The 57,671-nt window shown below is 44.6% G+C and carries 54 protein-coding genes and 7 pseudogenes (1 of these 61 running past the window's edge); 35 read left to right on the top strand and 26 right to left on the bottom strand.

Annotation, left to right across the window (positions count from 1 at the left end; genetic code table 11):
* The 3 genes in view from CS022_RS17750 to CS022_RS17740 are tightly spaced (at most 30 nt apart) and all read left to right on the top strand, a layout consistent with a single transcriptional unit that may run on beyond the window.
* Window positions 1-677 carry the 3' portion of a riboflavin synthase subunit alpha gene (locus tag CS022_RS17750; RefSeq protein WP_129123402.1) on the top strand. 58 nt of this gene lie to the left of the window's left edge, so 677 of the gene's 735 nt are visible here — the last part of the coding sequence; its start codon lies beyond the left edge, outside the window; its stop codon occupies window positions 675-677.
* Window positions 678-707: 30 nt separating this feature from the next.
* Window positions 708-1,289, top strand: a complete 582-nt coding sequence (locus CS022_RS17745) for an HD domain-containing protein (RefSeq protein WP_129123401.1) — start codon at window positions 708-710, stop codon at window positions 1,287-1,289.
* Between the two features lie 18 nt (window positions 1,290-1,307).
* On the top strand, window positions 1,308-1,574 hold the full coding sequence (locus tag CS022_RS17740; RefSeq protein WP_129123416.1) for a diacylglycerol kinase: 267 nt from the start codon (window positions 1,308-1,310) through the stop codon (window positions 1,572-1,574).
* On the opposite strand, the gene CS022_RS17735 is transcribed toward CS022_RS17740, so the two are convergent.
* Window positions 1,504-2,490 carry a CobW family GTP-binding protein gene (locus tag CS022_RS17735; protein WP_129123400.1) on the bottom strand — a complete coding sequence of 329 codons (987 nt, stop codon included), beginning with the start codon at window positions 2,488-2,490 and terminating at the stop codon, window positions 1,504-1,506. The genes CS022_RS17740 and CS022_RS17735 overlap by 71 nt on opposite strands.
* Window positions 2,491-3,802: 1,312 nt before the next feature.
* On the opposite strand from CS022_RS17735, the gene CS022_RS17730 reads away from it, so the two are divergent.
* A complete protein-coding gene (locus tag CS022_RS17730) occupies window positions 3,803-4,348 on the top strand; it encodes a 2'-5' RNA ligase family protein (protein WP_129123399.1) in 546 nt (181 codons plus the stop codon).
* Complete coding sequence (locus tag CS022_RS17725) at window positions 4,345-4,887, top strand: ClbS/DfsB family four-helix bundle protein (protein ID WP_129123398.1); 543 nt, start codon at window positions 4,345-4,347, stop codon at window positions 4,885-4,887. Before CS022_RS17730 ends, CS022_RS17725 begins: the two co-directional genes overlap by 4 nt.
* Before the next feature lie 15 nt (window positions 4,888-4,902).
* Here the strand turns inward: CS022_RS17725 and CS022_RS17720 are convergent, their stop codons facing one another.
* Entirely contained in the window at window positions 4,903-6,429 is a 1,527-nt protein-coding gene (locus tag CS022_RS17720) for an amidase (protein ID WP_129123397.1), read from the bottom strand.
* Window positions 6,430-6,771: 342 nt separating this feature from the next.
* Between CS022_RS17720 and CS022_RS17715 the strand changes: the two genes are divergently transcribed.
* The 3 genes and pseudogenes from CS022_RS17715 to CS022_RS17705 all read left to right on the top strand — a co-directional run bounded on the left by CS022_RS17715 (window position 6,772) and on the right by CS022_RS17705 (window position 10,057).
* The gene (locus tag CS022_RS17715) at window positions 6,772-8,157 is read left to right on the top strand and encodes a TldD/PmbA family protein (protein ID WP_129123396.1); all 1,386 of its coding nucleotides are present in this window, start codon (window positions 6,772-6,774) and stop codon (window positions 8,155-8,157) included.
* Window positions 8,157-9,499: pseudogene (locus CS022_RS17710) on the top strand (TldD/PmbA family protein). Before CS022_RS17715 ends, CS022_RS17710 begins: the two are co-directional and overlap by 1 nt.
* A 171-nt stretch (window positions 9,500-9,670) precedes the next feature.
* Window positions 9,671-10,057 (top strand): glycine zipper family protein, encoded by a 387-nt coding sequence (locus tag CS022_RS17705; RefSeq protein ID WP_129123395.1) that lies wholly within the window; start codon window positions 9,671-9,673, stop codon window positions 10,055-10,057.
* 46 nt (window positions 10,058-10,103) lie between these two features.
* Here CS022_RS17705 and CS022_RS17700 read toward each other — a convergent pair whose 3' ends face one another.
* Together CS022_RS17700 and CS022_RS17695 are read right to left on the bottom strand one after the other, a co-directional pair.
* Window positions 10,104-10,979: an alpha/beta fold hydrolase gene (locus CS022_RS17700; RefSeq protein ID WP_129123394.1), complete on the bottom strand. Its 876-nt coding sequence runs from the start codon at window positions 10,977-10,979 to the stop codon at window positions 10,104-10,106.
* 22 nt (window positions 10,980-11,001) lie between these two features.
* Window positions 11,002-11,613: a TetR/AcrR family transcriptional regulator gene (locus tag CS022_RS17695; protein ID WP_129123393.1), complete on the bottom strand. Its 612-nt coding sequence runs from the start codon at window positions 11,611-11,613 to the stop codon at window positions 11,002-11,004.
* A gap of 285 nt (window positions 11,614-11,898) precedes the next feature.
* Here CS022_RS17695 and CS022_RS17690 point away from each other — a divergent pair, with 285 nt between their 5' ends.
* Complete coding sequence (locus CS022_RS17690) at window positions 11,899-12,525, top strand: hypothetical protein (protein WP_129123392.1); 627 nt, start codon at window positions 11,899-11,901, stop codon at window positions 12,523-12,525.
* A 140-nt stretch (window positions 12,526-12,665) separates the two neighbouring features.
* Window positions 12,666-14,350 (top strand): annotated as a pseudogene (locus CS022_RS17680) (amidohydrolase).
* Window positions 14,351-14,400: 50 nt separating this feature from the next.
* On the opposite strand, the gene CS022_RS17675 reads toward CS022_RS17680, so the two are convergent.
* Window positions 14,401-14,970 (bottom strand): DNA-3-methyladenine glycosylase I, encoded by a 570-nt coding sequence (locus CS022_RS17675; protein WP_129123389.1) that lies wholly within the window; start codon window positions 14,968-14,970, stop codon window positions 14,401-14,403.
* Between the two features lie 488 nt (window positions 14,971-15,458).
* Here CS022_RS17675 and CS022_RS17670 point away from each other — a divergent pair, with 488 nt between their 5' ends.
* From CS022_RS17670 to CS022_RS17630, 11 genes and pseudogenes are all read left to right on the top strand, one after another.
* On the top strand, window positions 15,459-16,154 hold the full coding sequence (locus CS022_RS17670) for a bacteriorhodopsin-like (protein ID WP_235869580.1): 696 nt from the start codon (window positions 15,459-15,461) through the stop codon (window positions 16,152-16,154).
* Window positions 16,155-16,195: 41 nt separating this feature from the next.
* On the top strand, window positions 16,196-17,083 hold the full coding sequence (locus CS022_RS17665) for a polyprenyl synthetase family protein (protein ID WP_129123388.1): 888 nt from the start codon (window positions 16,196-16,198) through the stop codon (window positions 17,081-17,083).
* Window positions 17,080-17,496, top strand: a complete 417-nt coding sequence (locus CS022_RS26585) for an FAD-dependent oxidoreductase (RefSeq protein ID WP_235869579.1) — start codon at window positions 17,080-17,082, stop codon at window positions 17,494-17,496. The genes CS022_RS17665 and CS022_RS26585 overlap by 4 nt, the downstream gene beginning before the upstream one ends.
* Before the next feature lie 103 nt (window positions 17,497-17,599).
* Window positions 17,600-18,568, top strand: a pseudogene (gene crtI, locus CS022_RS17660) (phytoene desaturase family protein); the annotation flags it as partial.
* Window positions 18,565-19,185 (top strand): phytoene/squalene synthase family protein, encoded by a 621-nt coding sequence (locus tag CS022_RS27400; protein ID WP_129123387.1) that lies wholly within the window; start codon window positions 18,565-18,567, stop codon window positions 19,183-19,185. The pseudogene crtI and the gene CS022_RS27400, both read left to right, overlap by 4 nt.
* Complete coding sequence (locus tag CS022_RS27395) at window positions 19,182-19,529, top strand: squalene/phytoene synthase family protein (RefSeq protein WP_161569664.1); 348 nt, start codon at window positions 19,182-19,184, stop codon at window positions 19,527-19,529. Before CS022_RS27400 ends, CS022_RS27395 begins: the two co-directional genes overlap by 4 nt.
* Window positions 19,522-20,721, top strand: coding sequence for a lycopene cyclase family protein (locus tag CS022_RS17645; RefSeq protein ID WP_161569663.1), 1,200 nt, complete (start codon window positions 19,522-19,524; stop codon window positions 20,719-20,721). The genes CS022_RS27395 and CS022_RS17645 overlap by 8 nt, the downstream gene beginning before the upstream one ends.
* Window positions 20,696-20,965 carry a hypothetical protein gene (locus tag CS022_RS26575; protein WP_235869578.1) on the top strand — a complete coding sequence of 90 codons (270 nt, stop codon included), beginning with the start codon at window positions 20,696-20,698 and terminating at the stop codon, window positions 20,963-20,965. Before CS022_RS17645 ends, CS022_RS26575 begins: the two co-directional genes overlap by 26 nt.
* The gene (locus tag CS022_RS17640) at window positions 20,899-21,600 is read left to right on the top strand and encodes a Brp/Blh family beta-carotene 15,15'-dioxygenase (RefSeq protein WP_328590405.1); all 702 of its coding nucleotides are present in this window, start codon (window positions 20,899-20,901) and stop codon (window positions 21,598-21,600) included. The genes CS022_RS26575 and CS022_RS17640 overlap by 67 nt, the downstream gene beginning before the upstream one ends.
* 127 nt (window positions 21,601-21,727) lie before the next feature.
* On the top strand, window positions 21,728-22,648 hold the full coding sequence (locus CS022_RS17635) for an SPFH domain-containing protein (RefSeq protein WP_129123383.1): 921 nt from the start codon (window positions 21,728-21,730) through the stop codon (window positions 22,646-22,648).
* A 13-nt stretch (window positions 22,649-22,661) separates the two neighbouring features.
* Window positions 22,662-23,117 (top strand): NfeD family protein, encoded by a 456-nt coding sequence (locus CS022_RS17630; RefSeq protein WP_129123382.1) that lies wholly within the window; start codon window positions 22,662-22,664, stop codon window positions 23,115-23,117.
* 60 nt (window positions 23,118-23,177) lie between these two features.
* Here CS022_RS17630 and murQ read toward each other — a convergent pair.
* From murQ to CS022_RS17595, 7 genes and pseudogenes are all read right to left on the bottom strand, one after another.
* Window positions 23,178-24,105: pseudogene (gene murQ, locus CS022_RS17625) on the bottom strand (N-acetylmuramic acid 6-phosphate etherase).
* Between the two features lie 203 nt (window positions 24,106-24,308).
* Window positions 24,309-24,782: a DUF3299 domain-containing protein gene (locus CS022_RS17620; RefSeq protein ID WP_129123381.1), complete on the bottom strand. Its 474-nt coding sequence runs from the start codon at window positions 24,780-24,782 to the stop codon at window positions 24,309-24,311.
* 2 nt (window positions 24,783-24,784) lie between these two features.
* On the bottom strand, window positions 24,785-26,017 hold the full coding sequence (locus tag CS022_RS17615) for an ABC transporter permease (protein WP_129123380.1): 1,233 nt from the start codon (window positions 26,015-26,017) through the stop codon (window positions 24,785-24,787).
* On the bottom strand, window positions 26,014-26,739 hold the full coding sequence (locus tag CS022_RS17610; protein ID WP_129123379.1) for an ABC transporter ATP-binding protein: 726 nt from the start codon (window positions 26,737-26,739) through the stop codon (window positions 26,014-26,016). The genes CS022_RS17615 and CS022_RS17610 overlap by 4 nt, the downstream gene beginning before the upstream one ends.
* A gap of 43 nt (window positions 26,740-26,782) precedes the next feature.
* Window positions 26,783-27,532 (bottom strand): zinc uptake protein ZrgA, encoded by a 750-nt coding sequence (gene zrgA / locus CS022_RS17605; RefSeq protein WP_129123378.1) that lies wholly within the window; start codon window positions 27,530-27,532, stop codon window positions 26,783-26,785.
* A gap of 36 nt (window positions 27,533-27,568) precedes the next feature.
* On the bottom strand, window positions 27,569-27,832 hold the full coding sequence (locus tag CS022_RS17600; RefSeq protein ID WP_145964523.1) for a hypothetical protein: 264 nt from the start codon (window positions 27,830-27,832) through the stop codon (window positions 27,569-27,571).
* Between the two features lie 263 nt (window positions 27,833-28,095).
* Complete coding sequence (locus CS022_RS17595) at window positions 28,096-28,287, bottom strand: hypothetical protein (protein WP_129123376.1); 192 nt, start codon at window positions 28,285-28,287, stop codon at window positions 28,096-28,098.
* 338 nt (window positions 28,288-28,625) lie between these two features.
* Here CS022_RS17595 and CS022_RS17590 point away from each other — a divergent pair, with 338 nt between their 5' ends.
* Window positions 28,626-29,585, top strand: a complete 960-nt coding sequence (locus CS022_RS17590; RefSeq protein WP_129123375.1) for a methylenetetrahydrofolate reductase — start codon at window positions 28,626-28,628, stop codon at window positions 29,583-29,585.
* Window positions 29,586-29,682: 97 nt separating this feature from the next.
* On the opposite strand, the gene CS022_RS17585 is transcribed toward CS022_RS17590, so the two are convergent.
* On the bottom strand, window positions 29,683-30,456 hold the full coding sequence (locus CS022_RS17585; RefSeq protein WP_129123374.1) for an alpha/beta hydrolase: 774 nt from the start codon (window positions 30,454-30,456) through the stop codon (window positions 29,683-29,685).
* Window positions 30,457-30,791: 335 nt separating this feature from the next.
* Here CS022_RS17585 and CS022_RS17580 point away from each other — a divergent pair, with 335 nt between their 5' ends.
* The 10 genes and pseudogenes from CS022_RS17580 to CS022_RS17535 all read left to right on the top strand — a co-directional run bounded on the left by CS022_RS17580 (window position 30,792) and on the right by CS022_RS17535 (window position 41,096).
* Window positions 30,792-31,451, top strand: coding sequence for a tetratricopeptide repeat protein (locus tag CS022_RS17580; protein WP_129123373.1), 660 nt, complete (start codon window positions 30,792-30,794; stop codon window positions 31,449-31,451).
* A gap of 148 nt (window positions 31,452-31,599) precedes the next feature.
* Window positions 31,600-33,488, top strand: a pseudogene (locus CS022_RS17575) (alkaline phosphatase family protein).
* A 195-nt stretch (window positions 33,489-33,683) separates the two neighbouring features.
* Window positions 33,684-33,947, top strand: coding sequence for a DUF2960 family protein (locus CS022_RS17570; RefSeq protein WP_129123372.1), 264 nt, complete (start codon window positions 33,684-33,686; stop codon window positions 33,945-33,947).
* Window positions 33,948-34,248: 301 nt separating this feature from the next.
* Window positions 34,249-34,485 carry a YdcH family protein gene (locus CS022_RS17565; protein ID WP_129123371.1) on the top strand — a complete coding sequence of 79 codons (237 nt, stop codon included), beginning with the start codon at window positions 34,249-34,251 and terminating at the stop codon, window positions 34,483-34,485.
* Between the two features lie 465 nt (window positions 34,486-34,950).
* The gene (locus CS022_RS17560) at window positions 34,951-36,273 is read left to right on the top strand and encodes a 3-oxoacyl-ACP reductase (RefSeq protein WP_129123370.1); all 1,323 of its coding nucleotides are present in this window, start codon (window positions 34,951-34,953) and stop codon (window positions 36,271-36,273) included.
* Between the two features lie 3 nt (window positions 36,274-36,276).
* Window positions 36,277-37,155: a MaoC family dehydratase gene (locus tag CS022_RS17555; protein ID WP_129123369.1), complete on the top strand. Its 879-nt coding sequence runs from the start codon at window positions 36,277-36,279 to the stop codon at window positions 37,153-37,155.
* A 35-nt stretch (window positions 37,156-37,190) separates the two neighbouring features.
* On the top strand, window positions 37,191-37,862 hold the full coding sequence (locus tag CS022_RS17550; RefSeq protein WP_129123368.1) for an SRPBCC family protein: 672 nt from the start codon (window positions 37,191-37,193) through the stop codon (window positions 37,860-37,862).
* A gap of 169 nt (window positions 37,863-38,031) precedes the next feature.
* The gene (locus CS022_RS17545) at window positions 38,032-39,192 is read left to right on the top strand and encodes a PQQ-dependent sugar dehydrogenase (protein ID WP_129123367.1); all 1,161 of its coding nucleotides are present in this window, start codon (window positions 38,032-38,034) and stop codon (window positions 39,190-39,192) included.
* Between the two features lie 471 nt (window positions 39,193-39,663).
* A complete protein-coding gene (locus CS022_RS17540) occupies window positions 39,664-40,131 on the top strand; it encodes a hypothetical protein (RefSeq protein WP_235869577.1) in 468 nt (155 codons plus the stop codon).
* A gap of 110 nt (window positions 40,132-40,241) precedes the next feature.
* Window positions 40,242-41,096, top strand: coding sequence for a lipase family protein (locus tag CS022_RS17535; RefSeq protein ID WP_129123365.1), 855 nt, complete (start codon window positions 40,242-40,244; stop codon window positions 41,094-41,096).
* 7 nt (window positions 41,097-41,103) lie between these two features.
* Here the strand turns inward: CS022_RS17535 and CS022_RS17530 are convergent, their stop codons facing one another.
* The 7 genes and pseudogenes from CS022_RS17530 to CS022_RS17510 all read right to left on the bottom strand — a co-directional run bounded on the left by CS022_RS17530 (window position 41,104) and on the right by CS022_RS17510 (window position 46,972).
* The gene (locus CS022_RS17530) at window positions 41,104-41,577 is read right to left on the bottom strand and encodes a YaiI/YqxD family protein (RefSeq protein ID WP_129123364.1); all 474 of its coding nucleotides are present in this window, start codon (window positions 41,575-41,577) and stop codon (window positions 41,104-41,106) included.
* Window positions 41,578-41,734: 157 nt separating this feature from the next.
* Window positions 41,735-41,974 carry a formate dehydrogenase subunit delta gene (locus CS022_RS17525; protein WP_129123363.1) on the bottom strand — a complete coding sequence of 80 codons (240 nt, stop codon included), beginning with the start codon at window positions 41,972-41,974 and terminating at the stop codon, window positions 41,735-41,737.
* 2 nt (window positions 41,975-41,976) lie between these two features.
* A complete protein-coding gene (fdhF, locus tag CS022_RS17520; RefSeq protein WP_235869576.1) occupies window positions 41,977-44,514 on the bottom strand; it encodes a formate dehydrogenase subunit alpha in 2,538 nt (845 codons plus the stop codon).
* The gene (locus CS022_RS26570) at window positions 44,484-44,849 is read right to left on the bottom strand and encodes a 2Fe-2S iron-sulfur cluster-binding protein (RefSeq protein WP_235869575.1); all 366 of its coding nucleotides are present in this window, start codon (window positions 44,847-44,849) and stop codon (window positions 44,484-44,486) included. Before CS022_RS26570 ends, fdhF begins: the two co-directional genes overlap by 31 nt.
* A 40-nt stretch (window positions 44,850-44,889) precedes the next feature.
* Window positions 44,890-45,651, bottom strand: coding sequence for an NADH-ubiquinone oxidoreductase-F iron-sulfur binding region domain-containing protein (locus CS022_RS26565; protein WP_235869574.1), 762 nt, complete (start codon window positions 45,649-45,651; stop codon window positions 44,890-44,892).
* Window positions 45,652-45,690: 39 nt separating this feature from the next.
* Window positions 45,691-46,253, bottom strand: a pseudogene (locus tag CS022_RS26560) (hypothetical protein).
* A gap of 209 nt (window positions 46,254-46,462) precedes the next feature.
* On the bottom strand, window positions 46,463-46,972 hold the full coding sequence (locus CS022_RS17510) for a formate dehydrogenase subunit gamma (RefSeq protein WP_129123362.1): 510 nt from the start codon (window positions 46,970-46,972) through the stop codon (window positions 46,463-46,465).
* A 770-nt stretch (window positions 46,973-47,742) separates the two neighbouring features.
* Between CS022_RS17510 and CS022_RS17505 the strand changes: the two genes are divergently transcribed.
* Window positions 47,743-49,506, top strand: a complete 1,764-nt coding sequence (locus CS022_RS17505) for a diguanylate cyclase domain-containing protein (RefSeq protein ID WP_129123361.1) — start codon at window positions 47,743-47,745, stop codon at window positions 49,504-49,506.
* 372 nt (window positions 49,507-49,878) lie between these two features.
* Here CS022_RS17505 and CS022_RS17500 read toward each other — a convergent pair whose 3' ends face one another.
* The 6 genes and pseudogenes from CS022_RS17500 to CS022_RS17475 form a co-directional block, all read right to left on the bottom strand.
* Window positions 49,879-50,817 (bottom strand): 1-phosphofructokinase family hexose kinase, encoded by a 939-nt coding sequence (locus CS022_RS17500; RefSeq protein WP_129123360.1) that lies wholly within the window; start codon window positions 50,815-50,817, stop codon window positions 49,879-49,881.
* Between the two features lie 252 nt (window positions 50,818-51,069).
* On the bottom strand, window positions 51,070-51,843 hold the full coding sequence (locus tag CS022_RS17495; RefSeq protein ID WP_129123414.1) for a slipin family protein: 774 nt from the start codon (window positions 51,841-51,843) through the stop codon (window positions 51,070-51,072).
* A gap of 21 nt (window positions 51,844-51,864) precedes the next feature.
* A pseudogene (locus CS022_RS17490) lies at window positions 51,865-53,211 on the bottom strand (NfeD family protein); the annotation flags it as partial.
* A gap of 87 nt (window positions 53,212-53,298) precedes the next feature.
* The gene (locus CS022_RS17485; RefSeq protein WP_129123359.1) at window positions 53,299-53,529 is read right to left on the bottom strand and encodes a hypothetical protein; all 231 of its coding nucleotides are present in this window, start codon (window positions 53,527-53,529) and stop codon (window positions 53,299-53,301) included.
* 70 nt (window positions 53,530-53,599) lie between these two features.
* Window positions 53,600-54,439 carry an AraC family transcriptional regulator gene (locus CS022_RS17480; protein WP_129123358.1) on the bottom strand — a complete coding sequence of 280 codons (840 nt, stop codon included), beginning with the start codon at window positions 54,437-54,439 and terminating at the stop codon, window positions 53,600-53,602.
* A 162-nt stretch (window positions 54,440-54,601) separates the two neighbouring features.
* Complete coding sequence (locus CS022_RS17475) at window positions 54,602-55,576, bottom strand: integron integrase (RefSeq protein WP_129123357.1); 975 nt, start codon at window positions 55,574-55,576, stop codon at window positions 54,602-54,604.
* Window positions 55,577-56,129: 553 nt separating this feature from the next.
* Here CS022_RS17475 and CS022_RS17470 point away from each other — a divergent pair.
* Window positions 56,130-56,561: a hypothetical protein gene (locus CS022_RS17470; RefSeq protein WP_129123356.1), complete on the top strand. Its 432-nt coding sequence runs from the start codon at window positions 56,130-56,132 to the stop codon at window positions 56,559-56,561.
* A 416-nt stretch (window positions 56,562-56,977) separates the two neighbouring features.
* Window positions 56,978-57,307, top strand: a complete 330-nt coding sequence (locus tag CS022_RS17465) for a hypothetical protein (RefSeq protein ID WP_129123355.1) — start codon at window positions 56,978-56,980, stop codon at window positions 57,305-57,307.
* The last annotated feature ends 364 nt before the right edge of the window (window positions 57,308-57,671 follow it).

Raw genomic sequence — 57,671 nt, 5'->3', positions numbered from 1 at the left:
GAATACGCACTTTTGTTATTCATTTCCCAGAAGGGTTTTGTGACGGGCTGGAAATTGGTGCCAGTGTTGCCATTGATGGTGTTTGCCTGACAGTCACCAAACTGATTTCTTCGGAGCGGGTAAAGTTTGATGTGATGCTTCAAAGCCTCAACATTACCACACTCAGCGATTTTCCTGTTGGAGCAAAGGTCAATGCCGAGAGAGCGGCAAAAGATGGTGCAGAAATTGGCGGCCACCCCCTTTCGGGTCATGTGGATTTTACCGCAGAGATAAAATCAGTCCTTCAACTTGAAGACAACTATTGCGTCACGTTGTCTGTAGAAGAAAAATGGAAGAGGTATATTTTTCCCAAAGGGTATATTGCTCTAGATGGTGCCAGCTTGACTGTCGCTGATGTCAACAAGGATGAAGGCTGGTTCAATGTTTGGCTGATTCCCGAAACCCGACGCGCTACTGTATTCGGTCAAAAAACTGAGGGTAACAGAGTCAACGTTGAAATAGAACGCGGTACGCAAGTTGTTGTGGATACGGTTCGTGACACTCTTGAAGACCAACTCAAAGATCTATTACCCGCCTTTGAAAAAATGATGGCTATACAGGGTATAGATATTGACCAGCTTGGTGTTTCGCCGTCTCAAAACAATGCAGGAAGAAATAAGCAACTAGAAAAACTCTGAGAAACAAACTCACTCAAAACAGGAGAATTCATGCAAGCCATTGGCAACATTCTGACGTTCATTACCGAAATCGAAAAACTCAAAGATATACAGCGTAAATCACGCCCCATTGGCCTCAAGAGATACGAAAACTCCGCTGAACACAGTTGGCATGTTGCACTTTCTGCACTGGTCCTTAAAGATTATGCCAACGAGCCAGTTAATATTGAACGTGTCATAAAAATGATGTTAATTCATGATCTTGGGGAAATTGAAGCTGGCGACACAATTATCTACTCAAGTGAAACTGCAGAGCTCAAATCAAAAGAAAAAACCTGTATTGCAAAACTCTTCACAAATATTCAGCCTGATTTAAAAGATGAACTGCTTGTTCTCTGGGAAGAGTTTGAGACGGGTAAATCCGCTGACGCAAAGTTCGCCAAAGCTATAGATCGCCTGCCGCCCTTACTCCACAATATCCACGATGAGGGGCATGGTTGGAAGAAACATGGCATCACCAAGGAACAAGTCTTTGCGTTAAACAGCGCGCGGATTGGGGCGGGCAGTGAGAAGTTATGGTCAGCCGTCGAACAGAAGCTCAACAAAGCTGTCGAGGATGGCTTTCTGTCATAAACAACGAGAAAGCATTCGCTGAACCTTGTCGAGAAGGCTGAATTTATTGTTCTCATCAGACAATTATTAAATTCAGCCATCGAAGCCGATATCGACCGAATCGGCCATGAGCGTCTTAAACTGAGCGTCAGAGCCAAAGATATCGCTCTGACGCCCTTCCATGTCATTACTACTTTTTGTAATGACATGGCTGACAAAATGAGTAACGACGGCATTAAGCTTCAGGAAGTAACGACAACAGGATGTCTTCAAGGTCATCCCACGGCAGAGTCATTTTATCGATAATTTCCAGCTTGGATTCTACACCTTCTAGGCTCACGGCACTCACTGACACAACCTGATTAACAATATTGAAAGCAAACATTCCGTCGTCTGTGTTCACCACTGCTTTTACGCGCTCAGCATTTATATTCCCTAATAATCCGTATAGGGCATCGAACGGAAACACGATTTCAGGCGTAAACACCCATCCACAGCTGTTATAACCTTGCCCCTTGTTTTCTTTTCTCGCGAAGCGTTCTCCGGGAACCAGTTCAAACGCAGGAATATCAGTATCGTGAGAATGATGGTGTAAGAACTCGGCGTTTCGGTTGGTTCGTGGAAGGTCCAACCAATATGAATCTAGTTTTCCTTCGGACACAATACCTTTCGCTGCTTTCGCAATGGCAGAGCCATGGAAACACTCATCAAAAGCAGCAAGATCATCGTCATCGCACAGGTCTACCTTGTTCGCAACCAATACGTCAGCCAGATTTATTTGATCTTTAAAGTTCTGATTCTCAGTGTATTTTTTATCGGCAAAATTTCGAGGATCAACCAGTGTTATCGTTGCTCTTAGATCAATGTATTTCTCGTAGTTTTCAGACAACAGCTTACCGATGATGTCCTTAGGATGACCAAGCCCTGTTGGCTCAATCAGCAATCTATCGGGGTTTTGCGCTAACAGTGCGTTGATACCCACCGCCATAGGAAGACCAGCCACACAGCACATACATCCACCAGGGACCTCTTTGACAATCGCACCTTGCTCACTCAAAAAAGCGCCATCAACGCCGACTTCACCAAATTCATTCACGAGAACCGCCCACCTCTCGTCCTTTGACTTTGACTCAAGCAATGACAATATCGCTGTTGTTTTTCCAGCGCCCAAAAAGCCCGTAATGATGTTCGTTGGTACTTTATGTGTAAGCTTTGCCGTCATTGTTTACCCTTAACATTTCGAAACGACTCATGACTATTATCGCGCGATTATAGCGATACTCTCCAGTGTTATCAGTATTCATTTCTGACCGTAACAATAAAAATAGACAAATCAATAACTGCCTTTTAGAAAAAAAATTCCATCGAGATTACCTCATACAAAAGCGAGCAGCAGACTTGGATTTTTGGACTTAGGCACTTATCTGCCAATTACAACAATGCTTAACGATCAAAAGTGTCGCGGTTTACATGAGTTTTTAGTTACACAAAAAAGCAGGTCGTCCAGAAATACATTCAGAAGCCTTTATGGAGGAGTCAAATAAAGACATCCCGTGTTTATTCATTTTTCGACAGTAAAATACTCTGAAAGGCCAAATAAAATAAAAATTTCAGTTTCAGACCATAAAATAAGAGCATTTATTCCAATTTAAAAACTGACTACTAATAACATGATTTAAAATAAGATTTAGTATTCACTTATCTTGTTCTTCTCCCGCATCTTGGGCGAAGATAACAGAAACCGAATAGAAATTCGGCCAGGAAAAGCCGAGGTATGCTAGATCAGGTTGATTTAATGACCCCCACCCAATCGTCTTTTATAAGAACATTTTAGTGATAAAAGTGTCAGTAAATGACCTGTATTTGTCATCACATAACCTCGCACACATTCTTCCATTTAGGTAGTTTAGTAACTGTTGATTGAGCAATCGTTTGCAGACATACAAATTGAATAGTTTGTTGTCTGATTCAGATATTGTTCAAAATACCAAAACGAAAACAACACAGTATTTGGAATTACAATTTGCATCAGTATCGCGCATTGAATACCCGCCAGTCGTTTATTCAGTAGTCGGCCCTTGATGTGCTCAAACGAATTCGGTGATTGTTCCTTTCAATTGGAGCATCACGTAACCTCGTTGCGAGATGTTGGCTCTGCATAATGTTGAGTTAGCATCGAACAACAGCGATGTCTTTGTATATTCCTACTGAAATAACTTTTGTGGTGGTTGTTTTGTTGTGTGAATGAGTTCTCTGGCTCAGGACCATCAAAATACGCAATAGTTATTTGTTAACCTTTGTGAAGGCTAGTAAGTGTCGGTTTATTATCGGATAAGTTGACACTTACTTTTTTTTTGCTTTTCGACATTTCCTCATTACTCGCCAAAAAAAACACTGCATGCATCCCTTCCCTGTCTATAAAAATAGAGATATGTGTCTAAGTAATTGAAAATTAATCATGGTGTGGTGGTTTTTTGTTCACAGCCCTCCTAGGTTGTCTCATACGGACGGCAACGTAACAGAAAGGCAGATTTATGTACTATGTGGCGATTATTCCGAAATACAATGCGTATATCGAGGGGATACGGTCAGAGTTCGACCCACTCTCCGATGCTGTACCCGCCCACGTAACTTTGGTCTTCCCCACCCATTGGGACAACCCAAGTGCCGCCATCAACCACGTCAATCGTATTGCCACACACACACCTCCCTTCACCGTAACAACGCGAGACTTTACCGGTCAGGATGACGACCTTATTTTCCTCAACATAAAAAAAGGGAACGATGACATCATCAATTTGCATGACCGCTTATACACTGGGCCATTCGAAAACCTTTACAACAATCAGCTCACTTACCTTCCCCACATCACGGTAGCCAGAATAAAAAACCCTTTTACCTGGCAAGAAACACTTGAATCACTCTCTGCTGAGCCTTCTGAATTTTCATTTGCTGTCGACAGGCTGTCGATTTATAAAGTCTCAGCAGGCAAAGACATTTTGATTCATGAGTCCACGCTGAAAGAGATGCCCATTCACAACCACACTGTAATACTTAATAAAATTGGTAGTCCCGCTTGAGTTCTATCCCCGATAGCAAACAGGCCTTGCTGCACGCCATAGAGGGTAGTGTCAAAAAGCTGATAAAAGACTATCGAGAGATCCCTGTATGTATGTCTAAAGTGAACGCCATAGAAGGAAACATCAAAGGTACAAAAATCAGCGTCTGCGATACCGTGTCTTACCTTATTGGATGGGGTAATTTGGTGTTGAAGTGGTGTGACAGAGACAAACAGGGCCTGAACATCGATTTCCCAGAGACGGGTTACAAGTGGAACGAATTGGGTAATCTCGCACAGCATTTTCATCAACAGCACCAATCAAAAAGCTATCAGACGCTGCTGAACATGCTCGAGAATACAACATCTCAGATACTGACTCTCATAGAGTCGCTCCCGGAAGATAAACTCTACGGAGAGAACTGGTATAAAAGCTACACCCTCGGCAGGATGATTCAGTTAAACACCTCCTCCCCAATGAAAAACATCCGTACCAAGATCAGAAAATTTAAGCGTCAATACAATCAAGCTGACGCGCACTCATCGTGCGGGCGCGATTGAGCGCGCCCCATGTGTTTATTCCGAAAAGACCGCTCTAAATTCGGGTAAGATTCTCGCGTTTATTTCTCTTTCAAAACAATACGCAAGCTCAATCAGGTCTTTCTCGCGAAAAGCAGTTGAAAAGAAAGAAAGCCCAACCGGTAACCCGGACACATCACCCATAGGCACCGTAATGATTGGATATCCGGTGATTGCAGCTGGTGACGATGAACCACCTTCAAATTTGTCTCCCTCAACATGATTAATGAGCCATGAAGGGGTATTTGTTGGTGCAATAAATGCGTCGAGTTGATATTCGGCCAACAGGTGATCTATCCCCTCCTGCTTACCGTGTTTTTCTATTAACTTTTTCGAAACGAGATACGCCTCATCGGTAAGCTCCCCTTTTGACGCGGCCATTTCAATCAGCTCCTGACCAAATGGTGATATTGCTGAGGGGTTGGCTCGATTGAACTCAACCAAATCATCAATAGATTTCACGGTGACAGAGTCAGGCGTTGATGAGAGATAGTCAGTGAGGTCATGTTTAAAGTCATAAAGAAGCACTTCAAATTCAGCTTCTCCCAGTGCCTCTTCTTCAGGAAGCTCTAACCCTCTGACAACTTCTGCACCAGCGGCTTCTAGTGCCCCGACAGCTTGCTCAAAAACCTCGCGAACAACTTCAGGGAATCGCTCCGTACTTTCCGTGATACCAAAACGTTTTCCATTTAATGAAGCTGTATTGAGTTGAGCTGCATAATCTTCAATAGCGTTAGGATGAATTGGGTTAACCATGGCGTTAAGAAGCATTGCAACATCTTCAACTCTTCTTGCCATTGGTCCTGCAGAGTCCTGACTGTGGCTGATTGGTACAATGCCCGCAGAAGAGACGAGACCTACCGTTGGCTTTAAACCTACAATGCCGCAATGAGCTGCTGGCGCAACGATAGAGCCATCGGTTTCTGTGCCAACCGCAAGTGGAGCTAAGTTGGCTGATATTGCGGCAGCTGAGCCTGAACTTGAGCCACAAGGACTTCTGTCTAGGTAGTAGGGGTTTTTCGTCTGACCACCGATTTCGCTGTAACCACTGGAGCTTTTCAGTGATTTGAAATTTGCCCACTCACTGAGGTTGGTCTTACCGAGAATAATCGCACCATTCGCCCTAAGCTGCTTAACCAGTATGGCATCCTCTGTACGGACGTTGTATTTAAGCGCCAATGCGCCAGCAGTGGTTGCGACAGGCCCCACCGTTTCGATATTGTCTTTGAGAAGAACAGGGATGCCATGCAAAGAACCTTCAGCAACCCCCTCACGTCTTTCTCGATCTCTTTGTCTGGCCTCAGCCATAGCAGCCGGATTGGTGGCAATAATCGAAGAAAGGCGTGGACCCGATTTATCGATACTTTCTATTCTGTCCAGATAGAAGGTGACGATAGCTTCCGACGTTATTTGGCCAGTGCTGAGTTGCTTCAGCAGAGAACGTGTCGTTGTTTCCATCAATAGCCTATCGACTTTGGCATCACTATCGTTTCGCATTATCTGCACTTCATCAGCTTCACTCATTATAATTCCTTTAGGCGGTTGATTTGCTAATTACCGTCTCGTCAAAACACCAGCCTAACAGCACAAAGTCTCTCAGGATGTCCATAACCTTTGACCGAAGATATCAGTCAGCAATACCAACAATCAGTTCATTTCCAATCATTACCTCCCCAAAAAACGATTCCTGCAAGAATTTGTAAAGGTTAATAAAACACTATTTTTACTTTATGCGCGCAACACCAAAAAAAACTCCAGAGTTAAGGCGTTGAAAGTCATTTATTGGTAGTGTTTTGGGGGCTGCTAACAAAAAGATAACCCTGCCTTTCGGCACGGAATCCAAGCAAACATTTATAGGAGAAAGGCATGTTAAACCCTGCCATTGCCAAATCAGTGATTGACCATGCACTGTTCTTGGGAGCAGATTTTGCGGAGCTGTTTGTTGAACATCATCATTCAGGAAACGTCGAGTTACTCTCCGGAGAAGTAGATAAAGTTAATTCCGGCATCGATTTCGGTATCGGTATTCGCCTCTTTTTTGGCCACAAAGTCCTGTACGGTTATACGAACAGTAAAGACGAAGAAAAACTCAAGCAAGTCACCAGTCTTCTTTGTGCAAAAGACAAGCGCGATCAAATCGCCAATGCGGGTGCTATTAACCTGACTCCGGGTAACGAGCGTCACCCTGTCCAACGTCACCTGTCAAAAGATCCGAGCATCGAAGAGAAGATTGCATTTTTGAAAAAAGTGGATGCAAGTGCACGGGCTGAAAGTGAAAAAATTAGTCAGGCGATAAGTGTTGTTGGCCAACGCGAGCAGCACATCGAAGTGTTCAATTCGACAGGTCTACACATCCAAGATACACGAAACTACGTGCGTGTTGTGTCGTCTGTTGTTGCTGCCGATGGCACTGAACAATCAAGTGGCTTTGAAGGCCCGGGCGCACTGAAAGGCTGGGAATTCCACACTGAAATAGACCCTGTTGCCTTGGGTCAGCGAACAGCCAAACAAGCCCTAATCAAGCTTGGCGCTGTGCCTTGTCCTTCAGGCGAAATGCCAGTGGTGATAGGAAATGGCTTTGGTGGTGTTATTTTCCATGAAGCTTGTGGGCACTTGCTCGAAACAACTTCCGTCGCAAAAGGCGCATCAGTATTCCATGACAAAATGGGTGAGATGATTGCCAACCCTGTTGTCAATGCTGTCGATGAAGGCCTGTCTCCAAATGCATGGGGTTCTATCAACATTGATGATGAAGGCATGGAGACTCAAAACACCCAGTTGATTAAAGACGGCAAGCTTACTGGCTTCCTGGTCGATCACATGGGGAGCCTGAAAACGGGCTACGCTCGTACGGGCTCAGGTCGCCGACAAAACTATAAATTCGCACCAACATCGAGAATGCGTAATACCTACATCGAAGCGGGTAACAGTGAACTTGATGAGATGATTGGCAGCATAGAACGAGGTATCTATACCGCCAAGATGGGTGGTGGCTCTGTTCAACCGGGCACAGGTGAATTCAACTTCGCCGCGCAAGAAAGTTATCTGATTGAAGACGGCAAGATCACTAAGCCGCTGAAATCTGCAACTCTCATCAGTACTGGACCTAAAGTTCTAAAAGAAATCAGCATGGTGGGTAAAGATCTTAAACTTGCCGCAGGTATGTGTGGTTCTATCAGTGGTGCCGTACCAACAACAGTAGGCCAACCAGCCATTAAAGTGGACAACATTCTGGTAGGAGGTGGCAAATAATGTCTGAATCTACTCAACTCGATAACGCCGTCGATCTTGTTCTTGATTATGCAAAGCAAAGGAATGTTGAAGCCGATGTTATCGCCGAATCTGGTGAGAAATTTTCGCTGAAAGCGGATGGTGGTGAACTTTCTGAATATCAGGTCTCTGGCAGTCAGGTTATTGGTATACGCGTTGTTAAAGGTGACAGTGTCTCTATCAGCTATTCGGAATCTTTTGAAGAACAAAGCCTAAAGCAAATGGTCGATCAGGCTGTTGTTAACGCGACGTTTACGAAAGATGATAAACATCAAAAGATCAGAGCTGAAGGTGCATCAATAACCACAGACGTGTCAGAAACCTATCAGGATGATACAGCAACGGCAGAAGAAAAAGTCGCGCTCGCATTGCAACTTGAGCAAGGTATTGTCGATAAGCCACTGGCAAAAGGCGCACCTTACAACAACTTCGCTGAGACCATTAGCCAATCATTGTTAGCAAACACATTGGGAATACGCTGCTACCACAAAAGCCGAAATTTAATGTGTTACACCAGCGCACTGATTGATCACGATGGAAAGCAGTCGATGCATTACACGGGCTCTGTTGCTCGCACTTTCGCAGGCCTGAATGCCACTAAAGTCATTGATGAAAGCTATCAGGTTGCTCATGATCTACTTGATGGTGGACCCGTTGCAACGGTCAGTATTCAGTCATCTTTGACTCTGACTCGCTGGATGAACTTTTCAGCGCATTTGGTTCTTGCCTTTCGGGTCTTTCTGCACAACGCGGAACAAACCCATGGCGCGAAAAGGTCGGCTCTACTGTTGCAAGTCCTTTGCTGACAATCACAGACAAAGCCTACGTTGAAGGTGGCATGTCCATCTGCGCATTCGATGGTGAGGGCTTCGCCACCAAAGACACCGTACTGGTTTCAGGCGGTGAGTTGGTTGGGTTGTATCATAACTCTGCGACTGCGGCCCACTTTGGCGTAACTCATACCGCCAATGCCAGCCGCTCAGCAAAAGGGACGCTCGGCGTTTCTGGTCTTCATAAAGTGATAAGCGCAGGACAAAGTAGCGAATCTGAAGTCACCGGTGGCGAGTACTTAGAGCTAATCTCCCTGCAGGGAATTCACTCTGGTGCTGACGCAATCAGCGGCGACTTCTCATTCGGCGCAAGTGGCTTTTTGTGTCGGGATGGCAAACGTGTACAACCTGTCCGTGGTATCACAGTTGCCGGCAACTTTTACCAGATGTTGAAAGATGTTGAAGCAGTAAGCAGCACAGTATTGCCAAATGCTTGGAAGAGCTTCTATGCGCCCACTATTCGATTCAGTGGCCTGAGCATAGCTGGCGAGTAATCTATCCAAGAGCCTGTTTCATGCAGGCTCTTTATCCTTCTTTACAAGTCTCATAGTTAGCATTGACGCTACGCTTCGTTTTTCCTAACGTGCAGGTATCGACTTTACTTATTCCAAGACAGTTATCCTTCTTTGTCTTTTGATACTTTCCGTATGTTAGTGGTGCCGGTTATGAAACACATACTTTGTATATTTATATCAGTCGTCTTTCTCGCGGGGTGTGCTTACAACCAAAAGCCCGTTGTTGATCTGGAGGGAGTGGACAAAGCAAAATATGACAAAGACTTTGCCTATTGCCAGAGACTTGCAGAGCAAGTGGACGAATCGGAAGCAGCAAAAACTGAAGCTGCAAATAGCTCTGTTTCCGGGGCGATTATTGGTGCAATTTCAGGAGTGATAAATGACGGTGTGGGCGGTGCAGTCACAGGTGCAGCCGTTGGTGGCGCAATTGGCGGTGGTGCTGGCGCAATTCAAGGGGCGAACAACTCCACTAAAGATCAAGCAAAAGTGCTTCGGCGCTGTTTGCGAGATCGCGGTTACAAGGTTTACGACATTTAACAAAAGCAGGGGAACAAGTTCTATTTCCCCTACTTTTTTCCTCCAGTTAAGCAATTTCTTTTTGATGCACTGGCAACGCCAATGCTCTAAATGCTGTCGCTACTTGATCACTCTTGATAATACTTCCGTGACCCAAGCCCTCTGTCGCTATTAAGTTGATATGACTGCACAACGCTGCTTTCTCTGACGCCTCGAAAGGCGCAAATTTGTCGTTTCTGTCGTGAACGATCGTCACAGGAGACGACATTTCAATAAGCCTTTGATCAGGGTCAAAATCGGAAGGTAGAAAATTGTATTCTCTAGACACTTCATTAATCACAGCATCATAAAGTGACATGTGCACGCCTACTCGCCTCACCGTATTTTTGGCATTTTTCCAGTAAAAAAGCGCAGGCGCGATGAGCAAACACGGCTTCCCTTGCAGAACTTCATCAGCAATGTGAAGAGACACAGAACCACCCATTGAATGGCAAATCAAGCCCTCAACGTCGCCAACATCCCCCAACACTGCTTTCAAAGCTGCCAACATGTTCGGTATGTGTGCTTCATGACCTTCGCTACCACCATGCGCGGGCTGATCATAAGCCACGGCGGTAAAGCCCATTGCAGCCACTTTTTCCATCAGTGGGAAAAATTGATTTGCCGAGCCTGACCAACCATGAGCCATTACCCAAGTTGGCCCCACACCAAGACGGTATACACGAATCTTGCCTGACGCACTCATAACATCTGAAGTCACCATACCGCCAGGTGTTGTATTCTTATTCTTTGCTTTTGCTGGTGTTAGAAAGAGTTTCCGGGCTGTTTTGACCGCACTCTTTGGCGCAATATTAAAATATGCGCGGGTTGAAATATTTATCAGCGCTCGTGAAACGCCCAGACGACGCTTCTCTTTATCACTGAAATAGATTTTGCTACTCACTTATTTTCCCCTAACCACATTTTTAAACTTCTTTACATGCAGTCTTCACTCTGCACTGAATGAATAACTGCTCTATCCCTAACCAAAATCTTTCTTTTGAATCGCCAGTAATGGTCAAGTTTTCGAAAAGATGGCTGCTCAAATACAGTCCATATAACTCATAGACTTTCTGCCAAGCATCCAGTTCTTTCCTAAACTCACCTTTAGCCATGGCTTTTTCGACCTGGATATTCAAATAATTCAACCATTTAAGCGTCACTTCCCTGAGCGAGTTTTGAACCACATCATCGTCGTCAGAGTTCTCTCTCCAGGCATCGAGAAACAGACAACTACCTTGGAATGAACCGTTCCAGCTCAGCCAATTTGCGAGTAATTCCCTAAGCTTCTGCTCTTGCGTGTCGTACCTTTGTTGTTGGCAAGGCACAACGACTCGCTCCTGAAATTTATCCGAAGCAAACCTGACGACGGCAGCTTGTAAGTTATGTCTAGAATTGAAATGCGCAAACAAGCCGCTTTTCGACATGTTGGCCTGTTTAGCCAATTCTCCAATCGTCAAGCTCTCAAGACCGTTTTCACTCGCCATCTCAAAGGCAATATCAAGAATTCTTAGTTTTGTTTCTTGTTGTTTCTTCAATTTACCACTCCTGATTCCAGCACTTACAAAATAGCACGAACGTTCGCTTTTTCACTCATCACATCAAATATGTGGCCAATTATTGGGTACAGATAACAGTTCTTTGAAATTGACATAACGCCCAACTTAGGGGGGTAACCTTGCTTTACCTGCTCTAAATTGTGAGATATTCCAGACTTTTAAATCCAGTAAATGTACTTGATAACATTTGATTTGGGTTATTTCTCGCGCATAAATTAGGGGAGCTACTAGACTGATAATTATCAATAAAAAGGGAGAAGCGTGGTGCTGAAAGTTTTCTGGAGCGTACTTTTTACATGCCTTATTGTCTTTGCAAATTGTAGCGTAGCCGGGATTCGCTACCTACCAGCAAATGGAGAAAGCTATCCCATTCTGACCATTAATATGGCAGAACCCATGGTGACCAATCTCTCGATATCACGACCCGAATTTAGTTTGCCCGTTGATAATTTAAACAGAAATACATGGCTGCTAGAGGGTGAGCAAACCTCTGAATGCATTGTTGATACCTTGCAGCCACTCTTTGGCCGGGTTGTTTATTTATCTTTGGTAATGCCTTCTAAGCTGATCAATACCGAGCTTTCGACACGAAAAGAGTTAGATCACGATGTGCCTTTGCTACTCTCTTTTCGCCAACACAACATCAATTTGCCCTGCCACAAAAACATCGCTTATATCTCACTGCCTTCGGTCAAAGAGTTAGGTAGACAGTGGGGAACCGTCATGGAGAAAAGGAGTGGGTGTTGTGAAGGGCACGTTAGAGTGAGCCAGTTTGTTGTGCTTCATCCTAATGACTTGTCTTATCCCTTTACGATAATTAGTCCTGACCCGAAGAAAGCAGAACAAACCCTGATGAGCCTCTATCAAGAAGTGTCGATGGTACAAAAATAGACGACTACCTGAATACCCAAAAGATCAATGCATTAGCCCGTTATACTGATGAAAATATAATTCTAACGGGCGTTTAATACTTGTATTTAGACTGCGGACAAGTAAAATCTCGCTCCCATCTGAATCAATCTGCCTTGAACATGTATCGATTAATCAAAACTTACCTGTTGTTCCCTTTTTTGTTCAGCCCACTTTGCGAAGCTAAACTCTCGGCAGATCGCGTTTTATATGACGGTCATGTGATACCCATGACAGGTGAAGGCGTTGAAGAGCAGGCTATTGCTATCAAAGATGGGCATATTCTTGCTATTGGCAGTAATCAAAACATACTCTCCCTTGCTGACGAGCGTACAAAAGTAGATTCGCTGAGCGGTAAAACACTGCTCCCAGGCTTCATTGACGCCCATTCGCACATTTCTCAGTTAATCAATCTTGTTGACGTACCGTATTTGTTTTCGCAGCCAGATGGTGACTTTAGCGAGATCTCAGAAATACTTGAGGCGATGCGAGCGCATGTAACGAAATTTGATGATGTTAAATCGTTGGCTTTCGCATGGGGTTATGACGAAACAGAGTTACTCGAAAGACGCCACCCTTCACTGGCAGAATTGAATACGGTGAGCAATACACAGCCATTTTGTATGATGCAAATTTCAGGTAACCAGGCTTTATGCAACACAAAAGGCTTAACTTACTGGGAATTCATAAAGACACGCCCAACCCTAAAAATGGTCATATTGAGAGGACTGAAGCAGGAAAACTGACTGGCTTGATTCAAGGTTCAGCAGTGTTATCTATTTACCCCTATCTAAATGCATACGATCCGGAACGGATTGATAACGTCATCAAAGCAACACAATTGGCCTACGCGCAAAACGGAATTACGACCGCTCTTGAAGGCGCAGGAAATTTAAATGGCTTCAGAATTTTGAAATCACAAGCCGACAGACAAAAGCTGTTCTTGGATATCAACATCTATCCGAACTCAGACGAGTTCAGTCTGATTACTCAGCTTCAAAATGTAGGGCCAAATGTAAACGGCCTGCGTGTCGCTGGAGTAAAACTGACTGGGGATGGACAAAAAACGTCAGGCAAAAACTCACCAATAGATCGCCTTCTCAAATTAAAAAATAACAAGTATCTGAACCAACAATCCAGCGTACGTATTCTTGACCAGTTTTCTTTCAATGAATTTGTAGATTATTTTTACGCCAATAACATCCAAATCATCGCCCATAGTAATGCTGACAGAGCAACATCAATGGCCATTTCAGCTATTGAGTTAGCAATGAAAAAGCACGGTATGAAAGATCATCGGATGACACTGGTACATATGAAAAGTGCCAAATTCAATCAGCTAAAAGCGATGAAGAAAGTAGGCATTATTCCCTCGTTTCTTGCTCTCAATATTTATCACTGGGGCGACGAATACCACGACACGATCATTGGACCTTGGAAAACATCTAATTTTTCACCCGCTGGCTGGGCTAACGAACTCGGCTTGCCTTTTACATTACACACAGATGCGCCGATTCTTGACCTGGATATCCTTGGCCTCATTGCAACCGCTGTGGACAGGAAGAGTAAAAACGGCATTGAGCTGGGTAAGTGGCATGCTATTTCACCATATCAGGCGATCGAAGCTGTCACTTCGGTGGCAGCAAGACAGACCTTCGAAGACCAAATAAAGGGAACACTCCAGGTGGGTAAATTCGCTGATTTTGTCGTATTGAATGGCAACCCACTGACCGTGGATAAGCATAAACTACGCGAACTTCATGTCGTCGAGACTATCAAGTGCGGAAAGACTATTTTTTCGGTGTAGATAGTGGTCATCGTTTGGAGGGCTCTCCGCGTCAGAAACGTGAGTACCTATCACTTCAGGCCGCAAACCTCTTTGTACCGGAAGCAATCAACCAAATGATCGTTTACCATGCCGACGCCTTGCATATAGGCATAACAAATTGTACTGCCAACGAACTTGAAGCCTCGTTTTTTTAACGCTTTGCTCATCGCATCTGATTCTGCGGTGGTAGTTGGTACGTCTTCTGTTTTTTTCCACTGGTTAATGATCGGTTTACCGCCAACAAACGACCATATAAATGCATCAAAGCTCCCAAATTCACTCTGAATCTCGATCACCGCCTTCGCATTACCAATCACTGACTGAATTTTTAAACGATGACGCACGATATCCGGGTTTTGTACCAATGTTTCCACATCAGCATCCGTCAGGGTTACTACCTTGTCTAATTCGAAGTTTTGAAAAGCTCCAAGATAACCGTCTCGCTTACGTAAAATTGTTGTCCAGCTTAGGCCAGCCTGAGCGCCTTCGAGACAAAGCATCTCAAATAGCTTCCTGTCATCGTGAACAGGTACGCCCCACTCTGTATCGTGATATTTAGCGTCAATGTCACTTCCATTTGCCCAATCGCAACGTCGCATTCTGTTTCCTGTAATTTATAAAAACTGGATTAAATGTAAGGAAATAATATTAAATCCTTGAAACGTAATCTAGATAAGAAAAGCAGAGAAGACTCGTAGATTTTCATCAAATAATAATGATTTTTGACTATTAAACATCAGAACTTAAATATGCAACACGTCACAAATTTAATAATAAAGTACGGTGAAACATAGGATCGATTCAACAAAAAATTTACCTCAAGTCATTGATTTTTAGTTAATGAATTAATAAAAACCACAGACAAAATCAATATTTATTTTGATTTTATAAATCTTGAAACATATTTATCACGTAACTAGTGTTGTTAATAGCAGTAATCAGTGACAAACCATTGTCGTATTACTTGATGTTGCACAAGCAGCTACAGTAAATAAATCGCTTGCTGTAAAAGATTCGGTTCGGTCACTGGGTAATCAAACTGTCGAAATTGTTTTTCGAATGTTGAATACACAACAAAGGTGACGAAATGAAAGAGCTTATGCTTGATCCCAATGACCTTGTCGGCATGTCCTTTTGGATTATCTCAGCCGCCATGGTCGCCTCAACTTTCTTCTTCTGGGTAGAACGAGACAGAGCTGTCGGAAAGTGGAAAACATCACTTACCGTCGCAGCAATGGTGACTGGTATCGCGGCTATACATTATTTCTACATGCGAGGAGTGTGGATCGGTACAGGAGAGAGTCCCACGTCCTTCCGATATGTAGACTGGTTGCTGACAGTACCGCTGCAAATTATTGAGTTCTACCTGATTCTGACAGCAATAGCTGTTGTGAGAGCAGGTTTATTCTGGAAACTCCTTATCGCCTCTTTGGTCATGTTGGTCGGAGGATATCTGGGCGAAATTGGCAAACTCGGGATTTGGGTTGGCTTTATCATCGGAATGGTCGGTTGGCTTTACATCATCTACGAGGTGTTTGTTGGCGAGGCCAGTCAAATAAATGCAGAAAGTGGAACTGAAGCCAGTCAGAAAGCGTTTGGCGCACTGCGTTTGATTGTAACGGTAGGCTGGTCGATTTACCCAATAGGTTACGTACTCGGTTACACATCTGAAGGGTCGTCAGACATGCTGAATCTCGTCTACAACCTTGCAGATTTCGTTAACAAAATCGCATTCGGTGTCGTTATTTGGTCTGCCGCTACAAGCAGTACTGAGGATGCCTAACGCTTTAAGTTTGTGAGTTAACATATCTGTATGGAGGCACAATGACGCAAGATCTCTATCCCGTAGATGATATTCTCGCTGATGTTGAGGCCTTAATGCATGACTCGATAAGAGGCTCTGAGAGCCTCTTATCGGCTGCAACTGAAGCATGTCTATATCACTTGAAAACAGGGGGGAAACGAAACAGAGCACGACTAGCTATCCATTGCGGACAAGCACTTAACCTCACTAAATCAAGCCAAGTCGCAGCGGCTGCTGTCGCTGAACTCCTTCACAATGCTTCCCTAATACACGATGACCTGCAGGACCATGACGACACACGCAGAGGAAATGAGACTGTGTGGAAAAAGTATGGTGCCGACGTGGCGTTGTGTGCAGGCGATATCATGATTTCAGCGTCGTACGCTGCGCTCTTACACGCAGATTGTCGCGGGCTATTGCCTCAATGTGTCACCTTGATACACCGAAGTGTTTGCAAGTCTATCCAAGGCCAGTGCCACGATCTCTCTTACACCAGGTACGAATCTTACACGTTACTTGACTACGAGAAGATGGCTGAGGGTAAATCTGGTCCCCTACTTAGCCTTCCTGTCGAGCTCGTTTATCAAATGTCAGGTCACCAGAGCCAAATCGAGCAGGTTAGAGAAGCAGTATATAAATTCGCCGTCGCGTATCAGATAACGGATGATATTAACGACGTTGACCAAGATTTACGCAGAGGTGAAACGGGCGCGGCAGCACCCAACGCGGTGATCGTGTTAAGAGACAACGGCCACGGTGAAAAATCTGACTCTGTTGCGTCTCTCAGAGTGTTTACGTTATTGGATGAAGTAAAGCGAGACATCTCCACATTACCGGGTCAGTTGAGTGAGATATTCAACACTTACATTCTCGGCTTACGGGCATCACTATCGGAGGACAAAGCATGACAAACGCGATAGTCATCGGTGGTGGTCTCGGAGGCATTGCCTCGGCACTTCGCTTGCGGGCAAAAGGTTACTCGGTCACCCTGATCGAACGGTGTAATGCTCTGGGTGGAAGAGCTCAGGTTTATTGTAAAGACGGTTTTAAACATGATGCAGGCCCCACAGTCATTACCGCTCCTTTTTTGCTTGAAGAGTTGTTCGAACTTTTCAACGAGGCTATGAGCGATTACATAACCCTGCTTCCGCTTACACCTTGGTACCGGTTTCAATTCAGTGACGGAGAAACCTTTGATTATGGAGCACTGTCGAAGATACCGTTGCAGAGATCACTCGCCTCTCGCCATCTGACGCTGATGGTTACGAGGCGCTGGTCAGAGAATCAGAAAAAATATTTGATGTCGGTTTTTCTCAGTTAGCCGATCAACCTTTTCACGAATTTAGAACCATGGTGGCGCAAATACCAAACTTGTTCAGCTTGGTAGTCACCGGTCAGTTTGGTCTTTCGTATCAAAACACCTAAAAGATGATAGGTTGCGACAGGCGTTTTCCATTCAGCCGCTTCTTGTCGGTGGTAACCCCTTTGATACAACGTGCATCTACAGTTTGATCCACTTCTTAGAGAGAAAGTGGGGAATCTATTTTCCAAAAGGTGGAACAGGTGCTGTCGTTGAGGCGCTTACCGATCTGCTACATAGGCAAGGGGTTGAGGTAAAGCTAAACACAACTGTCACTGGTTTTGACATCGATGATAAACAGATCAAGCGCGTTAACTTAGATAATGGTGAGTCACGTGAAGCAGATCTCGTTGTTTCAAACGCTGATCCTAAGTTCCTATACAAACACTTGATCCCAAAAGAAGAGCAATCATTTTCGAGCAGAGTAAAAACCTCATCAAGCCAAATGTCGATGGGGTTATTCGTGTTGTATTTCGGAACGACAAAAACATACCAAGACGTTGCTCATCACACGATTTGGCTCGGTAAGCGCTACAAGGACTTGCTCAGTGATATTTTCGACAAGAAAATACTGACCGAAGACTTCTCCCTTTATGTTCATAGGCCAACAGCGACCGATCCATCATTTGCACCGTCAGGCTGCGATTCATTTTACGTTTTGGCACCTGTACCCAACCAACTGGGTAATATCGATTGGGATATCGAAGGGCCTAAACTTAGAGACCGCATTGTGGCCGCACTCGATCGTTCAATCCTGCCAGATCTTGAGAACACCATCACGTCAGACTTCTTTAAAACGCCTGATGACTTTGCAGAGAGTTACTTGAGCGCTGAGGGCGCAGGGTTCTCAATAGCGCCTCTTTTCCGCCAATCAGCGTGGTTTCGCTATCACAACAAAGGCGAAGGTATAGAAAATTTATTCCTTGTAGGTGCGGGGACGCATCCCGGAGCAGGTGTGCCCGGTGTGCTTTCCTCTGCAAAAGTGCTGGAACATTTGATACCTGACACAACCCATGAGCGGAGCACATCATGAGCCAAGAAAAAATAGATCTTCCTGATATTGTTTTGCCCGCGAAGTTTAAGACAGGATTTGAGTCCTCAGATTGTGCAGCAACATCTGTACTCAAACAACATGGTAAGTCATTCCACTTGGCCGGACGCTTTCTATCAGGTAAAAGATTTGCAGCGGCAGCCAGACTTTACGCCTTCTGCAGACAAGTTGATGACATAGCAGACGAATCTGAGGATAAAAATCATGCAAAAGAGGAACTGGCCCTCATTCGTCAGTCACTCATCATCAATAAACCCCTTCACCCAGCCACCATCGATGTACTCGCACTTTCCCAAGAGTGGGGTCTACCCACCCACTCACTGCAATCATTGGTATGTGGTGTTGCGATGGATCTTGAAACGGTCGAAATTGCCGATGAGCGTTCACTCATCCGTTACTGTTACTACGTCGCAGGCACTGTTGGCGAAATGATGTGTCCGATACTCAACAGCCGAGAGGGCGGAACGCCGTTTGCCATTGATTTAGGTATCGCGATGCAGATGACTAACATAGCACGTGATGTCATCGAAGATGCGCAAATGGCAAGAAGATATCTTCCAACCGATTGGTCGATGGTTTGTCAGCACACGATATTTTGAACGAATCAGATGGTGACAAACAAACTATCGCGTATGCCACAAAAAAGTTACTCAGTCTCGCCGATAAATACTATGCAAGCGCGCAAGCGGGTCTCAGATACTTACCTTTTAGGTCCAGAGTCGCCATCGCTGCAGCCCTAGCCGTATATCGAGAGATTGGAGTCGTTCTCCGCGATCGTCAGTATGACGTTTACCAAGGAAGAGTGGTTGTCAGCAAGCTGAGAAAAACAAGAGCGATGACACAAATGCTGTTGGGTTTAAGGCAATGGACTGTTCGTTCAGACAAAGCCCATGAACCCGCTTTGCATGAGGCTATCGCCTCATTAAGACACCATAGTGAATAATCTGGAGAAACGGCGTTATGACATCGGCATCATTGGTGGTGGCGCGTCTGGGCTGTCACTCGCCGCTGAGCTCGGGAAACTTTCAGTACCCCCTTCCATATGTGTTTTGGAGGCACGAAAAAAGTACACCAATGACCGAACGTGGTGCTTTTTTGGCGAAAAAAATCCGCCAGAATCCGTCCCTGTCAGCAACAGTTGGTCGGAATGGCTTGTCTCAACCAACTTTGATCAGGTTGTGCATCATGCAAATAACTGGGCATATCACTTCGTAAAATCCAGTGATTTTTACCAGCTACGTGTCTCTCAACTTAATCTAACACCCCGTTGTTCACTACTTTTTGATACGCAAGTCAAAGATGTCCTCGCGACACAGACTGGGTTCAATGTTACGACGTTATCAGGAAACAACGTCTCTGCCAGTCACGTGATTGATTGCCGCCCTCCCCCAGACTCCATTCTTAAGCAGTCTAAAATGTTTCAAATTTTTATCGGTGCGGAAATACAGCTCCAAGACGGACAATCAACCTACACACGTCCTCATTTAATGGAAAGGCTAACCGACACACGTTTTGGCCTATTGTTCTTGTATCTCATCCCCGTCGATAACAATCGCCTTTTGGTCGAGTTGACTGCATTTTCTAAGCAACAATATTCTCCAGAAGTCCTTAAGCCATTTTTGATGAAAATTATCAACTACCGTTTTCATGTCATTCGAGAAGCAATAATACGGACAGAACAAGGCGTATTGCCGATGGGATTGCCAACTCAAAGAGAAGCCCGCAAGAATGGCATCATCAAAGGCGGTGTTGCCGCTGGTGCGCTAAGAGCATCGACAGGGTATGGCTTTAGTCGAATACAGAAATGGGCGAAAGATTGTGCCCTTCACTACGAAAAATATGGACAAATTCCAGACCTTCATTGCTCAACAAAAATCGAAAGGGCAATGGATTCTCTTTTCCTTGATGTTCTAGCATCTGGAAAAGTGTCGGCATCCAGTTTGTTATTCAACATGACAAAACAAACCAACGGAGCGACATTCGCTAGGTTTATGTCAGACAATGCGACTCTGCTGGACCTCTTTAAAGTGATTAACGCTATGCCTAAGTTACTCTTTTTGAGAGCCCTCATCGCCAAGCTGCTGATGTCTCGTTATTGGAGAGAGCAAGATGAAGCTGTTGCTAGGAAGCAGTAAGCAAGAGACGCTTCTTTCATTGTTGCCAGTAGCTGGTATACCGCTTCTTTGTGCTGTCAGTGTCTTTCATGAATCAACTCAGCTCGTCGTTGCGGTAATGCTCATCGCTTTAATGGGGATTCCACACGGCGCTATGGATCTTCCCATCTCTCACTCCCTGAGCTCTGGAAATCGCCTATTCAGTTTTTTATCTGGTTTTTTACCTATGTCATTATCGCGCTTGCCTGCGTCGCCATGTGGGTAATCGCACCTGCCATGAGTTTGATCATCTTCTTAATCATTTCCGTTTGGCACTTTGGCGGAGACTGGTCTGATTCATCCACTTTTGCAAGATTAAGCTTCGGAGTTTGGGTTCTTTGTTTGCCTGCTGCCATTTCTCCGAACGAAGTGATGGATATATTCGGCGATTTAATCTTGCAAAGTCTAGTCGCGGATAATGTTGTTCATCTAATTATCGACGTAGCAGAGGTCCTGTTTCTGATGTCTTCCCTTTACCTTGCGGTAAACATCACCGCTCATCGTAAGGCACCACAATTCAAACAGAGAATAATCGATATAACGTGCCTAGCTGCAGGTGCACTGCTGTTACCTATCATGCTTTACTTTGTTCTGTATTTTTGTGCGTTGCATTCTCCCCGGCATCTTCTGTTGTCTTTTAAGACGGTTGACTCCAGTAAATCATCAATCATTGTTATCGTACTTCTCACATTGTTGACCTTGTTACTTGGTACCGCCGCTTGGTCAATCATTTCTGATTACGCCTCACTAGCAACCGCCACTCTTCAGGTAATATTTGTTGGGCTATTCGCATTAACCGTTCCCCACATGTTTATCATTCACCTTTTCGAGACTCATTTGACTAAACGTGAATTTGATTAACCAGAGAGCTTCATATCCGAGGTTTTAAACAATTCGAGTAAAATCCCAGCATTTTTATTGTTTACCATTGAATATTAAGCAAAAATAGATTGATCGACATCGAGTAATCACAAGAAGGATACGTGTTATGGAAATAGATTCTCTCATTACGATTGGCGTATTTATCGTCATAGCAATCGTGTTCATTGCTGCGGGTATCAAAACGGTACCGCAGGGTAGCAACTGGACCGTCGAGCGTTTTGGTCGTTACACCATCACCCTGCAACCAGGCCTAAACTTGATCATTCCATTTATTGACAGTGTTGGTAATAAAATCAATATGATGGAACGTGTTCTGGATATACCAGCTCAGGAAGTCATCTCAAAAGATAACGCCAATGTCGTTATAGATGCCGTCTGCTTCGTGCAAGTCATCGACGCAGCCAAAGCAGCATACGAAGTCACTGACCTTGAGCATGCTATTCGTAACCTCACACTGACAAACATCCGCACCGTACTCGGCTCAATGGAGCTCGATGAAATGCTCAGTCAACGTGACATGATCAATACCAAACTACTGGCTATTGTCGATGAAGCAACCAACCCATGGGGTATCAAGGTTACCCGTATCGAAATTAAAGATGTTCAGCCACCAACCGATCTGACTGAAGCGATGAACGCTCAGATGAAAGCAGAACGTAACAAGCGTGCTGAAATCCTCGAAGCCGAAGGGATTCGTCAAGCCGAAATTTTGCGTGCTGAAGGCCAGAAGCAATCTGAAATTCTGAAAGCTGAAGGTGAAAAGCAAGCCGCTATTCTTCAAGCTGAAGCACGTGAACGTGCTGCTGAAGCAGAAGCGAAAGCAACCAGTATGGTCAGTGATGCAATTGCAAAAGGTGACATGCAGGCAGTCAACTACTTCATCGCTCAGGGTTATACCGAAGCATTGAAAACCATCGGTCAGGCTGAAAATGGTAAGATCATTATGCTGCCTTTGGAAGCATCAGGACTCATGGGCTCGGTCGCAGGTATTGCCGAGATGTTCAAGCATAATTCAGAAACCAAATAAAAAAGGTGACACATTGATTGAGCTACTGTCAGAGATTAACTACCTACACTGGTTAGCATTTGGTTTGCTGTTACTCATCGCCGAGTTACTTGGGACGGGTGGATACCTGCTCTGGATGGGCATTTCAGCATTGATTGTTGGCGCATTGATGAATTTTATACCGATGAGCTGGCAACTGCAGTGGATGTCATTTGGTGCTTTGTCACTCGCAACAACGTGGCTTTGGTGGCGTCGACAGTTGAAAAGTGACCAGACAGGAGACGCAAGCCGCAAACTCAATCAAAAAGAAAGCCAGCTTGTTGGACAAGAAATTACACTTGACGAAGATGTGGTCGTAGGAACAAACAGAGTAAAACTGGGTGATACAACATGGTCTGCCCGCTCCTCAGTTGAAATTACGGCAGGGTCAAGAGTAAAAGTGGTTGATGTTGATGGCATCATCTTGGTTATCGAACCGATTGAAGCCTAAACCTAAAAGACAATAAAAAAACGGGCATCATGCCCGTTTTTTTATTGCTTCAACATCAGGCTAATGTGAAGGGCGATCGACAAACGAATCACCGATAAACCCGTCATGCTGGTCAAGTAAGTTCTTCGCTTCGTCAGCAGTAAGATCTGCAAGAATCATCAGTATCGCTGTTTTACAATGCCCGTCGCTTTCCGCAAGAGCTTCTTTAGCCTTGTCTTCTGAACACGATGTGGCATCCATGATGATATTTCTCTGCCGTTCAATAAGCTTGGCATTTGACGCCTGCACATCCACCATAAGGTTACCGTAAACCTTTCCCATTCTGACCATGGCGCCTGTTGTCAGCATGTTTAATATCATTTTCTGTGCTGTGCCCGCTTTCATTCTCGATGAGCCTGTAATGACCTCCGGGCCAACAACAGGGGTAATGGCAATATCAGGAATAACGTCAACCTCACACCCAGGGTTGCAGGAGATACCGATAGTCCCTGCGCCAATATGATTTGCGTACTCTAACGCTGAAATGACATAAGGCGTTCGACCACTGGCTGCGATGCCAACAACAATATCAGTGGCAGAAACAGCAATATCAATCATATCATTGACCGCTGCTTGCTCATTATCCTCAGCATTCTCAACAGCATTTCTAATTGCAGATTCGCCACCAGCGATAACAGCAGACACCATGTTTGGATCCGTTCCAAACGTTGGTGGACACTCACTGGCATCTAAAACCCCCAATCGGCCTGATGTACCTGCGCCAACATATACGAGTCGTCCTCCACGCTTGAAGGCTTTAGCGATAAGATTCACTGCATCTGCAATCTGAGGAAGTGTTTTTTCAACAGCCAGCGCGACTTTTTTTATCTTCACTATTGATAACACGAAGCATGTCCAGCGTATCGAGTTTATCAATATGCTGTGTCGCCGGATTACGGCTTTCTGTCACCAAATCAGAAATTGAACCGCTTCTATCAGATATAGACATAGGTATTCCTTTACTCGTCAGGCTATATAACGTTGTTTTAATTGATAATAGCTAACTCGATCTGAATCGTTTCGATTAGTTATCGTTTTCCACCATAACTAATTGATATACGCTTTTGCTATGCAATGCTTGTCATTTCTCCGAGACAAAAACAAAACCCCGAGTTCTAGTCGGGGTTTTGTTTTTTTAACTAAAAGCGATGGTTATAACTCTTCAGTCCGAACTTCTGTACCTTCTATCAAGTACCCAGACATGATGCCATCTGTATCCACCGGCACCGTTTTGAGTTTACCAATGACGTAAACGACATCCCAAAGCTCACTGGGTGGTACGCCATTTTCGAATTTAACGTAAACAAGTTGGTTTGGCGGTGGTGGCGGCACGTGAATACAGGCCCCCAAAAATGGTACCAACAGAAACTCTGTGATACTGTTTGCATCGCCTTCCAATGGGATAACAAACCCTGTCAGACCAACGAGCTTATCGTTGAGATCTTCACGAACCGTAACGTTTGTATTTTGTACTCCCGGTCCTTGATGCATAAATTGAGGTATGGACTGGGTATTTTGAAGACGCTCCGCCTCCGGTATTAAATCTTGCCAGTCCAATGCTTGTTCCTGATCGGCATACGAGAAAGAAGCAATGCTGAGGAGCAGCAACCCAATTAACTTTTTCATTGTTAAACCTTAATTGTCATTCCGTCTGTTAAAGATTGTCTATACGCGCTGATTGCAGGTAAAACGCCTATGCACATACCCGCAGCCTGCACGACTCCCAGCAGGAGTAATTCATGGTTTGTGATATGCCATACATCTAATACCAAACCATATTGGCTATGAAGAATTGGCCCACCCAAAGACAGCCCCGCTATCAATAGCAACACACCAAGGATAATCCCACCAAATGTCAGAAGGGTCGCCTCGCTGATGAGCAGCATAAATACGTGGATGGGTCGAGCGCCTACCGCACGTAAAACGGCCATTTCACGTCGACGCTCGTTGAGACCCGTAAGTAGGCTCGACAACATACCCAAGAGACCTGCAGCAACCACAAACCCTGAAATGATCAGGAGTGTTTGTTCGGCCACCGACATCATTGACCAGAGTTCACTCAACGCCAATCCAGGAATAACCGCCGTGAGAGGTTCTTCTGGATATTCATTGATTTTTCGCTGCAAGCTAAAGGTCTGTAACTTAGAACTGAGACCCAGAAAGACCGCCGTGATGGCCTCGGGCTCTCTTTGCAAAATGGTATCGAGATCCTCTTGCTTCCAACCGATATGAATGGCATCAATCGCTTTTAAAGAGACAAATATACCCCGGTCGATGGGAGTACCTGTCGCTGACAATATGCCTGATACAGAAAACGGTGAGTCATTATGGCGGGTAAATGAACGGTCAGAGAGTCCGTGAGCAATTATAATTTCATCACCCAATTCATAATTAAGTTGTCGTGCAACTTCAGCCCCGATTACCACATCAAAGACATCTGAGAAAGCCTTACCCTCCCTGAACGACAGTAACTGTTTTTTACCGTAGCGATAATAGGTGAAGAAGTCGCCAGTCGTCCCAGTGACACGAAACCCTCGGTGCGAATCTCCCAAAGAAATGGGAATAATCCACTTCACCGCACGATCTGCCCTGATATCTTTTACCGTCTCCCAACTAACATTATTCGTTGCGTTACCAATGTGAAAAACCGAGTACAACAACAGGTTTATCTGTCCAGAACGCGCACCCATAATAAGGTCAGTGCCTGAGATAGTGTTTGCAAAACTGTTTTTAGCTTGAACTCGAACACGCTCAACACCCAGTAAAAGTAACACTGAGACCGCGACTGTCAGTGTGGTGAGGAGGGCCGTATTTTTTCGGTTAAGTAGACTTCGTCTTGCCAGATTGATGATTTCAATCATAGTGATGATCCCTCTCCTGAAAGCGCACTCTCTTTCTTATCATCGGATAAAAACGCGCGGTTTATGTCAGGTAAGCTGACAACCTCATTAAAGTGAGATTTGAGAGTATGATCATGGCTGACAAATATCAGGCTGCTGTTCGACGCTTCACATTGTTCAACCAGCAATGACAGAAACTTGTCTCTCGAGTCATGGTCCAGCGCTGATGTCGGCTCATCGGCAATAACAAGGCTCGGTTTGCCGATTAACGCACGCGCTACGGCAACACGTTGCTGCTGGCCAATACTCAATGCTGTCACAGGTTGACGATGTAACCCTTCACCTAAGCCAAGAGCAGACAACAGTCGCTTGGCTTCCACTTCCAATCCACCACTCACTCTGCTTTTGCGTAATGCCGAGAAATAACAAGGCAAAGTGACGTTTTCTAATACGTTCAAATACGGAAGCAAGTTAAATTGCTGAAAGATAAGCCCCAAATGATCAGCGCGAAAAGCATCTCGCTTCGAGGCTTTCATCTGAGTTAAATCGCGATCTGCGACCATCACCAGGCCAGAATCAGGCACCGAAATACCGGCAATTAAACTTAATAATGTTGATTTACCGCAGCCACTTTGGCCGCTGATAAACATACGATGCCCTTGTGCCAGCTCAAGGTCACAGATATCAATCTGCGGTGAGCGTTGACCTGGCCAATGAAATTTGATGTTCTCAATTTTTATCATTGTTGTGCTCCTTGTGTGAGGTGCCAAAGGCACCCCACAACAATCAAAGAGAGACCTTGTTATTTTTCGCTGTCAGCTCTTTAGATACCGCACCTTTGTCCATAACGCCTTTTAGATTGATTTCTTCAGTTGCTGAAAATTCAGAGAACCAGTTTGTTGAGAACGAACTCAGTTTTTCCGGATGGTGACACTCGAAGCTGTAATTCACGATGAATTCTCTGTGTTCCGCTTTGTGCTCATCGTGATGATCGTCATGATGGCCTTTATGCTCGTCATGATGATCATGACCTTTCTTATGGTCATCATGGTGCTCGTCGTGATCATCATGGCCTTTCTTGTGGTCATCATGGTGCTCATCGTGATGGTCATGGCCTTTCTTATGGTCATCGTGGTGCTCATCGTGATGGTCATGGCCTTTCTTATGGTCATCGTGGTGCTCATCGTGATCGTCATGTTCAACGTCGAACGTATGTGCGATGTCGATATCCTTCACTTCACACTCTGCATCTTTATTGAAAGCAAAAAGACTGTCTGGCTTGTTAAGTAATGCTAACGCTCTCTTGATAGCGTCTTTCTGTGCATCATTTTTTGGTTGGTGCTCAAACCCCACAACGTCATTGGCTGGTGCTTCAATTTCAAGTAGCACTGATTCATCAGACTGAAGCAAGTTCACTGTCACTTCTGCGTGGACATGCGCCTTGTGATGTCGGTGATCTTTTTCCTCAGCGAATACAGAAGAAGACATTACAGCAGCACTGGCAATAGCAACGGCCAATTTAATTTTAGTACCCATTATTTTTCACCTTGTTAAATGTAAGAAGTTAAATATTTATACGCTAACAGGTTGATTTGGCGGGTCTCTGGCACTAAAGGCAATGCTGACATGAGCAAGAAATGTGAATGAAACACAGTTATTTTTGACCGATAACCAATCAGACTGCAAAGCCGGATAAGAAATCAAATCAAAGCCAACAATTGATGCATGACAAACCTGACAGTTTTCAGGTTCAGATAGATGGTCGATTTCAGTCAGGTGCTCAGATACATAAATGGCTTGAACACCAACTGCACAACACAGAAGTATTATGGCCAATTTAGGCAATACATATCTTTGGAATAATGAACCGAGCAAAGCAGAACTCTCTGAAAATCTGACGTGCCACTCACGAGGAATTGGGCTGGACGCGAGACTACATATTTAATATTTCCTAAATATGACAGTGATTATTAAGAGGGCAAGATAAACAATCAGGAAGTTTGGGTTACATCGCGCAGAAAAGTAAATTAGAGGCCAAACAATGAACAATTGGCCTTAACAAGTCGCCCTTCCGTAAAGGCAACCTAATGAAATGGGTGTTAGCCATGGCTTAGTTGCAATTCAACAGCCTTTACACATACAGCGGCGATAGCGAATTGACCTTGTTTCTTGATCAAAGCTTCGATATCAGTCTTAGCGTTTTCGTAAACCGCTTTGTCTTTAGCATCCAGTCTGTTGATTTGAGACTGTAATTGCATAAGTGTCGCTTTCAATTCTTGAGTCTGGTTCATGATGAGTCCCTGTAAATTGTTGTAAACCAATACCTTGACCCAAAGGGTGATACCTGATTAAGGTCCTGACCAAGGTCGGCTGACATTAAACTAACTCCATTTGGTGCCAAACGCCGCGAAAGAGTTCCATTAGGCAGTATTTAAATTACTTGTTTTAACTCGAAATACTTGGCAGCCTCTTATGTGCATTATTGAATAAGCTTGCTGGATTCGATAAATATTTTTCCGTCTAAAATACTAAATTATGAATTTTTTTCATGAACATGGGATATCTAGACGTCTAAATGGCTGGTATAGTGCTATCAGATTAAGAGAGTTAACAGTTGGACGTTTGTAATATGGCCTTATCACTCAAAGAAAAAATAAAGGATCCCTCTCAAGGTGTTTACCTCATAGGTACTACGCCACCTAAGTTAGGAACCGACAAAGAGAAAGTAGCGGAAATCGCCCATAAACTCCTCGCACGCCTTCATGAAATTGAATTCGACGGTGTCGTTATCTACGACATTCAAGACGAAAGTAGCCGAACTGATGTGCCAAGACCATTCCCCTTTAAGCACACTGTCGACCCACGCGAGTACAGTCAGCTTGTAAAGCAAATTTCTGATCAAGATGTCATTACGTACAAAAGTGTTGCCCAACGTGGAAAAGCTGAGTTTGTGGAGTGGCTGGATGAAACCAAATCTACTTACCAGCTCGATAATCTGGTACTTGTGGGGAGTCCATCATCAGACGGCGAAATTAAATTGAGTTTGCCTGATGCTTATGCAGCCCTTGAAGAACATGATAATGACTTCTTCCTTGGCGGTGTGACGATTGCCGAACGCCACTCTTCGAAGCGTAATGAGCATGAACGTTTAATTACCAAAACAGAGCAAGGCTGCCAGTTTTTCATCTCTCAAGCGGTATATGATGCTCAGGCAACCATCAATTTGATCACCAGCTATGCAAGAACCTGTCGTCAGCAAGGTAACGAGCCTAATCGTATTGTCTTGACATTCTCACCATGCGGCAGTGAAAAAACATTAGAGTTTATGGAGTGGCTGGGTATCTCTGTTCCTGAAGCGACAAAATGGCGTATTTTGGACGCTGAACAGCCATTGAATGAATCTGTCAGAATATGTCGGGAAAATCTAAATCTAATTTTGCAAAGCTGTGCCGCTCTTAATGTACCGCTTGGTCTGAATATCGAGAGCCTGACAAACCGTAAAGAAGAGATCGATGCATCGATCAATCTATATCGGTTACTAAAGGCGACGATGGAATTAAATTTGGCAGAAAAACAGCTCGCTGGGTAATACACATTTGGGTTTTTAGCCCGGGTATTTAACATGCTCTTTAAAAAAGGATGGCCAGTGCCATCCTTTTTATCGCTCTTCATTCGTAATAGATAAATCAGTTAATGGCCTGTTCAGACAGCCATTTATCGAAGTTATCCATAACCCCCGGTAGCTCTTTACCCAGTATCATCACATGATCAGATTCAGGCAGTTCAACCAAGGTTGAGTTGGTATATCTTTTGGCTGTCGCTCTGGCAATGTTCGGCGATACCGTTTTGTCCTTGTGACCGCAAAAAACGATAACAGGCGTTTTTACCTTTTCGACATCCACGTAGGCAGATTTATGCTTGTCGAACATCCAACCCGCCATTTCTGCATAGGCACGTCCAGATTCTACCGTGAGTGTTGTGAAAAACTGTTCAGCCTGCTCATTGGTCTTTTCATTCAAAACATGTTGACGAAACTCAGGCCAGCTGGGAAACATTGGCTTTTTCCAGAACCCCCAGCGGAGGAAGTACTTGTAGAACATCTTGACCATATTGGGGTACATAGCAAAAATGCCCGCTGCCGGAGCAGGAGAAAACAATGCCAGGGCTTTATGTTCTGTTCTCGCTGCGACTAATTGCGCTAACAGCCCGCCCATAGACAAACCGACAATAATTGGTGGAGAACTCAGCGACTCTACAAAGTTTTTCAAATCATTCACATAGTCACGTAAGCTCACTTCCCCCATTTTGATCGCGCCTTCAAGAATCGGCAGATCATGAAAACGAAGGGAAGGGGCGTGCACAGTAAACCCGCGTTTTTCTAGTTCCGGAACCATTTCCGCCCAATCAGAGCCGTGTCCCCAAGTACCATGAATCAAAACAATGTGCTTTTCATCTGCCATTCGTGTTTTCCTTTAAGAAATAGTAGTGCGCCCTAATTGGGTCATTCATGAGGCTGAAGTCGTCTTCCTTGTGGTATTACGAATGCTGAAATCATGAAATTCACCGACATGGGATTAAATAGATTATTTACTCTAATAATTAACTTAATCAAATCCCCTTCCGAAAAATGCCAGCTCTGCCTCATTAACAGGTATCGGTACACCTTTGCCACCGAAAACGCTTCTGAATGACTAAAAAGTGCGCATTTAGAATATCGAATCCTAGATATGTGACGTATCAATTTATAAATTTTTTTTATAATTTTGTCGGTTGAAACAAGGAGAGGTTTCAGATTTTGCCTATAAAAAACATAACTCTATGGCTTATTTTATTTCTATTCGGCTGCGGGAACGAGCATTCAGACCATGTATTTAATGATAATCAACCAGACGCAGGCGCTTTAGTCTCATTAAAGAGCTGTCCAACTACAACAGACTATGACGATGATTTCCTCACCAGTCACTTCTTTGAGGGCTGGCAAGCATTAAACCAAAATCAGAGCGATGGTTGTAGCGCAGCGATACCCTACTTTATGGACGGCGTAGATGATGCCAATGTCTCTCAACTGTCTTCTTTGTATCTAGAGTATTGCAAAGCAGATGCCTCTGAGCATTACAGTAATGAGCAATCTTCGCCAGAACAGGTGGAGTCAACGCTTGAGCTTAATCTCGAATATGTTGAGTTAAAGTGGATCGTCGAACTATCATCTTGTGACAGTAAAGTTGAACAATACGCGCTTGGTATTCTTTTCTTGCAGGGACACCTCATCCCACAAGATATGGAAAAGGCCCTTTTCTATCTGACGATGTCAGCACGTCAGGAATACGTTAATGCACAGCAGAAACTGATCGAAACGCTTTATCTGATCGGTGAAGATCAAGTCGCGGAGATGTGGCTTGAACGTTCTCAAGAAGCGATAAACAAAATTGATACACAGACGTTTACCCACATTTAAATCGTTACCGTTAGGCACGTGATTTATCATCGGCGCGTGCCTTCAGTGAGTAGCTCACTTTTTGGCATCTAAACTGATACTGGTGGGTATACGAAAAACTACTCGCAAGGTAAAGTAACTAACTTGTTTGTGTTCCGGGCTTTATTACTTGAATTCTAATACATTACCTCTCGTCGTCACGGGTCCGATCCTTCGGCGAGTCACCCAGTCATCTGTGGTAATCTGGGCTGTAGTAACAGACCGACTATCTGCAAACGCAGTCATTTTTGATTGTGAAAGTAACAAAGCAATTTGCTCATCCGATTTTGTTGACGAGGACTTTTTACAGGTTGGCGAGCGTGCTTTTGTAATGATGAAAGAAGTTGTCTCTGAAAGCGGCTTCCCCAGAGATACTGAACTCGAATACGACATCCAGGACGACACTGGTTCGCTTTTAGTACAGATTGACGGCCTGCTTTATGACGATGAGCAACGTCCCACATTCATGATCCCTTCGAAAACAGACAACATTGCTCATGGCTCATGCCGCCACCCTCACCATAATTGTAAAGATGCATTGACGGCGCTTGATGTCCAGCAATCTCGGTTAGCTCCCAAACAACGGTAGATATGCTGATCATGTCAGGTGATCAAATCTATGCCGATGATGTCAGCGGACCTTTGATGTGGGCCATAAGGCAAACAATCGCGCTTTTGGGTATGTATGACCAGCCATTTACTGACGCCCCCTTTTCCTCATGCAGTGATATCAACGAAAAGCTCAGTATCTACGGGCGGAAGAGCTATTTACCACACAGTAAACTCGGTCATTCATGGCTTCAAAAGTTGTTGAACAAGCCTGCAGAACCCGTTTTCAGCTCCCGTACGTTGGATAACCACCTGTTAACCTTTAATGAATATTTTGCTCATTATCTTCTTGTGTGGTCACCCGCACTGTGGTCCATCCTTTCGCTACCGGCTGCTGAAACCCTTTTTCCTGAGAACCCTGCACATCAACAACGTTGGAACAAAGAACATGAAAGAATAACCCGCTTCAGTTCGGAGCTTCATCATACCCAACGACTCTTTGCGCACATCCCGACATACATGATATTTGATGATCATGACGTTACTGATGATTTCAACCTTACCGTTGGCTGGGAAAAGGCGGTGTATTCATCAGCATATGGAAGCAGGGTTATTGGTAACGCATTACTTGCATATTATGTATGTCAGGGATGGGGCAATAAGCCAGACGCATTTGATGAACATTTTCGCCAGTCCGTGAGCGATTATTTCACTAAACGAGATGAAACGAGCATCATAGCGCTGGAACAGTCACTCCGCCATTTTGAAAACTGGCACTATACGATACCCACCAATCCACAAATTGTGGTCATTGATACGCGGACACGTCGATGGCGTTCGGAATCGAATGATAACAAACCTTCAGGCCTCATGGACTGGGAAGCCCTGATGGACTTTCATCAAGACGTGCTCAACCACGACTCGGTTATTGTTGTCTCACCTGCACCTATTTTCGGTGTGAAGTTTATTGAGACTATTCAGCGAATTGCCACCCTACTCGGTCAACCTCTGGCAACTGACTCAGAAAACTGGATGGCACATCCAGGTTCTGCAAATGGCATTTTAAATATAGTTAAACACCCCAAAACTCCACGTAATTTCATTGTCTTATCGGGGGATGTACATTACTCGTTTGCCTACGACATCATGATCCGTTTCCGCAAAAGTAGCCCCAGAATCTGGCAGATAACCTGCAGTGGTTTACGAAATCAATTTCCAGAGCCGTTCCTGTCCGTATTCGAATGGCTCGATAGGCTGTTATTTACCACACGCTCGCCATTGAACGTGTTTACACGACGTAAACGTATGAGAATTGTCAAACGCAGGCCTAATAACGGATCTAAACAATATCTTGTCAATAGCAGTGCTGTGGGTCAGCTGACGCTGAACGACGACGGTTCGCCGAAGGATATATCGCTGTTAACGGGGGATGGTGACATAATTTACTTCCCCCCGCCGAAAAATGACTGATAGCCGAGCTCATTGTCGCTGCGCACAATCGCGCAGTGTGCCCTAGCAAGGCTAAGCTAGGCAAGCTCGACCTAGAACTTCGCATTTACATCGGCAAAGAGGCGAATTGTTGCTAACGGGTGGGATAGCATTTGACTTGCGTGGTTCAGTGTTAAATACTCCCCGCCGATTGTTCAAAATTACAGGTTTTTCTTCATGTCACGCCAGCTACAATACATCTACAAAGGCGAAACCAAAGTCGTCACATTTTCATTTCAACGTCATCGTACGCCGCATGAGGCAGCCGCAGACGCTGAAGGTATTGACCTCAGCGAATTCCTGAACATGGAAAAACAGCTTGAAATAGTTGCTGATGGAAAAGCCCTAAAGAACCATAGAGACAGCTATTTCAACAAGCTGGGTTTCGGCAAAATCATATTATTGAAAAAAGAAGCCGCGTCGATAAAAGACAACCGATAACGTGACAATATAGGCAGAGCATAATGACTATGCTCTGTTCAAACCTCTCTCATTGATATTTTCTTCTGCTACACAATATTGAAATTTCGGCGTTTCATTTATGAGATTTCATCAATTCGTCGTTCCTGAAAGTAGTCGGTCACGCAATTTCGCAGTATGCTTTGTTAAGACGTGTTGGATCAGATTTAGCTCATTGGCACTTTTGTCCTCGTGTTTGGGAAGTTAAGACTTGTGCTAATCAGCGATGTAAGACTTTGTGCACATTAGTGCGGTTTACACATCTTTGAGTGGAGGATAAGTTATGCTCGGTGAAAACCACGGTCTTAATTACGAATTCCCAGAGTTTGCGGATAAAATACAGCTACTGAAGAATTCAGACGCAACATTTAATGCTTGGGCAAAAGAATATCACAGCTTAGATCATGAGATTAGAGGACTGGAAAACAATGATGTCCCGACTGATGATTTAACGTTCATGCAGTTAAAAACACGTCGAGCACATCTCAAAGATGAGCTGTATAAAATACTAACTAATTGATAATTATATATAATTGATGAATTTTGCTGTCGGAAGGCAGCAAAATTAAAGTCTTATTGCAGTTGCAATGAGCTTTTGGGTGTAAAACGGACGGCATCCTGTTTATTCCGGAAGAGTAATCGGATTATCCAGTGAATATCAACTAGCAAGTTGATAGACGCTATCCAATTATTGTGTAATGCTACATTTTGTTTTAAACAAAATACTGCACGGTAAAACACAACACAATATTGAAAAAGAAAGTAATTCCTTTCTCCTCATCCAGTCATCATAAAGTTTCCGTCAGGCTAAATATTTACAATTACGCACGGTTCAATACTTATAAAGACAACGCAGTCATTGCTGCAGTTAATATAACAGCCGCTATCGGCGTTATATATGCAATAAACTGCGACATTGTTTAATACACTGCGAAAGAACACAGGATGTGTTATTTGCAATTGCAAGCACTAAGGGAGTAAATAAATGGACGGTTACATGCGCTTTACGTATTCTCCAATCGGAGGGAAAATCAGTAAGTTATTAGGACTTCCTGTCCCTCCGCGCCTTGATAGAGATTACAATTTCAAGCCCAGCCAACAGGATGTGATTCAAATAGGCACACCTAACGGCGAGCGCGCTAACGGTGTTTTAAAAAGCCAACTCAAATCGTTAGGATTTGCAGTATCAGAACTCAATGTCTCGTCCGCTTACGGCCTCATCTTTGACGCCACATCAATTAAAACACTTGATGACCTCAAATACCTCCACAGTTTTTTTAAACCTGGTATGCGAACTCTTCGCTCATGTGGTCGTGTACTGGTCATAGGGCGTCCGCCAGAAGAATGTACCAGCACAGACCAACGCATAGCACAGCGCTCACTGGTCGGTTTTGTTCGTTCATTAGGTAAAGAATTGAGAAAAGGCGGAACAGCTCAACTTGTTCAGGTATCAGAAGGCGCAGAAGCTGGCCTGACATCTACGTTGTCTTTTTTCTTCAGCCCTCGCTCCGCATACGTCAGTGCGCAAACCGTTCGTGTACTTTCCGCCGAGAATGTGACTGATTGGGAAAACGGAAGCTTAGCCGGCAAACGAGCATTAATAACAGGCGCATCCAGAGGCATCGGTAAAGCTATCGCTGAACGCTTCGCGTCTCGCGGCGCTACAGTTATTGGGCTCGATATTCCTGCTGCCGAAGGTGCTTTGACAAAGCTCATGAAGGCACTGTGCGGCGAAGTTGTTCTGGCGAACTTGGCAGAACCAGATGCACCTCAAAAAGTCGCTGACGCGCTGTCAGAGCCAGTAGACATCATTGTTCACAACGCAGGGGTTACCCGTGATAAATCGTTAGCCGCAATGAAGAACGATGCATGGGACATGACACTTGCTATTAACTTAGAAGCACCAGTGCGCCTCACGGAAGTGCTGCTCGACCAAGGCAAAATCAACCAGAATGGTCGTGTCGTAGGTGTTGCTTCTATCAGTGGTATTGCGGGCAACAAAGGACAGACTAACTACGCCACCAGCAAAGCAGGTGTCATAGGATTTGTAGACGCATTTTCTAATAACCCGAAGATGAAAGACAAAGCCATTACCATCAATGCTGTCGCACCAGGATTCATCGAGACAGAAATGACGGCGAAGATCCCGTTTGGCGTGCGTCAGGTTGGTCGTAGAATCAGCTCACTGCAACAAGGCGGACTTCCAGAAGATGTTGCTGAAACTATCTTGTGGTTTGCAGATAATGCTTCTGGCCCTGTAAATGGCAACACAGTTCGAGTATGCGGTCAAAGCCTGCTGGGAGCATAACGTATGAGTATCGGAAGAACGCAAACTGTTAAAATGCCTTCCATGCTGCCTTTATATCTCCACGCAGCGATGCACAGTGGTAACGTAAAAGACTGGCGATTGTCTGACGTGACTTTGGCCTATAAAGGATGGCGTTGTGATAAGGCAAAACTGAAAAAGTATTGCCAATCTATCGGCGTGAAAAAAACAGGTGGCGTGTTGCCACCTGTTTACCCACAGATCATTTCCTTTCCGCTTCAGATGAAGTTAATGACGCGGAAGGATTTCCCGTTCAAGCTGCTGGGTCTGGTTCATCTCACCCAATCAGTTACGCAGCACTCACCTATCTCTGAGAGCAGCAAACTTGATATTTCGGTCAAGTTTGATGGTCATGACGCACACCGTAAAGGCGTGTTGTTCTATCTCAAGACGGAAGTGCACTGCAACGGTGAATTGATGTGGGAAGGACGTGCTGGCTATCTTTTCCGTCACCGTAAAATTGCTGACCCGGATGCACCAAAATCTGCTCCGTTACTCGCTGACGACGAAACACAGTCGCTAGCATTCACGCAGACGCTGAAAAGTGCACTCCCAATTACTCGTCGCTATGCAATGGCATCTGGAGACATTAACCCGATTCATATGTCTGGCGTTACGGCAAAATTACTTGGGTTTAAAAAGCCTATTGCGCATGGAATGTGGCTGTTATCTGCTGCTCTTGCGAAAGTGACACAAGCCAATAGCAAACTCCATGTTGATGCGGAGTTCAAAAACCCAGTATTTCTTCCAAGATCACTGTATTTAAAAGCAGACCAACCTAACCCTGCTGCTAAATTCGCAGTTTTCAACGACAACGGCGAAGACTTACACATTGTCGGGCGCATCAAATACTCAGATTGTTAATAGAAAACAGCCGAAACATAAAGAAAGGAAGCTGTATGAAACCTTTGTTATCTTTAAGTTCATTTGTCGTTTTGATGTTGAGCTGGCTAATTTATGTCCCAACAGCGACTGCTGCTAAATTAAAGGCCAGCGACGGGCAAACATATACCGATTCTATAAAGCTAAAGTCATACAAACGTGACGGTGACATTTATGACACGATTATCGGACGTGTTTTATTTAAAACATCTCTAGCCGCGCCCATGGTGGTATTAACAGAAACCGATGAGCTGACGGAGTGGGTTCATTCCTCTGTCGAGGCTTCCGTTGTTAATGAAGTATCCGCAGCAGATAAAACGCTTTATTTTGTTTTCTCTGCACCATTGGGTATCGAAGACCGTGACGCATATATGCGATTTTCTGGTCAACGTTCATCAGACAACATTTTCACTATGTCGCTTGAACAGGACTACTCCTACCCTAGCAATGACAATGCGGTAAGAATGTCAAATGTAAAGGGGCATTTCCGTATGGAAGAGTTGGAGAATCAGCTGGTAGCCGTGGAGTTTGAACTTCACATTAACCCGAATCTCCGCCCGATTTTTGCGGCAAATGCGAATACCAAATCCGTCGTAAAAAACACGCTGGAGAATCTGAGAGAAAGATTAGAAGACAAACGAGATGTGAGTGCCATTCCTGATCAATTGGCTGCTGCACTCGGAATCTAAGTTAACTCAGATACAGCTTCAACTGGCCGTGGTTTCTGCTCTTAAAGCATTTTAGACAGAAACCGCGGCTTTCGTGTAATAGGCATTCCACTTTATTCCCGCTACATTATCTTCATAAACTTAGTTTGCTATTAAACCTTGGCATTACCGACGATTTTGGAGCTTAAGCATGAAGCTGACTTTTTTGATTTTTACCTCTTGGGTATTTTCTTCAATAAAGACATTGAGTGTCATTTTGAGTGTTGCTCTGTGCACTCCCGTCATTGCAGATACCATAAGTTCTGAAAAGCAGACCTTCACCGTTCAGTCGGTTGCTAAAGGGCTCAATCACCCGTGGTCTATGCAATTCCTGCCCAGCGGCGATATGTTGGTGACAGAGAGAGAAGGAGGTTTGGTTCGTGTATCTCCCAGCGGAAAGATAACGAAAATAGCGGGCGATATTCCCAACATTGCTTATACGGGGCAAGGTGGGTTGCTCGGCCTTGCGCTCGCACCTGACTTTGAGAGTTCAGGTAAAATTTTCGTTGCATACAGTGAAAAAGGCAGCTTTCGAAAATCGGGGACCAGTGTCATTTCCGCTATTCTTGCCAATAACTCAGTTACCGATATCAAAACTGTTTTCAGAATGGATCCAAAGCTCGGCGGTGGTCGCCACTTCGGCAGCCGACTGCTTGTTCAAGACAATTACCTCTTTATCTCACTGGGGGACAGGGGCCAAAGAGACCGATCACAAGATCTCACTAACCACCAAGGTAGCGTGATCAGAATTAACCTAGATGGTTCGACACCGAAAAATAACCCCTTCCTAAAAAATGATCAGGCAAAACCAGAAATATACAGTTTTGGCCATCGAAATATTCAGGGGATGACACTCGCAAACAATAACCTGACGCTTTGGACTCATGAACATGGTCCTCAGGGTGGCGACGAACTGAACATCACCCAGGCCGGTAAAAATTATGGCTGGCCAACCATCACCTATGGTGTCAATTACGGGTTAGGTACCAAAATAGGCAAAGGTACCCATCAGGAAGGAATGGAACAGCCTGTTCACTACTGGGTGCCCTCTATCGCCCCATCGGGTATGACATCAGTCAAAGGCAAAAAATTTAAGAACTGGCAGAACAATCTTTTACTCGGATCATTAAAATTTGGCCTGTTGGTAAGGCTTGAACTCGATGAGAATCGTGTCGTACACGAAGAACGCATGCTCGACGGCAAATATGGGCGGATCAGAGATGTCATTGAAGGGCCAAATGGTGATATCTACTTACTGACAGATTCAGCTAACGGAGAGATACTTCTTCTTCGCCCTATAAATGATGACTAGATATCTCGCGCGAAGTATTGGTAGTAGTGCTTTATACTAGAACGATGAGCTAAGCCGTTTAATAAAACTAATATTTACTATAACTGTCAAAGATTTACAGAAGTCAAAAAATTGTCATGCACGTGACCCAATCCAGTCATCTTAACTTTTCACTAACATTCATTGGACAACGAATAGAAAGCTGATTAAGTTGATAAAAAAGCGTTACGAATTACCTTTGCTTGCAATAAAACCCAAAACCCTGCCCATACGGCAGGGTTTTGGGTTTTATTGGCTTAATGATGAATAAGCCCTGTGACTTAAGCCGAAAATGTGATCTAGTACTAAGTTTGATTTTTGATTGTCGCGGCATTGTGTAGACCTGATGAGAGCATCAGCTATTCTCTACTAAATCCTTCCACCCTAAGCGACATGTCCGTGCATCAAAATAACGTATTAAAGAGTGAAAAAATCAGTCTGGATTTATTTTTCGTGATCGAAAACCTTTTACCGGGTAAACGCTGTGTTGATTTGTTCAGAAGCAATTCCAAATACCTCCCCATTCCAACACTTGCTCTTCAACACTGTGACTCTGGCGCTGCACTTCAATTAGAACTTTTCAAACGCTGTAAAAACTTTGTTGCCGTTAGTCAGGGGAAAGTCTTGTGTGATGAATTTGCGCTTGACGGAAATGATGAGCAAATACAGGCTGGCACTATGATCTTGGCGCGATTTATCAAAGGTGCATACTTTTGGGTCGACTATTATCTGGCCGCGTATCAGGAGCACTGGTCCAACGAACAGAAAAGCCGTTGGCTCAGAGATTTCAAATTACTTGTCCAGACTGTCATTGGTGTTGGTAACTGCTCAAATGCTGAATGGCTACTGAAAAACCACGCCCCAATCAAGACGTTAACTTACAACAGCCACATCGCACCATTTTTGCAGCACTATGACTAAGCACCTATGCTGAAAGTGTACTGAGCCAATAAAATAAAACTGTCATTCAACTTTGGTTTTATCTCAATGACTCTATGTTCTTCCGTTCCGCACTTTCAGCAAGGTAACCTGTGAAAAGACTTAAGCGTTATCAATACGAGCATTACGCGATTCTTTGCCGTGAATCTTACCCCAAAGCATTCGACCATACGGCTTACGGCTTTGATAGTGAATGCCGCCGTGATATTACTGATAGGTTCGGCAAGACCATCATTCGTATTCTTTGGAGTGAGAGGAAAGATGCCGTCGTGGTTTTCAAAGGCTCACACAGTGTTGGGGATTGGTTAACAAACCTTGTATGCGTACCCAAGTCTCTGCCAACGAAATTCAACGCCGGAAACGTGCACTGGGGCTTCTATTTCCAACTCACCCAAACCAGCCGAAAGAGTAAAAACCCATACCACGCTAAATATCAGCGCCTCAGCGACAACCACCTGACTGAAGTATCACAAAGCCATGATGGAGGACATCATCAAGGTAACTCGGTATTAGAGCAGTTGACTGCGTGCGCGGAAGAACTTAGCGCAAGGGGAAAAAGGCTGATTTTCACAGGACACTCATCAGGCGGATGTATGGCCGTTATCGCAGCGGAAATAATTGAGCAGGAACACCCCGGCATCATCAAACGGATTGTCACATTTGGCCAACCTGCACCCGGGTTTTGGTCATTCAAGAAGCGATACCGCCTGCATGAGCGCACTTATCGAATCTGCTGCGACGTTGATATCGTCACATTCCTTCCGGGGTTTCCTTTTATTTTTTGGCACGTGGGAAAAATGATCTGGCTACATGATAATCGGATCTATCAGGATATTCCGTCACCTGTGCGAATATGTCGGGTACTCGTTAGCTGGTTGATGCGGCCAATTGCCTATCACTTTATGGACAAGTACATTCGCCGCAAAGATTACTTCGATCAGCATTAGTGGCTGATCATTCCTCTCTGGCTTTTCTTTCACGCGCCAGTTTTTGCAGGTATTTATCAAGCTCATTGGCAAAAAGCTGACGCTCAGCCTGACTGAGTGAAGCCGGTCCACCTGTTTGAATACCACTGGAGCGGAGCGTATCCATGAAATCCCGCATATTTAAGCGCTGACGTATATTCTCTTTTGAATACATCTCTCCGCGAGGGTTCAGCGCATGTGCACCTTTATCAATGACTTCAGACGCAAGGGGAATATCAGCGGTGATCACCAAATCGCCAACCTGAGCCCGTCGTACAATTTCGTTGTCAGCCACATCAAAGCCACTGGCAACTTGCATGCGACTGATAAATTTTGAGGGTGGAATTCGAAGTGGTTGATTAGCAATCAAGACCAACGGTGTTTGTGTTCTCTCTGCAGCACGAAACAGCACTTCTTTCACCACCGCAGGACACGCGTCGGCATCAACCCAAATTGTATTCATGACATCTTCCTATAACTAATCGCTGTGCGCAGTATCCCTTTTATCACAATCAGGTACAACAAAGGGTTAGAAAAGATGAACTTGAGAAAAACATCTGACATAAAAAAGGCAGACGATGTCTGCCTGAAAGGGGTAACGCTAATCAATATCACGTCATTTATTTTGACTGATACTCCTGCGCCAACAGCTCTGCGGCTAGTTTAGCGATAGGATTAAGGCCATTGCTGTGTTCTGAAGCTTCGAGCAAACTGGCTTTCATATCCCGTGACCAAAATCGTCGGATATGACTGGCAACAAATGCTACGGTGTCGTCCTGAGAGTCACCCTGACAAATATTGTCAGCAATTTGATTTGCCATGTAGTAAATCTGATCGAGGCGATGTTGTTCACCATCCATACTTATTCCTCTCGATTAACCGCAGACGACAAGAAACCCAGTTGCTGCTCGTCAAACGCTCGGAACCTTTCCTGCCAATGGGTAGCATCTTCTCCTGAAATGCTCACCTCAACGGCTGTGACTTTATACTCAGGGCAATTGGTCGCCCAGTCAGAGTTATCCGTCGTAATAACATTGGTACCCGATGCGGGGTGGTGGAACGTGGTATACACGACGCCGGGCTGCATCCGTTCACTCAGCATCACTGGCAATACGATATCTCCCGCCCGACTTTTTACCTTCACCGACATCCCTTCAGTGATACCGCGCTGCTCGGCGTCATGTGGGTGAATCTCCAACACATCTTTTTGGTGCCACTGTGAGTTATCAGTTCTACGCGTTTGTGCTCCCACATTGTATTGCGACAATATTCGACCTGTTGTGAGTAGTAACGGGAATTTACGCGTCACTTTTTCAGACGTCGCAACATACTCAGTCACCATGAAACTGCCTTTGCCTTTTACAAATTCATCGATGTGCATTGTCGGTGTGCCGTCTGGTGCATCCTCATTACATGGCCACTGAATCGAACCAAGCTCATCAATCTTTTCGTAACTCACTCCATGGAAGGTCGGCGTAAGTCTCGCAATCTCATCCATGATCTCTGACGGATGCGTGTATTCCATTGGGTATCCCAGCGCATTCGCCAAATCGACAGTGACTTCCCAATCGGCTTTGCCTGCCAATGGTGCCATGACTTTTCTCACAGGAGAAATACGCCGCTCTGCATTGGTGAAAGTTCCGTCTTTCTCAAGGAAGCTTGAACCGGGAAGAAATACATGTGCGAATTTCGCGGTCTCATTGAGAAAGATATCCTGCACAATCAGGCAGTCTAACGCCGACAATGCCGCCTCGACGTGCTGGGTATTGGGGTCAGATTGCGCAATGTCTTCACCCTGTACATACAAGCCTTTGAATCGACCAGCAATGGCTGCGTCAAACATATTGGGGATACGCAGACCGGGTTCATCATCAAGTGTCGTTCCCCACTCCCCTTCAAACAATGCCCTTGCACTGGCATCTGAAATATGGCGATATCCCGGCAGTTCATGAGGGAAGGAGCCCATATCGCAACTGCCCTGAACGTTATTCTGTCCGCGCAGTGGATTCACGCCCACTCCCTCGCGACCTATGTTACCTGTTGCCATCGCTAAGTTGGCTATCGCCATCACCGTTGAGCTACCCTGTGAATGCTCAGTGACACCCAAACCATAGTAAATGGCTCCATTGCCAGCAGTCGCATACAGTCTCGCAGCTTCTCTTACCTTGTCGGCGGCGACGCCTGTCTCCTGCTCCACGGCTTCTGGGGAATGTCTGTCCTCCGCGATAAATTTACGCCATTTTTGGTAATCGTCATCCTCACAGCGGGACGTAATAAATGTACTGTCTTCCAAACCCTCGGTTATCACAACGTGTGCCAATGCATTCATCATCGCAACATTGGTTCCGGGGCGCAGTGGGAGGTGATATTCAGCCGCCACATGGGGCGCGTTGACGATATCTATTTCACGCGGATCAATCACAATCAGTTTCGCACCAGCCCGCAATCTGCGCTTGAGCTGCGATGCAAATACCGGGTGACCATCCGTAGGATTAGCCCCCATTACAACGATCACATCTGCTTGTTGCACTGAATCAAATGTCTGCGTGCCCGCCGATTCACCAAGCGTGGTTTTGAGGCCATACCCAGTCGGTGAGTGACAAACCCTCGCACAGGTATCAACGTTATTAGTGCCAAATCCAGCCCTTACCAGTTTCTGCACCAGATACGTTTCTTCATTGGTACATCGTGAAGAGGTAATGCCACCCAGAGCCTCAGCACCGTGAGCATCTTTAATTGCGGTGACTTTGTCAGCGGCAAACTTAATTGCTTCTTCCCAACTGACTTTTCGCCACGGTTGATCGATAGCATCACGGATCATCGGGTCTGTGACCCTGTCTTTGTGTGTGGCGTAACCAAATGCAAAACGACCTTTCACACAAGAGTGCCCCTGATTCGCTGCACCGTTTTTATCCGGTACCATCCTAACCAATTGATCACCGCGCATCTCTGCTCGGAACGAACACCCGACCCCACAGTATGCGCAGGTCGTTATCCTGTAGTGGCTCGGTACTCCCTGCTCGATAACACTGGTTTCTGTTAGTGCAGCAGTCGGACATGCCTGAACACAGGCACCACATGACACACATTCTGAATCCATGAAGTTTTTGTCACCGGCAACAATACGGGATTCAAAGCCTCGACCTTCGACGGTGAGTGCGAATTGACCCTGAATATCTGAGCAAGCACGAACACAACGCGAGCATACAATGCACTTACTCGAATCAAAGGTGAAATAGGGATTAGATGTATCCTTTTCCATCGATAGATGGTTTTCGCCCTCGAATCCATAGCGAACATCTCTCAAGCCAACAGCACCTGCCATGTCCTGTAACTCACAATCTCCATTGACTGCGCACGTTAGGCAATCTAGTGGATGGTCTGAGATATAGAGTTCCATAACATTACGTCGTAACTTCTTGATTGCTTCATTCTCGGTGTGGACCACCATCCCTCAGCGACGGGGGTCGTGCAGGCTGCAGGCTTACCACGCATGCCTTCAATTTCAACAACGCAAAGGCGGCAAGAGCCGAACGCATCGAGGCTATCTGTAGCGCAAAGCTTGGGTATCTGTATATTTAGCATTGCAGCGGCACGCATTACGGAGGTGCCTTCAGGAACGTCGACTTGCCAGCCATCGATCGTCAAAGAGACGGTGCCAACATCTGGGTCAACAACAGGTGGGGTACCAAAATCCATCGTATCCTGTTGGGTGGGTATATAGTGCTCTACCATGTTTCACTCCTTGAACTGGCGAAGGCCTGGGACCCGCCAGTCACACATCATGCTTGCCGCCAGTTTCAGGCAGACCAAAGTCTTCCGGAAAGTATTTCAACGCACTGGTCACCGGATAGGGGGTCATTCCGCCCATCGCACAAAGCGAACCCTGCTCCATTGTTTCGCACAGATCCACCAGCAGTTCATGTTGCTGCAGTTTTTCCTCTGGCTTAGAAGCCTCAACCAGCCTGTCTATCACTTCGGTCCCGCGCACTGAGCCAACTCGGCACGGAGTACATTTACCACATGACTCTTCAGCGCAAAATTCCATAGCAAACCGCGCCATGTAACTCATGTCTATGCTTTCATCGTAAGTCACGATACCGCCGTGCCCGAGCATTGCGCCGCGCTCTGACAGCGCTTCATAGTCTATGTCGACATTCCACTGTGCCTCAGGTAAATAGGCACCTAAAGGACCGCCAAGCTGCGCTGCTTTCAATGGCTTTCCTGTTCGACTTCCGCCACCAAAATCGTAAATTAGGTCACGAAGAGAAATACCAAAAGCGAGCTCAACCAATCCCGGGTGTTTGATATTTCCAGCAAGTTGCAACGGCATGGTGCCTCGCGAGCGGCCTTGACCAAAATCGCGATAGTAGCTCCCGCCTTTTGACATAATGATAGGTACAGAAGCGAGGGAAATAACATTGTTAACCACGGTAGGTTGGCCAAAAAGTCCTGAAATGGCAGGTAAAGGTGGCTTACTTCTTACCAGCCACGCTTTCCTTCCAGGCTCTCCATCAGTGACGTCTCTTCTCCACAAATGTATGCCCCTGCCCCTACCCTAACTTCCAGATTAAATTTAAAACCCGAGCCCAGCGATATTCTTACCAAGCATCCCGTTCACTTCTGCTTCAGCAATGGCAGCTTCCAGCACTTCACAGGCGTCTGGGTACTCTGAGCGAAGATAGATAAATCCCTGTGTCGCACCGACAGCAATACCGCAAATGGTCATTCCTTCGATTAAGCAAAACGGGTCGTTTTCCATCAACATACGATCGGAAAATGTGCCGAGTCGCCTTCGTCCGCATTGCAGATGACATACTTTTGTTGTTCGGGCTGATCAGAGACGGTCTGCCATTTGATTCCGGTCGGAAACGCTGCCCCTCCCCGACCACGCAGTCCTGATTCTTTAACTTCATCAAGAATTTGTTGCCGAGTTTTTGTCAGCGCATTACGCAAGCCTTGATACCCACCATGTGATTGGTAGTCATCTATATCGAGTGGATCAATGATCCCTACCCGCTCAAATGTCAGCCGCGTTTGCTTTTTCAAATAAGGGATCGATTCAGTTAAACCGAGATAGCGTGGATGTTCCGATAACTCGTCGCTGTTAGCGTCAAAATCAAACACAGACAGCGACATTAACTCAGTAACATCATCAGCATTGACAGGGCCAAAGGCAACACGACCTTGCTCAGACTCCACTTCCAACATCGGCTCAAGCCAATACAGCCCTCGAGATCCATTGCGAACCACTGTCACTGATGGATTTGCGTTCTGAACTGCGCTTGCGACCTCGTTAGCACCTTTAGAGACAGCACTACTGTCACGGGGCACGAAAATGCGTTTAATCATATGACTTTCACCTCAATCCGTTCCGCTTTAATCGAAGCCAACAGCGCTTCAAAACGCTCTTCCGTCATGTCACCATGAAGTGTGTCGTTAATGCGAACAGAAGGTGAATTGGCACAGTTACCCAGACAATACACGGGCTCCAACGAAAACTGCCGATCTTTTGTCGTTCCGCGATAATCCACATCAAGTACGTCAAATGCATACCGTTCAAGCTGCCTCGCCCCCATAGACTGACAAGACTCTGCACGGCAAATTTGAACAACATTTGCTCCGGGAGGTTCTTGTCTAAAATCATGATAAAAACTGATTGTGCCATGCACATCTGCTTCCGAAAGGTTCAGCACCTTAGCGATTACTGGAACGGCAGCCGGCGGTATATATCTATATTTTTTTTGAATGGCATGGAGAACCGGTAATAAAGCACCGGGTTTGTCCTTTAAGCCTGAGACAATATGACGGATATCAGTCAGGATACCGTCATAAGGTACATTAGTTTCTGCTTTCATTATTTTAACCTGACAATTGCTCACATTATAAGTTTAGCTTTTACAACTAAAAAAGCAGTTATATCTTTAAGACTTTATCAATTTTCAATTATTGATAGGTTTTACTTTACAAATTATAAAAAATTATTAACAAACAATCACTTAAATCTAAGGGTGAAGTTAGTGGCCTATCTGTTTCAGATATATGTGGTTATTTTATTATCTGGTTCTTAATAAATAACCAAAACAACACTTTCATCAATTTAAAAATAGTTTATTTATAAAAAGAAAATATTTGTTGCCTATGCATTTCAATTAACAATTTATGGAGAAACTCTTTTATTAGCACTTCTTTTCATAATAATTAATGTGATTCTCAAAGATAGAAATAAATCTTAATATTGAATAATATTTAGTGTCATGTACATTTATTTTTATTAAATATTGACACGCATTCTAAGGGCTCTAACTTAATTAGAAATTATGAGAAATTTTCAGCACAAAAGTATGATGCAAACGCTTTATATATTAATGAGCTTTAATTGAGTTTACTGATATGCTTTCTATTCGGTAGATCGAAAATGAAATCAGGTATAGGCTTGATATAAACGCAAAAAAAACATGTCTATATATAATGACACAAAATAACAGTTTTTAAAATGTGATGGAGAAAATCGATATAGAAACGCTGGCATTTCATCGTAAAAAGTATGGACTAACACGGAATAAACATACAAAAGAATTTACATGTTTTCATTGTTTTTTCTCTGTGTACTTTGAGGGAAGTAGGTATGCTTGAGAATGTAAAAATCACCAAGAAATTTCCATTCATCATTATCTCGTTCGCTATTACCGCATCATTTTTAATTGGACTTACTGCCTATTATTTTGCTGCGCAACAACTTGAAAATGCTGCTATATCAAAACTCTATTCATTACTTGACTCAAGAAAGTCGGCGCTCAACGCTTATTTTCAAATGATCGAGGATGACCTGCGTTATCAATCACAAAGTATCACCATCCGATCATCAATGATTGACTTTCAATCTGCTTGGCGGGGCCTACCTGAACCCAAAAAAGAGACGCTACAAACACTATATATTGATAAAAATCCATTCCAGTCTGAACAGAAGAGCGCGTACTTAGACGCTGGAGATGACTCTTTATACACTTACATCCATACAAAATACCATCCTGCATTCAGACACCTTTCACTGACCAAGAAGTATTACGATGCGTTCCTGGTTGATCCCTTTGGTAATCTTCTCTATTCGGTGAGAAAAGAACAAGACTTCGCCACAAACCTCTTAAAGGGTCAATGGAAGGACACAAAGCTCGCGGAACTTTTTAGGCAAATTAATCGCAATCCAGTGCAGGGTGAGTTGAGATTAACCGATTTCCAGCCTTACCTTCCAAGCAATAATGCCCCCGCGAGCTTCATGGGGACAGCCGTGTTTGACGCCTTATCAAACTATATTGGTGTCCTTATTTTCCAAATGCCTATTGAGCCGATGAATGATGTTATGCAGGTAACAGCAGGTATGGGTGAAACTGGGGAAGTTTTTGTGGTCGGCAGAGATTTATTGATGCGCAGCGACTCACGCTTTATTGAGGGCCGCAGCATACTCAACACAGAAGTGGACACTGAAGCGGTAAACCTCGCACTTAGGGGGCTATCGGGTACGTCTGTCAGTGAAGACTATCGTGGTATTGTGGTTTTTTCAGCCTACGCGCCGTTTAATTTTATGGGATTAGATTGGGTGATCATTGCTGATACTGAAAAAAGTGAAATTCTCGCCCCACTTAGAAAGCTTGGACAAATACTCATCGCTGTTGGCTTGGTGTCATGTCTGGTAATTTTTCTCATCGGTTACTCTTTGGCTTCCGATATTTCCAACCCGATTGTTGCTATGACAGAAACAATGCACCGTCTTGCTCGTAACGAACTAAACATCAATATCAATGTGTCTGAGCGGCAAGATGAGGTGGGCACGATGGCAAAAGCGATGGAGGTGTTCAAGGCGAACGCAATTGAGAGAGACAAACTCCAGAAAAAACTGAGCCACATGGCGCATCACGACATGTTAACTGGCCTGCCAACGCGTCATCTGATTATGGATAGGTTGAAACAGATAACTGGTGAGGCAGAAAGAGGCAACAAAATGTTCGCTGTCATGTTTGCAGATCTTGATAACTTTAAATCAGTCAACGACTCACTCGGACATCACCGAGGGGATGAGGTCATTCAAGCGACGGCAAATATTCTCTTAGAGTCCGTTCGAGAGGACGACTTTGTAGGTCGACTGGGAGGCGATGAGTTCATTGTTATTCTCAAAGAACTGGATAACGTCGAGACAGCTTACCGTGTCGCTGATAAATTGGTGAAAGCAACAGCCCGTGGCCTTGAATTAATGTGCCATAACCTTGGCGTTACACTGAGTTTGGGCGTGGCCATCTACCCGACTGACAGTCGGAGCGCACAAGATTTGATAAAAATGGCTGATAAATCAATGTATGTGGCTAAACAGAACGCCAAGAATCAGTATTTTCATTAATGTTCTGACCCAGCATGAATGAGGATCGAATCGATCCTTATTCACTCCGTTCTTCACTTCATCTTGCGGACAGATAACGATTTTTCAGTATGACAACTTGATTAACCAAATGTTACCCAAAGACTTATCCACTGAAATTGTGGGTAACTTTATTTAAAAGCAGAAAATCATAGACTTACAAGCCAGTTTTAGTGATGTGAATCAAGTTGATGATATTTGAGCTATATCATTTTTCACTATGATCCATCTCGGTGTGAATGCGACCGCCAACTGGCATGATTTTTTATGACAATTAGAAAACAACCCCTCCCTGATACATAAGAAGATCACAGATATATTCCGTGCGCCTCTGTCGCTTTTGTCTTGGTGTCATCAAACGGGTTTGACGGTGGTCTGTGTCACCAGTTTACGTAAAAGGACCGCTTCAGGTATTTCAACGCCAGCTTCGCTCACGGCATGCGCGGCTAAAGCCGTCGAAAACTTCAACGTTTTCGACTGAGACCAACTGTTTATCTTACCCCAGCAAAGCCCCGCCACCAGAGTGTCGCCTGCACCAACCGAGTTGACCACATTCACCTCAGGAGGAATACTTCGCATCCATTCTCCGTTTCTGAGCCAAAGCACCCCTTGTGCACCACAAGAAACCACCACGTCTTTGATGCCAAGCGCCGCAATTTCCGCACCATGCTGAAGCACTTCTGCTTCACTCGTTAACGGCTTTCCAATCCAGCCTGATAACTCATACAGGTTAGGTTTAACCATCGAAGGTAACGCTTTTACGCCTTTATCAAACGCATCACCACTGGCGTCAAACACGACGGTTTTACCTTGCATCACAAGAAAGTGGATCCAACCCGCGAGGCGAATTGCTGAGACACCATTCGGTAGGCTGCCTGAAAATATGAAGGTTTTGTGCGTTCTCGCAAGACCTGATAAAAGTTGACCAAGTTTATCTAGCGTAGACGCTGGTAAGGTGAATCCGGAAAAGTTAATCTCGGTCAACTGTCCATCAGCATCGGTCAGTTTGAGGTTAGTTCTATTCGAGCCTTCGACGCGAAGCATTTCATCCGTAATGCCGTGTTGCATAAACATCTGCTCGAACATTTCGGCATTGTCCGCACCGATAAACCCCGTGAGCGTCACCTCTGCGCCAATTTGAGAAAGTACACTCGCGACGTTGACACCTTTCCCGCCGGGTATGGTGTTATCTGAGTGAACTCGATTAAGTTCGCCAACCTCTAACTTTTGGAGTGACCCTGTTTGATCAATGGCAGGGTTCAGGCAAACAACAACGGCTTTTTTATCGGCCATAGAAACCACCTTTTTTATTGGCAGTTTCAATCAATTCATTTTTTTTAGACAGCGCGGTAGACCCAAAAAGTTGATTAACAATGAATAATAATTCTTGCATATAGTGCTTCAGTAGTTCGTATTTTTAGATAGCATGCTGAGTGCATTTTGGCCTATTTGCAACAATTTATCTGTACTCGAAACTGAGAATGGCAGCAAAGTCGTGACAGTTTTGTCTCATCCTTGACCAGCCTTAAATTTGTTGATGTATGCTTAGTCATCCGATTGAGGCGCATTATTTGCCTTGCTCTTCGCAAAGGTTTCAACCAAATCGATCGGTATGGGGAAAACAATTGTGGAGGTTCGTTCATTAGCAATTTCAGTCAATGTTTGCATATACCGGAGCTGAACTGCATTAGGTGCTTGGTTTAACACATTCGCTGCTTCAGACAATTTAGCTGACACCTCCAGTTCACCCTGCGCATGAATCACCTTCGCGCGACGGTTTCTTTCAGCCTCAGCCTGCCGCGCTAACGCCCTGACCATACTGTCATCAAGATCGACATGTTTTACCTCAACATTGGCAATTTTAATTCCCCAATTGTCAGTATGTTGATCAAGGATACTTTGTAAGTCTTTATTTAGTCTATCGCGTTCTGACAACAATTCATCCAGATCGTGTTGACCCAATACTGATCTCAGCGTGGTCTGAGATAACTGACTGGTTGCCTCGTGGTAGCTTTCCACATTATTGATTGCCATTTGAGGGTCCAGTACTCTGAAATAGACCACAGCGTTGACTCTGACGGACACATTATCACGTGTGATCAAATCTTGTGTTGGCACATCAAGCACTATGGTGCGCAAATCTACTTTTACCATTTGCTGAATAACGGGGATCAAAATAACAAGCCCAGGACCTTTCACACCCTGAAAGCGACCAAGAAAAAACACTACTCCGCGTTCGTATTCGCGCAGAATTTTAAACATGTTGAAAAGAAGAATAACAAGCAGTACTAGAACCACTAACGCCGTGTAAATGATCATCTTAACGCTCCCGTTAACTGTCTTTACTTTCAGTGTCAGTCCATCAACATTCTCCACAATGACTGACTGGCCTTTTTCCAACGTATTGTTACTTTTTGCGTTCCATCGCTCACCGCCTAATTGCACTGCCCCCTGCCCATTTACAAAATCATCAAGCACCTTGGCTGTTTGCCCGATCATTGTCTGAACACCTGTGACGACCTGCTTACGCCTAGATGTAAGCAACATAGTCAACAAAACAACAATCAGGAACAGGGAAAACAGTGAAACACCGACAATAATGGGTAACGCGATCTGATAACCCTCAACATCGCTGTCAAACAAAAAGACAGAACCAAAGACAAAGGCAGTGAGCCCACCAAGCCCGAATAAACCAAAGCTGGGGCTGAATGCCTCCGACACCATAAGCGCAATGCCCAGCAAGATGAGCCCCAACCCGGCATAATTAAGTGGCAACATTTGCAATGCGTACATACCGAGTAACAAAGAAATGCCCCCCAATACTCCTGCAAGACCAACACCCGGGCTGTAAAACTCAAGAAGAAGGCCGTAAATGCCTATCATCATTAATATGTAAGCAACATTCGGATTTGTGATAACCGCAAGGAACTCAGCACGCCAATCGGGTGCCCGCTCTATGAACAACGGTTTTTCAAAATAAAAGACACTTTCTCGTCCGTTAATTAACAAAGTGCGCCCGCTCGCTTTGCTGACTACCTCATCAACTGAGTTAGCGACTAGGTCAATCACGTTTAGCTCAAGCGCTTCCGCAGCATTGATGCTGGCCGCTTCGCTCACTGCTTTTTCTGCCCATACTTCGTTTCTACCATGCAGCCGAGCCAGCCCCCTTATGTAGGCTTTGGCATCATTGATGACTTTTTTCTCCATCGCAGTATCAGCAGGCACCTCAGCCTCTGAATTTGCTTCCTCTTTTTCGTTTTTGCCGTTGCCTTCACTTTCTTTGTTATCGTCAAAAGCGGATGGCTGAGCGCCACCGATAGATACCGGTGTTGCAGCACCAAGATTTGTAGCCTCAGCCATCGCGGCTATTTGGCTAGCTAACAAGATATATGTGCCAGCACTTGCCGCTCTCGCTCCCGTCGGACCAACCCATGTTGCAACAGGTATGGGGGATGAGGTGATTGCGCGGATAATGTCTCTCATTGCGGCATCAAAGCCGCCGGGTGTATCCATTTTCAGAATAACGAGATTAGCGCCTTGTTCACTCGCCGCTTTAATTTCACGACTGACATAGTCACTGGTGGCTGGTCCGATGGCACCGTTGATGGGTACGACCCAGATATCGCTGGCAGATATCTGCGGAGAATAGATGTAGCAGCAAAGAAATAACAGTATGACTCTCTTCATGTTTCCTCACCTAACGACAGGGTCGCTCGCTTAAGTAAGTATAGAAGGCACGAAGATAAGAGAATTGGGTAAGCCGAATTGTGCGGGTTAGAGCTCACTCAAACGTTTTTTACAGTGATTGAGGCAAAGTGCCTGAATGAGGAGCTTCGACTGCTTGTTCATACAGCGAAACTCCGCAGCACACAGTCCACCTTGCTCAAAAAGCTGTTCCAGCTTGGACAAAGGAATATCAAGCTGAACACTCGGCTCCGGCTGATTCTTTATCTCTGGTGTTGCCTCCCATTCCTCTACGGGGATTCTTTTATGGAGAGTTGCCATTTACGACTCCTGAAAGTCATGTTGTCCTTTCGTTACTGAATCGTAAATGAGAATAGTTACCATTACAAGTTTAATCACAGATCTCAGCACTGATTGAGCGGACATCATCGCTTTTGTGATGTTGTAAAGGATGTAAGCAGCCGGATACGAGGTAACGACCCGGCGTATCGCCTGCAATTTTGCGAAAGAAACTAATGAAAGCACTTACACTCGAGAAATCGAGGCTTTTCGCCACATCGGTAACGGGGGAGCCGTTTGATAGTAGGCAAATGGCCTCGTGAAGACGCCAGCGTTGTCGCCAATATTGGTAAGCCATACCTGTCTCACGTGTGAAAATTCGGCTGATGGTCTTCGAACTCGCACCAATATCACGTGCCATTTCTTTGAGCGGCTGCGGCTTCATTTCCCCTTCTTGGAGTGCATACAGCCAATCAATCAGCCTTCTGTCTTCCGGGTAAACAAGTGAAAGTGACTCAGACTCAAGCATGTTCATTTCGTCACACAATACTGTGAACATGGGCTGCTGTTGACGGATAGGCTTATCCCAATTCCACAGCACCATTCGCTCTATAAGCTCTCTCATCAAGCTGTTTGTATCAACGATTTTGATCGTTTTAGGAAACAGTGAGGAAACATTCTGATGAACAAAAAGTGAACGATAGGACGTTCCCTCACTGGTGCGCGTTGTATGTTTCACACCCGGTGGAATCCAAATTGCCCTTCTCGGTGGGACAATGTGTTCCACGTTACCCACAAAAATAGAAATGAAGCCATCTACCACATACAAAACCTGTGCTTTCTTGTGTTGGTATTGATGAGTGCTACCCGAATCATTACTCGCTGTCAGGCCTATTACCAAAGAATTCAGCTCGTCAGCATCAATGAGCAGGTCTGTTTCAACGATAGCCATATCACCTTGCCTGGTTATTCGCCACCAAAATAAGCTATGTTCATTGACCTATCTTACTGGCGTTTTAACATCATGAATGCCACAAATAGTGTGCGGCAGTTACATTTATAGGTTTGAGTGAATATACGGATAGCTTGCTGAATATGGTTTACTTTTTATTGCTCAAACAGTAGATGACAATCCAGACAAAGGACTCGTCACACCCATACCTCCTTGTTGGAGTATATGTGTGTATATCTGCGTTGTTCTTACATCTGAGTGACCGAGTTGTGCTTGAACAGTTCGAATATCAGCTCCAGACATCAAAAGGTGGGTAGCAAAAGAGTGCCTCAACGTATGTGGACTCACATGCTTCTTAATTCCCGCCTCTTTGGCCGAGCGAGTAACGGCACGCTGGAGTTGTTTTTCATCGATATGATGTCGACGAACGCTCTCTGATTCAGGGTCGACACTGAGTTTTGACGATGGAAAGAGGTATTGCCAACCTAACATTTTACACTGCTGTTGATACTTTTCTCTGAGCCTATGTGGCATCCACACTCCTGAAAAGTCTGTATTCTGCAAATCCCTCTTCAACTGCTCATCCACAAGACGTATTTGAGTATGCAGGCCATCAAGTAACTCGGCGGCAAGTGTCACAACCCGATTTTTACCGCCTTTACCATCCCAAACTCGGATGCACTTATAGTCAAAATCAATATCCTGTGTTCTAAGGCGAACGACTTCCATCACCCGAAGACCGCTCCCGTACAACAACGCACAGGGGAGGTACGTACGGTCATCACACTGCCTGAGGAGCCGCGCTACTTCATCTTGTGTCAGTACGACAGGTAACTTTCTCTTCTTTTGACTCTTTATGAAGTGAAGCTCGACTGAGAGCGGCTGCTTTATTATCTCGCGATAGAGAAATACCAGCGCATTAAGAGCAGAAGCCTGAGTGGATGCGGCGACATCTTTGGTGTGAACTAAATGATTGAGAAACGCAGTGACCTGACGATCACCCATTTGGGCAGGATGGCGCATATCATGAAAACGAATAAAAGCGGCTATCCAGCGAATATAGCTCTTGATGGTACGTTTGGCGTACCTTCGTTCATACATAAATTCACTGATCATTGTTAAAAAGACAGACCGCATAACAAGCCACCAGAAACTGTATATAAAGACAGTGTTAGACGTTTTGTCCAATATAATTCATATTTCCCGTTTTGGTGTTTTTTCACGGAGAATTTTGTGAGACAGTGCGAAAAATCCAATTTATTCATAATGTTAACGCTATCTTTGAAATGTTAACAGAATTATATTGGACAAAGTGTTTGAATTATATTGGACACTTTGGGGTTTATTACACTGTTATCCCTCATCAAATTTAGAATTTTGAGTCTCAAGGTTTAGTCGCCAAATTTCTCTTTTCATAGCCGCAGGTTTGTGTCGAAACCTGCAAACAACCTTTGTTTGAGTGACGTGTCTGAAATTACAATCACGCAGTTGAATTCAGGTTCGGGTTGTTGTCTCTTGGTGGCTAAAACACGGCTTGCGGCAAGATTAAGCGCGGTAGCTTTTTCAAAAGGCGCTGGCGGCAAGCCGCGAAAGACATGGAGCAAGGGCTAACAAATGCAGTCACAGGACAAAAAACCGCTCCGCCATTTATTGCCTGTGCTGGCAGGCGTTATATTTCAGGGAGAGATTAATGAAAATTTTTACTTTCTTTATTCTTTTCTTTAGTTCCTTGCTGCAAGCAAATGATATTGTATTTCTTGGGTCACCTTTTTCAGTAGTCGAAAGCGAAAAGTCATGCGATAAATATGTAGAAAGCGGTATTTGTATGGATGTTGCTTTTGAATTGAAATATAACGTCTACGAGTGGTACAACGAAAATCCTGAACCAGAAATTATTGAGTTTATAGGGTTCACTCATTCAAGTGGTTTACCTAAATTCACTTCGTTCAACTTCTCTTTAGTGCACTTGAAAAAGGTAAATGATCACTATTTGGTAAAAGACATCAAGCCTGTGGTTGAATTAAAAGACGAGTATATTATTTGTGTAGATAAGCAACTGCCATATTTTAGTGAGTGTATAAATAGGCAATCAGTTACGAGCTACTTGGATCTCAGCAACTGAAATATAACAAGTTAATTAAACAATGGACGCAAAACAGCAGGCTTGCGCTCATTCTTCGCTTAGTTTAGCCTGCTATTTTCCGCCGTTTATTAAGGCGTTATCCCCCGTCAATTTTAGAGTTTTCAGCCCCAAGGTTTAGCCGCCAAATTCCTCTTTTCATAGCCGTTAGTTTGTGTCGAATCCCGCGAACAACCTTAGTTTGAGTGACGTGTCTGAAATTCTAATCACGCATTTGAATTCACATTCAGGTTGTTGTTTCTTGGTGGCTTAAAAACGGTTTGCGGCAGATTAAGCGCGGTAGCTTTTTGGAAAGGTGCTGGCGGCAAGCCGCGAAAGACATGGAGCGAGGGCTAACAAATGCAGCCACAGGACAAAAAACTGCTCCGCCATTTTTTGCCTGTGCTGGCAGGCGTTAAATGCCAGAGGTAACTATGAACCCTGATCAATTTATCAGAAACATAAAAGCTGAGATAGAAAGCTCTGTATCTCTTTATGCTCAAGGTTCTGAAGGTCAAACTGAGATTGGTACTAAGCTAGATTCTCTCAACCTTAACCCTGAACTAAAGGCGGAAGTTGTATCATTAATCGAGCTGGCTATTAAAGAGTCTGTCTATAACCTAATGAGTGGTCTTGAGGGCTCAGCTTCACTAGCTGGTACTCAAGAAATATATAAAATCACGGATGAAAGCGGCAACGAACTTTCAGGTGAACTTGACGTAATATTCTATGAACAAGTCATGGAGTAAGCATTTAACAAGAGCATAAACGGGACGTTTACTCGCGGTGCATTTTTCATAGAAACACTGTGATTCAGGCGTTTCAATCAGTTTGGGCTAGTAAACGCCCGTTATGCTAACGTTATCCCCTATCGATTTTAGAGTACTAGTCCCGCAGCTTGATCGCCAAATTCCTCTTTTCATAGCCGCAGGTTTGTGTCGGAATCTGCAAAAAACCTTTGTTTGAGTGATATGTCTGAAATTCCAATCACATATTTGAATTCGCACTCAGGTTGTTTTTTCTTGATGGCTTAAACACGGTTTGCGGCAAGATTAAGTGCGGTAGCTTTTTCAACAGGCGGTGGCGGCAAGCCGCGAAAGACATGGAGCAAGG

Origin of the sequence: Veronia nyctiphanis (assembly GCF_004116385.1) — a bacterium.
Lineage (GTDB): Bacteria > Pseudomonadota > Gammaproteobacteria > Enterobacterales > Vibrionaceae > Veronia > Veronia nyctiphanis.
Note: the sequence above shows the minus strand (reverse complement) of the source record. Positions and strands in the feature narration are given on the sequence as shown.

Coding starts and splice junctions, on each gene's coding strand:
- CS022_RS17745 (WP_129123401.1), top strand. CDS start 708: ATGCAAGCCATTGGCAACATTCTGACGTTCATTACCGAAATCGAAAAA.
- CS022_RS17735 (WP_129123400.1), bottom strand. CDS start 2,490: ATGACGGCAAAGCTTACACATAAAGTACCAACGAACATCATTACGGGC.
- CS022_RS17730 (WP_129123399.1), top strand. CDS start 3,803: ATGTACTATGTGGCGATTATTCCGAAATACAATGCGTATATCGAGGGG.
- CS022_RS17720 (WP_129123397.1), bottom strand. CDS start 6,429: ATGAGTGAAGCTGATGAAGTGCAGATAATGCGAAACGATAGTGATGCC.
- CS022_RS17715 (WP_129123396.1), top strand. CDS start 6,772: ATGTTAAACCCTGCCATTGCCAAATCAGTGATTGACCATGCACTGTTC.
- CS022_RS17705 (WP_129123395.1), top strand. CDS start 9,671: ATGAAACACATACTTTGTATATTTATATCAGTCGTCTTTCTCGCGGGG.
- CS022_RS17675 (WP_129123389.1), bottom strand. CDS start 14,970: ATGCGACGTTGCGATTGGGCAAATGGAAGTGACATTGACGCTAAATAT.
- CS022_RS17670 (WP_235869580.1), top strand. CDS start 15,459: ATGAAAGAGCTTATGCTTGATCCCAATGACCTTGTCGGCATGTCCTTT.
- CS022_RS17665 (WP_129123388.1), top strand. CDS start 16,196: ATGACGCAAGATCTCTATCCCGTAGATGATATTCTCGCTGATGTTGAG.
- CS022_RS26585 (WP_235869579.1), top strand. CDS start 17,080: ATGACAAACGCGATAGTCATCGGTGGTGGTCTCGGAGGCATTGCCTCG.
- CS022_RS27400 (WP_129123387.1), top strand. CDS start 18,565: ATGAGCCAAGAAAAAATAGATCTTCCTGATATTGTTTTGCCCGCGAAG.
- CS022_RS26575 (WP_235869578.1), top strand. CDS start 20,696: ATGAAGCTGTTGCTAGGAAGCAGTAAGCAAGAGACGCTTCTTTCATTG.
- CS022_RS17635 (WP_129123383.1), top strand. CDS start 21,728: ATGGAAATAGATTCTCTCATTACGATTGGCGTATTTATCGTCATAGCA.
- CS022_RS17620 (WP_129123381.1), bottom strand. CDS start 24,782: ATGAAAAAGTTAATTGGGTTGCTGCTCCTCAGCATTGCTTCTTTCTCG.
- CS022_RS17615 (WP_129123380.1), bottom strand. CDS start 26,017: ATGATTGAAATCATCAATCTGGCAAGACGAAGTCTACTTAACCGAAAA.
- CS022_RS17610 (WP_129123379.1), bottom strand. CDS start 26,739: ATGATAAAAATTGAGAACATCAAATTTCATTGGCCAGGTCAACGCTCA.
- zrgA (WP_129123378.1), bottom strand. CDS start 27,532: ATGGGTACTAAAATTAAATTGGCCGTTGCTATTGCCAGTGCTGCTGTA.
- CS022_RS17595 (WP_129123376.1), bottom strand. CDS start 28,287: ATGAACCAGACTCAAGAATTGAAAGCGACACTTATGCAATTACAGTCT.
- CS022_RS17590 (WP_129123375.1), top strand. CDS start 28,626: ATGGCCTTATCACTCAAAGAAAAAATAAAGGATCCCTCTCAAGGTGTT.
- CS022_RS17585 (WP_129123374.1), bottom strand. CDS start 30,456: ATGGCAGATGAAAAGCACATTGTTTTGATTCATGGTACTTGGGGACAC.
- CS022_RS17570 (WP_129123372.1), top strand. CDS start 33,684: ATGTCACGCCAGCTACAATACATCTACAAAGGCGAAACCAAAGTCGTC.
- CS022_RS17565 (WP_129123371.1), top strand. CDS start 34,249: ATGCTCGGTGAAAACCACGGTCTTAATTACGAATTCCCAGAGTTTGCG.
- CS022_RS17560 (WP_129123370.1), top strand. CDS start 34,951: ATGGACGGTTACATGCGCTTTACGTATTCTCCAATCGGAGGGAAAATC.
- CS022_RS17555 (WP_129123369.1), top strand. CDS start 36,277: ATGAGTATCGGAAGAACGCAAACTGTTAAAATGCCTTCCATGCTGCCT.
- CS022_RS17550 (WP_129123368.1), top strand. CDS start 37,191: ATGAAACCTTTGTTATCTTTAAGTTCATTTGTCGTTTTGATGTTGAGC.
- CS022_RS17545 (WP_129123367.1), top strand. CDS start 38,032: ATGAAGCTGACTTTTTTGATTTTTACCTCTTGGGTATTTTCTTCAATA.
- CS022_RS17530 (WP_129123364.1), bottom strand. CDS start 41,577: ATGAATACAATTTGGGTTGATGCCGACGCGTGTCCTGCGGTGGTGAAA.
- CS022_RS17525 (WP_129123363.1), bottom strand. CDS start 41,974: ATGGATGGTGAACAACATCGCCTCGATCAGATTTACTACATGGCAAAT.
- fdhF (WP_235869576.1), bottom strand. CDS start 44,514: ATGGAACTCTATATCTCAGACCATCCACTAGATTGCCTAACGTGCGCA.
- CS022_RS26570 (WP_235869575.1), bottom strand. CDS start 44,849: ATGGTAGAGCACTATATACCCACCCAACAGGATACGATGGATTTTGGT.
- CS022_RS17510 (WP_129123362.1), bottom strand. CDS start 46,972: ATGAAAGCAGAAACTAATGTACCTTATGACGGTATCCTGACTGATATC.
- CS022_RS17505 (WP_129123361.1), top strand. CDS start 47,743: ATGCTTGAGAATGTAAAAATCACCAAGAAATTTCCATTCATCATTATC.
- CS022_RS17500 (WP_129123360.1), bottom strand. CDS start 50,817: ATGGCCGATAAAAAAGCCGTTGTTGTTTGCCTGAACCCTGCCATTGAT.
- CS022_RS17495 (WP_129123414.1), bottom strand. CDS start 51,843: ATGATCATTTACACGGCGTTAGTGGTTCTAGTACTGCTTGTTATTCTT.
- CS022_RS17485 (WP_129123359.1), bottom strand. CDS start 53,529: ATGGCAACTCTCCATAAAAGAATCCCCGTAGAGGAATGGGAGGCAACA.
- CS022_RS17480 (WP_129123358.1), bottom strand. CDS start 54,439: ATGGCTATCGTTGAAACAGACCTGCTCATTGATGCTGACGAGCTGAAT.
- CS022_RS17475 (WP_129123357.1), bottom strand. CDS start 55,576: ATGCGGTCTGTCTTTTTAACAATGATCAGTGAATTTATGTATGAACGA.
- CS022_RS17470 (WP_129123356.1), top strand. CDS start 56,130: ATGAAAATTTTTACTTTCTTTATTCTTTTCTTTAGTTCCTTGCTGCAA.
- CS022_RS17465 (WP_129123355.1), top strand. CDS start 56,978: ATGCCAGAGGTAACTATGAACCCTGATCAATTTATCAGAAACATAAAA.